Annotated in this window: 55 protein-coding genes (1 of these 55 running past the window's edge); 42 read left to right on the top strand and 13 right to left on the bottom strand. The window is 67.9% G+C overall.

Annotated features, from left to right (window positions below):
• A protein-coding gene (locus tag ACTHNC_RS14535) for an ATP-dependent Clp protease ATP-binding subunit (RefSeq protein ID WP_440295327.1) crosses the window boundary here: on the bottom strand, positions 1-810 show its 5' portion. 1749 nt of this gene lie to the left of the window's left edge; the window shows 810 of its 2559 coding nt (coding positions 1-810); it begins with the start codon at positions 808-810; its stop codon lies off the left edge, out of view.
• Positions 811-971: 161 nt separating this feature from the next.
• Here ACTHNC_RS14535 and ACTHNC_RS14530 point away from each other — a divergent pair, with 161 nt between their 5' ends.
• The 5 genes from ACTHNC_RS14530 to ligD all read left to right on the top strand — a co-directional run bounded on the left by ACTHNC_RS14530 (position 972) and on the right by ligD (position 4020).
• A complete protein-coding gene (locus ACTHNC_RS14530; protein ID WP_440295326.1) occupies positions 972-1376 on the top strand; it encodes a DUF7144 family membrane protein in 405 nt (134 codons plus the stop codon).
• A gap of 273 nt (positions 1377-1649) precedes the next feature.
• Positions 1650-2078 (top strand): MerR family DNA-binding transcriptional regulator, encoded by a 429-nt coding sequence (locus ACTHNC_RS14525; RefSeq protein ID WP_440295325.1) that lies wholly within the window; start codon positions 1650-1652, stop codon positions 2076-2078.
• Positions 2075-2395 (top strand): thioredoxin family protein, encoded by a 321-nt coding sequence (locus ACTHNC_RS14520; protein ID WP_440295324.1) that lies wholly within the window; start codon positions 2075-2077, stop codon positions 2393-2395. The genes ACTHNC_RS14525 and ACTHNC_RS14520 overlap by 4 nt, the downstream gene beginning before the upstream one ends.
• A gap of 94 nt (positions 2396-2489) precedes the next feature.
• On the top strand, positions 2490-2903 hold the full coding sequence (locus tag ACTHNC_RS14515) for a VOC family protein (RefSeq protein WP_440295323.1): 414 nt from the start codon (positions 2490-2492) through the stop codon (positions 2901-2903).
• 64 nt (positions 2904-2967) lie between these two features.
• The gene (ligD, locus tag ACTHNC_RS14510; protein ID WP_440295322.1) at positions 2968-4020 is read left to right on the top strand and encodes a non-homologous end-joining DNA ligase; all 1053 of its coding nucleotides are present in this window, start codon (positions 2968-2970) and stop codon (positions 4018-4020) included.
• Here ligD and ACTHNC_RS14505 read toward each other — a convergent pair whose 3' ends face one another.
• The 5 genes from ACTHNC_RS14505 to ACTHNC_RS14485 form a co-directional block, all read right to left on the bottom strand.
• A complete protein-coding gene (locus ACTHNC_RS14505; protein WP_440295321.1) occupies positions 4021-5076 on the bottom strand; it encodes an ATP-dependent DNA ligase in 1056 nt (351 codons plus the stop codon). It abuts the gene before it with no gap.
• Positions 5077-5083: 7 nt separating this feature from the next.
• Entirely contained in the window at positions 5084-5965 is an 882-nt protein-coding gene (locus ACTHNC_RS14500; protein ID WP_440295320.1) for a DNA-3-methyladenine glycosylase family protein, read from the bottom strand.
• Positions 5962-6549 (bottom strand): methylated-DNA--[protein]-cysteine S-methyltransferase, encoded by a 588-nt coding sequence (locus ACTHNC_RS14495; protein WP_440295319.1) that lies wholly within the window; start codon positions 6547-6549, stop codon positions 5962-5964. The genes ACTHNC_RS14500 and ACTHNC_RS14495 overlap by 4 nt, the downstream gene beginning before the upstream one ends.
• Positions 6546-7037, bottom strand: a complete 492-nt coding sequence (locus tag ACTHNC_RS14490; RefSeq protein ID WP_440295318.1) for an RNA polymerase sigma factor — start codon at positions 7035-7037, stop codon at positions 6546-6548. Before ACTHNC_RS14490 ends, ACTHNC_RS14495 begins: the two co-directional genes overlap by 4 nt.
• 109 nt (positions 7038-7146) lie before the next feature.
• On the bottom strand, positions 7147-8172 hold the full coding sequence (locus tag ACTHNC_RS14485) for an LLM class flavin-dependent oxidoreductase (RefSeq protein WP_440295317.1): 1026 nt from the start codon (positions 8170-8172) through the stop codon (positions 7147-7149).
• Positions 8173-8200: 28 nt separating this feature from the next.
• Between ACTHNC_RS14485 and ACTHNC_RS14480 the strand changes: the two genes are divergently transcribed.
• A complete protein-coding gene (locus ACTHNC_RS14480; protein ID WP_440295316.1) occupies positions 8201-9433 on the top strand; it encodes a YihY/virulence factor BrkB family protein in 1233 nt (410 codons plus the stop codon).
• Positions 9434-9589: 156 nt separating this feature from the next.
• Positions 9590-9895, top strand: coding sequence for a hypothetical protein (locus ACTHNC_RS14475; protein WP_440295315.1), 306 nt, complete (start codon positions 9590-9592; stop codon positions 9893-9895).
• Positions 9896-9898: 3 nt separating this feature from the next.
• Here ACTHNC_RS14475 and ACTHNC_RS14470 read toward each other — a convergent pair whose 3' ends face one another.
• Positions 9899-12310: an ATP-dependent DNA ligase gene (locus ACTHNC_RS14470; protein ID WP_440295314.1), complete on the bottom strand. Its 2412-nt coding sequence runs from the start codon at positions 12308-12310 to the stop codon at positions 9899-9901.
• 75 nt (positions 12311-12385) lie between these two features.
• Here ACTHNC_RS14470 and ku point away from each other — a divergent pair, with 75 nt between their 5' ends.
• The 3 genes from ku to ACTHNC_RS14455 are packed head-to-tail and all read left to right on the top strand — an operon-like array spanning position 12386 to position 14584.
• A complete protein-coding gene (ku, locus tag ACTHNC_RS14465; protein WP_440295313.1) occupies positions 12386-13243 on the top strand; it encodes a non-homologous end joining protein Ku in 858 nt (285 codons plus the stop codon).
• Positions 13240-13668 carry a DUF7882 family protein gene (locus ACTHNC_RS14460; RefSeq protein ID WP_440295312.1) on the top strand — a complete coding sequence of 143 codons (429 nt, stop codon included), beginning with the start codon at positions 13240-13242 and terminating at the stop codon, positions 13666-13668. Before ku ends, ACTHNC_RS14460 begins: the two co-directional genes overlap by 4 nt.
• Positions 13669-13702: 34 nt before the next feature.
• Positions 13703-14584, top strand: coding sequence for an NUDIX domain-containing protein (locus ACTHNC_RS14455; protein WP_440295311.1), 882 nt, complete (start codon positions 13703-13705; stop codon positions 14582-14584).
• Here the strand turns inward: ACTHNC_RS14455 and ACTHNC_RS14450 are convergent.
• Together ACTHNC_RS14450 and ACTHNC_RS14445 are read right to left on the bottom strand one after the other, a co-directional pair.
• Positions 14581-15036 (bottom strand): hypothetical protein, encoded by a 456-nt coding sequence (locus ACTHNC_RS14450; protein ID WP_440295310.1) that lies wholly within the window; start codon positions 15034-15036, stop codon positions 14581-14583. The genes ACTHNC_RS14455 and ACTHNC_RS14450 overlap by 4 nt on opposite strands.
• Before the next feature lie 50 nt (positions 15037-15086).
• Positions 15087-15905: a DUF1295 domain-containing protein gene (locus tag ACTHNC_RS14445; protein WP_440295309.1), complete on the bottom strand. Its 819-nt coding sequence runs from the start codon at positions 15903-15905 to the stop codon at positions 15087-15089.
• A gap of 45 nt (positions 15906-15950) precedes the next feature.
• Between ACTHNC_RS14445 and ACTHNC_RS14440 the strand changes: the two genes are divergently transcribed.
• From ACTHNC_RS14440 to ACTHNC_RS14425, 4 genes are all read left to right on the top strand, one after another.
• A complete protein-coding gene (locus ACTHNC_RS14440) occupies positions 15951-16622 on the top strand; it encodes a CDP-alcohol phosphatidyltransferase family protein (protein ID WP_440295308.1) in 672 nt (223 codons plus the stop codon).
• Positions 16615-17085: an FHA domain-containing protein gene (locus ACTHNC_RS14435; protein WP_440295307.1), complete on the top strand. Its 471-nt coding sequence runs from the start codon at positions 16615-16617 to the stop codon at positions 17083-17085. Before ACTHNC_RS14440 ends, ACTHNC_RS14435 begins: the two co-directional genes overlap by 8 nt.
• Entirely contained in the window at positions 17085-17789 is a 705-nt protein-coding gene (gene ftsR / locus ACTHNC_RS14430) for a transcriptional regulator FtsR (RefSeq protein WP_440295306.1), read from the top strand. Before ACTHNC_RS14435 ends, ftsR begins: the two co-directional genes overlap by 1 nt.
• Before the next feature lie 124 nt (positions 17790-17913).
• A complete protein-coding gene (locus ACTHNC_RS14425; protein ID WP_440295305.1) occupies positions 17914-18462 on the top strand; it encodes a MerR family transcriptional regulator in 549 nt (182 codons plus the stop codon).
• 1 nt (position 18463) lies between these two features.
• On the opposite strand, the gene ACTHNC_RS14420 is transcribed toward ACTHNC_RS14425, so the two are convergent.
• Positions 18464-19270 (bottom strand): ParA family protein, encoded by an 807-nt coding sequence (locus tag ACTHNC_RS14420; protein WP_440295304.1) that lies wholly within the window; start codon positions 19268-19270, stop codon positions 18464-18466.
• 79 nt (positions 19271-19349) lie between these two features.
• Between ACTHNC_RS14420 and ACTHNC_RS14415 the strand changes: the two genes are divergently transcribed.
• Together ACTHNC_RS14415 and def are read left to right on the top strand one after the other, a co-directional pair.
• Entirely contained in the window at positions 19350-22754 is a 3405-nt protein-coding gene (locus ACTHNC_RS14415; protein WP_440295303.1) for a pyruvate carboxylase, read from the top strand.
• A gap of 53 nt (positions 22755-22807) precedes the next feature.
• The gene (gene def / locus ACTHNC_RS14410) at positions 22808-23299 is read left to right on the top strand and encodes a peptide deformylase (RefSeq protein ID WP_440295302.1); all 492 of its coding nucleotides are present in this window, start codon (positions 22808-22810) and stop codon (positions 23297-23299) included.
• Between the two features lie 4 nt (positions 23300-23303).
• Here the strand turns inward: def and ACTHNC_RS14405 are convergent, their stop codons facing one another.
• Positions 23304-25133, bottom strand: a complete 1830-nt coding sequence (locus ACTHNC_RS14405) for an AMP-dependent synthetase/ligase (protein ID WP_440295301.1) — start codon at positions 25131-25133, stop codon at positions 23304-23306.
• Between the two features lie 127 nt (positions 25134-25260).
• Here ACTHNC_RS14405 and ACTHNC_RS14400 point away from each other — a divergent pair, with 127 nt between their 5' ends.
• From ACTHNC_RS14400 to ACTHNC_RS14390, 3 genes are read left to right on the top strand one after another with little or no spacing between them, the layout of a single operon-like run.
• Positions 25261-26205, top strand: a complete 945-nt coding sequence (locus ACTHNC_RS14400) for an ROK family glucokinase (RefSeq protein ID WP_440295300.1) — start codon at positions 25261-25263, stop codon at positions 26203-26205.
• Positions 26206-26264: 59 nt separating this feature from the next.
• On the top strand, positions 26265-26954 hold the full coding sequence (locus tag ACTHNC_RS14395) for a lysophospholipid acyltransferase family protein (protein ID WP_440295299.1): 690 nt from the start codon (positions 26265-26267) through the stop codon (positions 26952-26954).
• Between the two features lie 14 nt (positions 26955-26968).
• A complete protein-coding gene (locus ACTHNC_RS14390; RefSeq protein WP_440295353.1) occupies positions 26969-28339 on the top strand; it encodes a class II 3-deoxy-7-phosphoheptulonate synthase in 1371 nt (456 codons plus the stop codon).
• 30 nt (positions 28340-28369) lie between these two features.
• Here ACTHNC_RS14390 and pknB read toward each other — a convergent pair whose 3' ends face one another.
• Positions 28370-30307, bottom strand: a complete 1938-nt coding sequence (gene pknB, locus ACTHNC_RS14385; protein ID WP_440295298.1) for a Stk1 family PASTA domain-containing Ser/Thr kinase — start codon at positions 30305-30307, stop codon at positions 28370-28372.
• A 187-nt stretch (positions 30308-30494) separates the two neighbouring features.
• On the opposite strand from pknB, the gene ACTHNC_RS14380 reads away from it, so the two are divergent.
• Entirely contained in the window at positions 30495-30872 is a 378-nt protein-coding gene (locus tag ACTHNC_RS14380; protein WP_440295297.1) for an Rv2175c family DNA-binding protein, read from the top strand.
• Positions 30873-30889: 17 nt separating this feature from the next.
• Here ACTHNC_RS14380 and ACTHNC_RS14375 read toward each other — a convergent pair whose 3' ends face one another.
• Positions 30890-31990, bottom strand: coding sequence for a polyprenyl synthetase family protein (locus ACTHNC_RS14375; RefSeq protein WP_440295296.1), 1101 nt, complete (start codon positions 31988-31990; stop codon positions 30890-30892).
• Between the two features lie 80 nt (positions 31991-32070).
• On the opposite strand from ACTHNC_RS14375, the gene ACTHNC_RS14370 reads away from it, so the two are divergent.
• The 22 genes from ACTHNC_RS14370 to hisD form a co-directional block, all read left to right on the top strand.
• Positions 32071-32451 carry a DUF3040 domain-containing protein gene (locus ACTHNC_RS14370; protein WP_440295295.1) on the top strand — a complete coding sequence of 127 codons (381 nt, stop codon included), beginning with the start codon at positions 32071-32073 and terminating at the stop codon, positions 32449-32451.
• Positions 32452-32777: 326 nt separating this feature from the next.
• Positions 32778-33209: a division/cell wall cluster transcriptional repressor MraZ gene (gene mraZ, locus ACTHNC_RS14365; RefSeq protein WP_440295294.1), complete on the top strand. Its 432-nt coding sequence runs from the start codon at positions 32778-32780 to the stop codon at positions 33207-33209.
• A 106-nt stretch (positions 33210-33315) separates the two neighbouring features.
• Positions 33316-34281, top strand: coding sequence for a 16S rRNA (cytosine(1402)-N(4))-methyltransferase RsmH (gene rsmH, locus ACTHNC_RS14360; protein ID WP_440295293.1), 966 nt, complete (start codon positions 33316-33318; stop codon positions 34279-34281).
• Positions 34278-34955, top strand: a complete 678-nt coding sequence (locus ACTHNC_RS14355) for a hypothetical protein (RefSeq protein ID WP_440295292.1) — start codon at positions 34278-34280, stop codon at positions 34953-34955. The genes rsmH and ACTHNC_RS14355 overlap by 4 nt, the downstream gene beginning before the upstream one ends.
• A 49-nt stretch (positions 34956-35004) precedes the next feature.
• Positions 35005-36792 (top strand): peptidoglycan D,D-transpeptidase FtsI family protein, encoded by a 1788-nt coding sequence (locus tag ACTHNC_RS14350; RefSeq protein ID WP_440295291.1) that lies wholly within the window; start codon positions 35005-35007, stop codon positions 36790-36792.
• A 32-nt stretch (positions 36793-36824) separates the two neighbouring features.
• On the top strand, positions 36825-38351 hold the full coding sequence (locus tag ACTHNC_RS14345; RefSeq protein ID WP_440295352.1) for a UDP-N-acetylmuramoyl-L-alanyl-D-glutamate--2,6-diaminopimelate ligase: 1527 nt from the start codon (positions 36825-36827) through the stop codon (positions 38349-38351).
• Positions 38348-39778, top strand: coding sequence for a UDP-N-acetylmuramoyl-tripeptide--D-alanyl-D-alanine ligase (locus ACTHNC_RS14340; protein ID WP_440295290.1), 1431 nt, complete (start codon positions 38348-38350; stop codon positions 39776-39778). Before ACTHNC_RS14345 ends, ACTHNC_RS14340 begins: the two co-directional genes overlap by 4 nt.
• The gene (gene mraY / locus ACTHNC_RS14335) at positions 39775-40884 is read left to right on the top strand and encodes a phospho-N-acetylmuramoyl-pentapeptide-transferase (RefSeq protein ID WP_440295289.1); all 1110 of its coding nucleotides are present in this window, start codon (positions 39775-39777) and stop codon (positions 40882-40884) included. The genes ACTHNC_RS14340 and mraY overlap by 4 nt, the downstream gene beginning before the upstream one ends.
• Positions 40881-42392 carry a UDP-N-acetylmuramoyl-L-alanine--D-glutamate ligase gene (gene murD / locus ACTHNC_RS14330; protein ID WP_440295288.1) on the top strand — a complete coding sequence of 504 codons (1512 nt, stop codon included), beginning with the start codon at positions 40881-40883 and terminating at the stop codon, positions 42390-42392. Before mraY ends, murD begins: the two co-directional genes overlap by 4 nt.
• A 76-nt stretch (positions 42393-42468) precedes the next feature.
• Positions 42469-43734, top strand: a complete 1266-nt coding sequence (ftsW, locus tag ACTHNC_RS14325) for a putative lipid II flippase FtsW (protein ID WP_440295287.1) — start codon at positions 42469-42471, stop codon at positions 43732-43734.
• Positions 43731-44831: a UDP-N-acetylglucosamine--N-acetylmuramyl-(pentapeptide) pyrophosphoryl-undecaprenol N-acetylglucosamine transferase gene (locus ACTHNC_RS14320; RefSeq protein ID WP_440295286.1), complete on the top strand. Its 1101-nt coding sequence runs from the start codon at positions 43731-43733 to the stop codon at positions 44829-44831. The genes ftsW and ACTHNC_RS14320 overlap by 4 nt, the downstream gene beginning before the upstream one ends.
• 74 nt (positions 44832-44905) lie before the next feature.
• The gene (gene murC / locus ACTHNC_RS14315; protein ID WP_440295285.1) at positions 44906-46303 is read left to right on the top strand and encodes a UDP-N-acetylmuramate--L-alanine ligase; all 1398 of its coding nucleotides are present in this window, start codon (positions 44906-44908) and stop codon (positions 46301-46303) included.
• A 450-nt stretch (positions 46304-46753) separates the two neighbouring features.
• The gene (locus ACTHNC_RS14310) at positions 46754-47458 is read left to right on the top strand and encodes an FtsQ-type POTRA domain-containing protein (RefSeq protein WP_440295284.1); all 705 of its coding nucleotides are present in this window, start codon (positions 46754-46756) and stop codon (positions 47456-47458) included.
• Positions 47459-47651: 193 nt separating this feature from the next.
• Positions 47652-48824, top strand: a complete 1173-nt coding sequence (ftsZ, locus tag ACTHNC_RS14305) for a cell division protein FtsZ (RefSeq protein WP_440295283.1) — start codon at positions 47652-47654, stop codon at positions 48822-48824.
• Positions 48821-49567: a YggS family pyridoxal phosphate-dependent enzyme gene (locus tag ACTHNC_RS14300; protein ID WP_440295282.1), complete on the top strand. Its 747-nt coding sequence runs from the start codon at positions 48821-48823 to the stop codon at positions 49565-49567. The genes ftsZ and ACTHNC_RS14300 overlap by 4 nt, the downstream gene beginning before the upstream one ends.
• 66 nt (positions 49568-49633) lie before the next feature.
• Positions 49634-50107, top strand: coding sequence for a cell division protein SepF (locus ACTHNC_RS14295; protein WP_440295281.1), 474 nt, complete (start codon positions 49634-49636; stop codon positions 50105-50107).
• 69 nt (positions 50108-50176) lie between these two features.
• The gene (locus ACTHNC_RS14290) at positions 50177-50476 is read left to right on the top strand and encodes a YggT family protein (protein WP_440295280.1); all 300 of its coding nucleotides are present in this window, start codon (positions 50177-50179) and stop codon (positions 50474-50476) included.
• A gap of 184 nt (positions 50477-50660) precedes the next feature.
• Positions 50661-51356 carry a DivIVA domain-containing protein gene (locus ACTHNC_RS14285; protein WP_440295279.1) on the top strand — a complete coding sequence of 232 codons (696 nt, stop codon included), beginning with the start codon at positions 50661-50663 and terminating at the stop codon, positions 51354-51356.
• A complete protein-coding gene (lspA, locus tag ACTHNC_RS14280; protein ID WP_440295278.1) occupies positions 51346-52122 on the top strand; it encodes a signal peptidase II in 777 nt (258 codons plus the stop codon). Before ACTHNC_RS14285 ends, lspA begins: the two co-directional genes overlap by 11 nt.
• 1 nt (position 52123) lies before the next feature.
• Positions 52124-53047, top strand: coding sequence for an RluA family pseudouridine synthase (locus ACTHNC_RS14275; protein WP_440295351.1), 924 nt, complete (start codon positions 52124-52126; stop codon positions 53045-53047).
• 92 nt (positions 53048-53139) lie between these two features.
• The gene (gene dnaE, locus ACTHNC_RS14270; RefSeq protein WP_440295277.1) at positions 53140-56670 is read left to right on the top strand and encodes a DNA polymerase III subunit alpha; all 3531 of its coding nucleotides are present in this window, start codon (positions 53140-53142) and stop codon (positions 56668-56670) included.
• 46 nt (positions 56671-56716) lie between these two features.
• Positions 56717-57671 (top strand): histidinol dehydrogenase (gene hisD / locus ACTHNC_RS14265; protein WP_440295276.1); only part of this gene is annotated, 955 nt, incomplete at its 3' end.

The raw sequence follows: 57671 nt of genomic DNA, 5'->3' as shown, positions 1-57671 counted from the left end.
CTCGGGAACGACGCCGTCGACGATCGCCTGGGCGAGGCCTTCGACGATCGCGGTCTTGCCGACGCCGGCCTCACCGACCAGCACGGGGTTGTTCTTGGTGCGCCGGGAGAGGATCTCCACGGTCTGCTCGATCTCGTCCACCCGGCCGATCACGGGGTCGAGCCTGCCCTCGCGGGCCTCGAGCGTGAGATCGGTGCCGAACCGGTCGAGCATGGGGGTCTCGGATGCCTGCCCCTCGGCATCCGTGTCGCCGTCCGTGCCTGCGCCTACCGTCGCGGCCTCGCGCATGGCACCTGCCAGCGCCTCCGGCGTCACGCCGGCGGACTGCAGCACCTGGCCGGCGGGGGAGTCCTGGGCGATCACGAGCGCGTAGAAGAGGTGCTCGGGGTCGATGTAGGTGGAGCCGGATGCGCGCGCCACCTGATAGGCGTGGAACAGTGTGCGCTGCGCGGATTGCGTCAGGGCCGGCGCGTCCGTCGTCGCGTCGCCGGTCTGCGGCAGCCGCTGGTCGGCGGCACGCACGATGCGCGCAGGGTCGACGCCGATGCGGCGCATCGCGTCGGCCGCCGGGTCCTCGTCGGCCATCACGCGAAGGATGTGCAGCGCGTCGAGCTCGTTGTGGCCGTGCTCGAGCGCGAACCGCCCGGCACGCTGCAGCACTTCCTGTGTTCGCCTGCTGAGGAAGCGGCTGATGTCGATCGAGCGGGCTGCACGGGCGCGTTCGCCCGCGAGGTAACGCGCGAGGAACTCGTCGAACGAGTTGCCATCGCCGTTCGCCTCGGCGCCGCCGGGAATGAAGTTCTCAGGCACTGAATCTCCTGTTTTCCGGGTTGTCTTCCGTTGATCCGCCCGAACTTGAGTCGGGTGTTATCAACTTCAACATCTATCACGCGGGGATATTCCCCGTGCAACTCGCCCCGATCTGGCATGCTTTCGTCTCGAATGTCCCGTCGAGCCACGAAGGAGCAGGAATGAGCGCGGCAGCCCGGCGTCCTCTAGGCGTGACCCTCATCGCCGTCCTCGCGTGGATCGAGGGTGCACTCAACATCGTCGCCGGCGTGCTGCTGTTGGTGTTCCAGCACGAGCCGTCGGTGCGAACCGCATGGTCGAGCAGCACATCGCTGATCACGTCGGCGATCCTCTCGATCCTGTTCGGCGTCGTTGTCGTGCTCATCGCAGGGGGACTGCTGCGCGGATCGAGCGGCGCCCGCATCGTCGTCACGATCGTTCAGCTGTTGGCCATCGCGGCGGATGCCTTCACCGCCTGGGCATTCCCCGATCAGTTCGCGTGGGCCGCGATCAGCGCCTTGATCTCGTTGATCATCATCATCCTGCTCTGGACGGGACGAGCCTCGGACTTCTTCCGCTCGCACTGATGACTGAGGCGAGAGCAGAGCACGCTTGCGTGCTCTGCCGAGCCGATGGAGTCAGTCGAGTGCGTAGCGCGACTACTGATGACTGAGGCGAGAGCAGAGCACGCTTGCGTGCTCTGCCGAGCCGATGGAGTCAGTCGAGCGCGTAGCGCGACAACTGAAGACCGGCCAGGGCATCCGACCGCCCGCGCGCGAGATCCGCGCACCGCTTGACCTTGACCCACGGGGCAACGTTTAGCGTGAACGAGACGGTGGATCGGAGACGGGAGGGCAGCAATGAGGATCGGAGAGGTGGCACGCCGCGCAGGTGTCAGCGTGAAGACGGTTCGGCACTACGAGTCGCTCGGCCTCGTCGGCTCGTCGCGGCTGCCGAACGGCTATCGCGACTACGCCGAGGATGTGCCGCGCCTCGTCGCGGAGGCGCACGAACTGGGCCGCGTCGGGTTGAGTCTCGACCAGACCCGACCGTTCCTGGACTGCCTGGCCGGCGGCAACGCCAACGCCGACGACTGCCTGGCCACCCGTCCCGCCTACAGCGCGGCCATCGCAGACCTGACGAGAAGGATCGACGAGCTCGATCGAAGGCGGTCGGCGCTGCAGGCACTGCTCTCTGCTGCGGAATCGAGGGCTGCCGAATCCAGGGCAGCGGAGTCCAGGGCCGCCGAATCGCGCGAGCCGGACCACGAACACGAAGGAGAATCATGATCATCGCCGACGAGCAGACGTTCGCGTCGACACTCGAGCATGTCGAGACACCGGTGCTCGTCTACTTCTGGGCTACCTGGTGCGGCCCGTGTCGGGTGCTGGGACCCCTGCTCGAGAGCATCGAATCCGACCACCCTGATGCGTTCACCATCGTCAAGGTGAACGCCGACGACAGCCCGAGCCTCGCGGCGAGGTACGGCGTCATGGCCGTGCCGAGTCTCAAGCTCCTCGTCGACGGCGCCGTCGTGCGCACCATCGTGGGCTCGAAGCCGCGCGCCGCTCTCGAGGCCGAGCTCGCTCCGGTTCTCGCCGTCTAAGCCCGTCTCTCCGCCGAGCCGCGATTTCAGGGATGACGGAGGCCGAGTCCGCGGGTAGCGTGTGCTCAAACGGCGTCAGAATCGAGGCAAAGCCATGTCCGTCGTCCTCAATCCCTACCTGAGCTTCCGCGACAACGCTCGCGAGGCCATGGAGTTCTATCAGTCCGTCTTCGGCGGCGATCTCACCGTCAGCACCTTCCGCGACTTCCAGATGGAGGAAGACGAGAGCGAGCTCGACAAGGTCATGCACTCGCAGCTCAACGCGCCCGGCGGCATCGTTCTCATGGGTGCGGACACCCCGAACCGCATGGAGTACACCCCGGGCGGCTCCATCACCGTGTCGCTGAGCGGCGACGACGAGGCGGGCCTGCGTGGCTACTGGGACGGCCTGTCGCAGGGAGCCACTATCGTCGAGCCACTGGAGAAGGCGCCATGGGGCGACTGGTTCGGCATGCTGGTCGACAGGTTCGGTGTGAACTGGATGGTGAATATCTCCGGCCAAGGCTGAGCTCACAGCGCGCCATCGGCGCCGGCCGGCCCGATACCTGCACACCACCGACGACGAGGAACGCATGGCTGACGAGACGATGCTCGAGGTACAGGGGCCTGAAGGCACGCGCTCGGTGCGCATCAGTCATCCCGACCGGGTGGTGTTTCCCGAGCCCGGGATCACCAAGCTGGATCTCGCCCGATACATCGATGCGGTCGCCGAGCCGTTTCTCAAGGCCAACGGCGACCGGCCGATCTCGCTGCAGCGCTTCCGCGAGACGATCGACGGCGAGCAGTTCTTCTCCAAGAATCCTCCTCGGGGAGCGCCCGCGTATATCCGCGACGTCATGGTCGTCTATCCGAGTGCGAGATCGCATCCGCAACTCGTGCTCGATGAGCCCGCGTCGGCGATCTGGGCGGTGCAGATGGGCACCGTGGTCTTCCACCCGTGGCCATCGCGGGCGGAGAACTCGGACAACCCCGACCAGCTGCGCATCGACCTCGACCCGCAGCCGGGAACGGACTTCGACGACGCCGTTCCCGCCGCGATTCAGTTGCGGGCAGTGCTCGCCGAGGCGGGAATGGATGCCTTCGTCAAGACCTCGGGCAACCGTGGCCTGCACGTGTTCGCACCGATCCGACCTGAGCACGAGTTCCTCGACGTGCGGCACGCGGTGATCGCCGCTGCACGCGAGCTGGAGCGACGCATGCCGGATGCCGTCACCACCGCCTGGTGGAAGGAGGAACGCGGCCGCAAGGTTTTCGTCGACTTCAACCAGGCGAACCGCGACCGCACGATGGCCGGCGCCTACAGTCCGCGCGCCCTGCCGCACGCCTCCGTGTCGTGCCCCGTCACCTGGGACGAGCTGGAGTCGGTCGACCCGCGATCGTTCACCGTGCTGACCGTGCCGGACCGGATCGCCCAGGTCGGCGACCCTTGGTCGGACTTCGACGAGAAGCCGGCGAGCATCGACGTGCTGCTGTCGTGGTGGCAGCGCGACCTGGAGAACGGGCTCGGCGAGCTGCCGTTTCCCCCGGACTATCCGAAGATGCCGGGCGAGCCACCCCGGGTTCAGCCCAGCAAGAAGGTCGCAGGCAACTGGGACGAGCACGGCAACCGCATCGACGTCGACTGATCAGGAGATGACACCGGACAGGTCGTACGCCACAGGTCGCTCCAGCTGATCGAAGGTGCACGATCGCGGTTCCCGGTCGTCGCGCCAACGGTCGAACTGCACGGTGTGCCTGAACCGCAGGCCCTCGAGCTGGTCGTACCGCACCTCGAGCACGCGCTCCGGACGCAGCCTGACGAACGAGACATCCTTGCTGCCGGAGAACCTGCTGCGATCCGTCTCGCCCTTGACCATCTCGCCGTTCTCGTCGCGTTCGACGAGCGGTTCCAGCTCGTCGACCAGCTCGAGCCTGCGCGCGTTGCTGAATGCGGATGCTCCGCCGACGTTCCGCAGAACGCCCTGGTCGTCGTAGAGGCCTAGCAGCAGCGATCCCACCCCGCGTCCGCTGGAGTGCACCCGGTAGCCGATCAGCACGACGTCGGCACTCCGGTGGTGCTTCACCTTGAGCATCGTGCGCTTCCCAGGCGCATACGGCGCGGCCAGCGGCTTCGCGACGACACCGTCGAGGCCGGCGCCCTCGAACTCGACGAGCCAGCGGCGGGCGAGAGAGACATCCGTCGTCGTCTGGCAGAGGTACAGCGGATGCTCCCACGCGGCGGCCAGCTTCTCCAACGCTTCCCGACGCTCCGCGAACGGTCGACCCATGAGGCCGTCCCCGTCGAGGGAGAGCAGGTCGAACGCGACGAACATCGCCGGAGTGGTCTCGGAGAGCATCGTGATGCGGCTGGCGGCGGGGTGGATGCGCTGCGACAGCGCCTCCCAGTCGAGTCGTTCGGACCCGGGCTCTCCGGTGCGCACGACGATCTCGCCGTCGACGACGCACCGGGGGAGCTGCTGCGCGAACGCCGTCACCAGCTCGGGGAAGTACCTGGTGAGCGGCTTCGCCCCTCGGCTGCCGATCTCGATCTCCGCCTTCCCGTCCGTGCCGGGCTCGACGCCGACGATGCCGCGGAACCCGTCCCACTTCGGTTCGTACGACAGCCCGCCCTCCACGGAGTCCGGTTCTGGGACGGCGTCGACGGCGCGGGCGAGCATGGGAGCGGGAAGCGATGCGGCCATCCTCCGATCATGCCGTCTTCGCAGCCCCGGCGACAGTCCGCCGACCACCGGTCGCATCGGCGGTCCACAGGTGCATGGTGGCGTACGCACGCCACGGCCGCCACCGCTCGCCGAACTCGAGCGCCTCCGCCGGCGAGACGCCGCCGAGCGCCCTGCGCAGCACGAGGTCGCCGACCGGGAACGCGTCCGGATCCCGCAGAACGCGGAGGGCGAGATAGTCAACAGTCCACGGTCCGATGCCGGGCAGCGCGAGCAGTTCGGCGCGCACGTCGCCGTGGTCGGCATCGCGAGCGACCCGGAGTCCCGCGGCGAACGCCTGAGCGAGGGCGATGACGGTTCTCGCTCGACTCAGCGGAATGCCGACCGCTGCCCGTAACTCCTCCAACTCGGCCGAGGCGACGACCTCTGCTGCGGGAAAGGTGATGAGCTCCTCGTCGCCGACGCGAACGCCGTACGCGGCTGCCAGCCGTCCGGTGAACGTGCGGCACGCCGCAAGCGAGACCTGCTGACCTAGCACGGTCTGCGCGGCGGCCTCGAAGGCATCCGGATGCCCGATCACCCGCAGGGCGGGCCGCTCGCGCACCAGGGGTCCCAGCAGCGGGTCGTCGACGAAGGCATCCTGCACTGGGTCGATGTCGGTATCCAGGTCGAACCACTCGCGCACCGCCTCCAGCACCTCGGGCGACCCGGATCCGTGCACCTCGACACCGTCGTCGCGAACGGCCACCGTCACGGGAACCGGCGGCGAGGCGGATGCCGCACCCACCAGGCGGGTCACGGTCCCGTTCGCGAGATCGACGCGTTCGACGCCCGGCACACTGTGCCGCACGAGCGAGTCGAGCACCACGTCGCGTTCCAGACGACCGGCGAGGAACGCTTGATCACTCACGCGGCAGCCTCCAGGTCGAGCAGAGCCCGCTTGGCGTCGAGGCCGCCCGCGTAGCCGCCCAGCGAGCCGTCGCCGCGCAGCACGCGGTGGCACGGCACGACGACGGGCAGCGGATTCGTCGCACACGCCGTCCCCACGGCACGGAACGCCCGGGGCCGGCCGGCCGCGTTGGCGAGCTCGGCATAGCTCGTCGTGTGCCCGTACGCGATCGTGGGGAGCAGCCTTTGCACCTCGCCGCGGAACCCCCGAGTGAGCGCGAAGTCCAGCGGAAGGTCGAAGCCGGTGCGGCGCTTCGCGAAGTACTCGTCGAGCTCGGCCGCCGCGCGATCGAGACGGGCGGGTGCCTCCAGCACGCGCGGACTGACCCGGTCGGCCAGCGCCTGCAGCACGCTGTCGAACCCCTCTCGCTCGAAGGCGATGCGCACGATCCCGTGCTCGGTGGAGGCGACCAGAAGCCGTCCCACCGGACTGTCGACGACGCGGTATCCAACGTCGATCAGACCGCGCTCCTCGGCCGCCCGCGCCAGCCGGTCGTGGAGCGCACTCAGCTCCCCACCCGTCGGCTCGTTCTTCGTCTCGTTCATGATTCGGCCCCCATCGTGCGTCGGAGCGTGCGGATGCCGTCTGCCGCCGCGCGCCGCGCCGCCTCTGTCGTTCCGCCGATGATGTCCGCCACCTCTCGGTAGGCCAGCCCGCCCAGGTAGTGGTAGGTCACGGCCTGCCGCTGCCGGTGCGGAAGCACGGCGACCGCCCGTGCGACCGCGTCCGCGTCCGCCCTGGCCTCCAGCGCGTCCTCCGGGATCCCGAGCGTTCCCGGCTCCTCGGGCATGCGCTCGACGGTCACCGCACGGCGACCCTGCGCACGCAGCAGGTCGATGCACTTGCGGCGCGCGATCGTGACCAGCCACGCCTCGACGTTGGCGTCCGCCGGCAGTCGCGGGTAGGCATCCATCGCGGCCAGGAACGTCTCCGACCAGGCGTCGTCGGCGTCGTGGACGGCGAGTATCGAACGGCACACCCGCAGCACGACAGTGCCGTGCGTTCGCACGACGGACTCGAAGGGCAGGAGCATCATCACACGGTAGACGCTGCCGCCGACGAGAACGTGAGGTCCATCCCGTGGGTTGAGCCCGTCGAAACCCGGCGCACGAGTGGTGCAGGTTTCGACAAGCTCAACCAGCTCAGGCGACCAGATCGCGCACCATGGGGACCACCTTCGTGCCGTAGAGCTCGATGGAGTGTTCGAGCAGTTCGTGCGGCATCGGGCCGTTCGCGTACTTGAGGTCGAACCGGTCGACACCCAGAACCCTAATCGCCTCCGCGATCCGCTTCGCGACGGTATCGGGCGAACCCACGTACAGCGACCCGTGCCGCACCTCGCTGAGATACTGCTCCTTGCTCTGCGGCGCCCACCCGCGCTCCGAGCCGATGCGGTCCATGGTCGCCTTCTGGTACGGGTAGAGCTGCTCCATCGCCAGCTCGTCGGTGTCGGCAACGAAGCCGGGGGAGTGCATGGCCAACGGCATCGGCTCACGGCCGAACTGCTCCTGGGCGCGCTTGTACAGGTCGACGTACGGGGCGAACCGTCCGGCGTTCCCGCCGATGATGGCCAGCGCCATCGGGATGCCGTACCGCACGGACCGGATGACGCTCTCCGGGCTGCCGCCGACACCCACCCACGCCTTCAGTCGCCCCGACTCGGTCTTGGGGTACACCTGCTGGTCGGTCAGGGGAGCGCGAACCGTCCCGTTCCAGCTGACGGGGCCCTCATCCAGCAGCAGGCTGAACAGTTCGAGCTTCTCCTCGAACAGCTTCTCGTACTGGGTGAGGTCGAAGCCGAACAACGGGAACGACTCGGTGAACGAGCCACGACCGAGCGTGACCTCCGCACGGCCGTTCGAGACCGCATCGAGCGTCGCGAATCGCTCGTACACGCGCACCGGATCGTCCGAGCTCAGCACCGTCACCGCCGTGCCGACCGCGATCGTCTGCGTGCGTGCCGCGATCGCGGACAGCACGATGTCCGGCGCACTGACCGCGAAGTCCGCCCTGTGGTGCTCACCGATGCCGAACGCGTCGATGCCGAGCTCGTCGGCGAGCACGGCCTGCTCCACGACCTCGCGAATGGTGCGCGCACCCGACCCCTGCGTGCCGTCTGCGTGCAGCGGAACATCACCGAACGTGTCCAAACCGAACTGAACGGCCACAGGCCCTCCTTGCTATCTATGCGTATGCATGTTCTGTGAACGCGACGGCCCGTTCCATCATTCCTTGCGTCAGCGCAAGGGGTGGGGTGCGACGGCGTTCCGTCGTACCGTGACGGGCATGGATGCGCTCGATCTGGCGAAGAAGCACACCAAGCAGGCGGCGAAACGCACCCGGAAGCTGGTCGAGTCCCAGCTGGAGCACGAACGCAAGCCGCCATCGCCGGCCGAGCAGAAGCTGCGGGAACGCGAGGCGAAGGCGGCGGCATCCACCCGATACGGTCGTATGCCGATCAAGTACGTGCTGGGGCGCACGCTACGTGAGTACGGCAGGGACGGATGCTCGAACCTTGCGGCGGGTCTGACCTACTTCTCCGTCCTCTCGGCTCTGCCGGCGCTCCTGGCGCTCGTCTCGGTTCTGGGTCTGCTCGGGGCAGGGCGGTCCGGATCGAAGACGATGCTCCAGGTGGTCGACGCCTTCGCGCCCCAGCAGGTGCAGCCTGCGCTGTCCGGGCTGCTCTCGCAGCTGACCTCGTCGACGGCCGCGGGCATCGGCCTCGCCATCGGCATCATCGGCGCGATCTGGTCGGCCTCGGGCTATGTCGGGGCGTTCACCCGTGCGGTCAACAGCATCTACGGGGTGCGCGAGGGGCGTAGCGCCATCGTGCTGCGCTCCCAGCAGGTGCTGATCACCGTGATCGTGCTGGCGCTGGCGGTGATCGTCGTGCTGTCCCTGGCGCTCAGCGGTCCGTTCGCGCGCAGCATCGGCCAGGCGATCGGCGTGGGCGACGCCGTTTTCACAACCTGGGAGATCGTCAAGTGGCCGCTGATCGGCGTCGCCGTGATCGTCGCGGTCGCCGTCTTGTTCTTCGGAGCGCCCAATCTGCGCAAGCCGCGCATCCGCTATGTCGCCTGCGGCGCAGCGGTGGCCGTGATCATCATGGTGCTCGGCTCGCTCGTCTTCGGGTTCTACGTGGCGAACTTCGCCAGTTACAACCGGGTGTACGGCGCCGTGGGCGGATTGATCGTCGCCCTGCTCTGGGTGTGGCTGGTGAACCTTGCGCTTGTCGTCGGAGCCGAGTTCGGCTCCGAACTCGAACGCGGTCACGAGCTCTCGCTCGGCGAGGCGGCCGAGAAGCGGGTGCGTCTGAGGGTGCGGGGCGACGCCGCGTACGAGAAGGCGGACGAGAAGCTGCACGCGGACGAACGGGTCGGCGCGGCAATCCGGCGAGCTGCCGCCACCTCTGCGCCCGCACGGGGATAGAGGCGACTGAGGCGAGAGCCGGGCGAGCTTGCTCGGCTGGCCGAGCCGATGAAGCCAGTGAGCGGCGAAGCCGCGATAGCCTGGCAACGTTCCTCCTGCACAGCGTTCAGTGACCACCAGGCCGGGCGATCCGGCCGCACGACAGGGAGACACACGATGATCGCGTCCATCCTCGAGAACGAGAACGTGCACTTCGAGCACAGGGGCAGTGGCTATGTTGTGCATCGCCTCGGCCCGGTCGACTGGGTCGTACGAGGGGACGACGGCCGCACCATCGGGTCGCTCACCGTCATCGCGCCGGAGGGCGAGGAGCACGAGCCGGTCTATGGCGGCCTTCTTCCCGGCCAGACCGAGACCGACTACGAGGGCTCCGACTGGGAATCGATCGTTCGCGGCCTCGTCAACGAAGACCTCGACGCCGACACGGAGTTCACCGGGCTTCCGAGCCCCGCCTCTCCCTGATCCTCAGCTCTCCCGCACGACGTCCTTCGGGTCCTTGTCCGGCCGCCAGCCCCGCCAGGAGGGCTGGCGCAGCCGTCCGCCGCGCGTCCACTCGGCGAACTCCACCTCGCCGACCAGGGTCGGCTTCACCCAGCGCACACCGCGTGCATCCGTCTTCGGGATGTCGTCGAACGGGTCGGACTTCGCCTCGAGCCCCGCCAGTCGCCTGCCGACCTCGTCGAGGTCGGCGTCGCCGAAGCCGGTTCCGACCTTGCCGACGTAGGAGAGCTTCTTGCCATTCGGGATGCCCAGCAGCAGCGACCCGATCCCGTTCGCCCGCCGCCCTTCACCGGGCTTCCACCCGCCGACCACGACCTCCTGCGTGCCATGGTGCTTCACCTTGATCCACGCGGTGGAGCGCTTCCCCGACGAGTAGGTGGACTCCCTGTCCTTCGCCACGATCCCCTCCAGACCCGCCTTTCGGCTGGCCGCCATGGCCTTCTCGATCGGCCCGCTGACGGCATCCGGAACCTGGAGCACCCCGCGCCGCCGGTCGGCCACGACTTGCTCCAGCGCCGCGCGGCGCACCTCGTATTCCTCGTCGGTGATGTCGTGCCCGTCGAGCTCGAGGATGTCGAACGCGTAGTACCGAACCGGCACGCGCGAGGCCATGTGCGAGATCTCGGTCTCGTTCTGCAGGTTCATCCGCTGCTGCAGCAGACCGAAGTCCGGATGGCCGTCGTTCAGCGCAACGATCTCGCCGTCGATCACGGCGGGGGAGCGCACCCCGTCCGCGATGGCCGTCAGCTCCGGATACTGCGCGGTCACGTCGTGGCCGTTGCGCGTCATCAGACGGACGGTGCCGTCCTGCACGTAGGCGATGGCGCGGATGCCGTCCCACTTGTTCTCGAAGACCCACCGCTCGTCGTCGTGCTCGAGCTGGGACTCGTTTCCTAGCGTGGCAAGCATGGGGGAGTAGTCCTTGCGCCTGGTCTCGATGGCCATCCGATGGATCAGCCAGTTCTTCTCGTCGGCTTTGTCTGAACTGCTCGAACCGCCGCGCGTCGAGTGACCGGTGTGAATGAGTGCCACCTTCACCGGCTGCCCGCCCAGCCCGCCGTCCGGCGAGGGGTGAAGCGTCACGATGACCTCTTCGCCGTCGCGCCACTTCTCCAGGTCGTAGACCCCCGAGTCCCAGATGTCGACGTGGCCGGCACCGTATTCCCCGCGCGGAATGTCTCCCTCGAACCCGCCGTAGTCGAGCGGGTGGTCCTCGGTGTGCACGGCGAGGTGGTTCTCCTTCGGGTCCGTCGGAACCCCCTTGGGCAGCGCCCAGCTCACCAGTACCCCGTCGCGTTCGAGCCGGAAGTCGTAGTGCAGCCGGCGCGCCGCGTGCTTCTGGATCACGAACGAGCGGCCGTTGGTCGTCTTCGGTGTGCCCTTCGGAACGGGCTCCGGTGTCTTCGCGGCGTCTCGCTTGCTGCGATACACCGTGAGGCGATCGGCCTCGGTCGGGGTGCCCGGCGTGGTCTCGACGAGCGGGTCGTCCTTCTTCGCCATGCGTTTGAGCACCTCCTCGTACCCCAGCTGCGTCAGCTTCGACGAGGAGAGTTCCCGCCAGGTGCGGGGAACGGCGACCATCGGATGGGCCCTGCCGCGCAGCGAATACGGCGCGATCGTCGTCTTGTTGGCGTTGTTCTGGCTCCAGTCGATGAACACCTTGCCAGCGCGGTCCGCGCGCTTCATGGTGCTGATCACCTCGTCCTTGTGATCCGCCTCTAGAGCCCTCGCGAGCTCGTGCGCGACCTGGGACACCTGGTCGGAGGTCTGCGCACCGTCGAGCCGGGCATAGAGATGGATGCCCTTGCTTCCGCTGGTCACCGGCACCGGCTCGAGGCCCATGCCCGTGAGGATGTCCCTCGCCCAGAACGCCACCTCCGCGCACTCGGCGAGGCCCACTCCTTCACCGGGGTCGAGATCGAGCACGAGTCGGTCGGGGTTCCGACGCGCGCCTCGCGGTCCCGCCTGCCATTGCGGCACGTGGATCTCCAGTGCGGCGATCTGACCGAGCCACGCCAGCACCGCGGCATCGTTCACCAGCGGATACGCGTTCGAGTGGTCCTTGTGCTCGATGGTCACCCGCGGCACCCAGTCAGGCGTGCCCTCGTCGAGGTTCTTCTGGAAGAAGGGCGGCTCGGGATGCTCCGTGGTGCCCACGCCGTTCGGCCACCGCTTGCGTGTCGCCGGCCGGCCGTGCGCGTGTTCGATCAGGTGCGGGGCGATCTGCGCGTAGTACGCGACGACGTCGCCCTTCGTCGTACCGGTCTCCGGATAGAGCACCTTGTCGAGGTTGGTCAGCTTGAGCCGGTGCCCTTCGATCTCCACGATCTGCGATCCGGCCGAACCGCTCGCCCGCTTCGTCCCCTTGGTCGCCATGCCCCGACGCTACGCCGTTGTCGTCCCCTCGCCCTCCCCTTGCCCTTCTGCTGATGGGGCTGTGCAATAGACGGTATGCGAGCCATCGGAAAGCGGGTGATCGCCTTCGGCCTGGTGAATGTGCCGGTCAAGATCTACAGCGCGACGGAAGACCACGACGTGTCGCTGCACCAGGTGCACGACAAGGACGGCGGTCGCATCCGTTACAAGCGCACCTGCGAGATCGACGGCAAGGTCATTCCCTACGAGCACATCGCGAAGGCGTATGAAGCGGGCGATCAGACGGTCATCCTCACCGACGAGGACCTCTCCTCGCTGCCGGAGGAGCGCAGCAACGAGATCGAGGTGGTCGAGTTCGTTCCCGACGACCAGGTGGACCCGCTGATGTTCGAGCGCAGTTACTACCTGGAGCCGGACTCCAAGTCGGCCAAGGCGTACGTTCTGCTGCGCGAGACGCTGGAGGCGACGAACCGCACGGCGATCGTGCAGTTCGCGCTGCGTCAGAAGACCCGCCTCGGTGCACTGCGCGTGCGAGACGGAGTGCTCGTGCTGCAGGGGTTGCTCTGGGCGGACGAGGTGCGCAAGCCGGAGTTCCCGAGCCTGTCCGAGAACGTGCGCATCACCGACAAGGAGCTCGACATGTCGGCCAAGCTGGTGGCGAGCTACGAGAGCGACTTCACGCCCGACAAGTTCGAGGACGACTACCAGATCCAGCTCAGGAAGCTCATCGACGCCAAGCTCGAGCAGGGCGAGACCATCGACACCGAGGCCACGTTCGGCGAGGAGGCCGAGGGTGAGAAGGGCGAGGTGCTCGACCTCATGGAGGCCCTGCGCCGCAGCGTGGAGAAGAACCGCGGATCCAAGAAGGGCAAGTCGGGCGGCACCAAGGAACGCGAGAGCGGCACCAGCCGAACACGCAAGAAGGCGGGTTGAAGCACCCTCCGGGCACCGTTGCCCGGCACCGGGCCGCCGTCGTCGACGTCAAGGGGACGACGGGCGGGCATCGGTGCTGCGATGATGGGAAGATGGGATACCTCATCTACGGTTCCGGTGCCGAGTACGAGATCGACGACCGCACTCTGGCCCATCTGAAGATCGCGATCATCGTCAAGCTGCGGCTGCAGGAGAGCTTTCTGATCAACTGGACCGTTCCGGCCGAAGAAGGATCGGGGCGCGTCAGCCTCTGGGTGTCCCCGGCGATCCCGCTGCAGTTCCGGTTCTCCGGGTCTCGCCCGCCCGAGCTCAACCGCGTGTGGCTCGAGGCCATGGCGCTGTCCTCGCACGGTACCCGCGGCATGGTGGTCATGCCGGAGTCCGAGGCCGAGGCGTTCGTCGCATCCGCACCGAGCGCCGGCTAGGTTGTCCACGTCGCCGACTGGAGACGACATCCCCGTGCCGCTGAAGCGCCGTCCGCACGGAAGCGGTGACGCGTGGGTCGAGGGGCCCGATGGGCGCAGGTTCTGGGGCACGTACGGTGCCGCGGGGCTGCTGGTGGCCAGGCACGACGACGGCGTGCTGCTTCAGCACCGGGCCGAGTGGAGCCACTTCGGCGGCACCTGGGGTCTGCCGGGGGGTGCACGTCACCAGGGCGAGTCCGCCAGGGACGGCGCCGTGCGCGAGGCGGTGGAGGAGGCCGGGGTACCCGCGCCGGTCGTTCGTCCGCGGTTCCTGTCGTTGCTCGACCTCGGCTGGTGGTCGTACTCCACGGTGGTGGCGGGAGCCGACGCGCCGTTCACACCCGTGATCGGGGATGCCGAGAGCATCGAGGTGCGCTGGGTCCCGGTCGCGGAGGTGGACGACCTGCCCCTCCATCCCGGGTTCGCGGACCGCTGGCCGTCGCTGCGTGACGACCTGTTCCGCGACCCCGTCGTCATCGTCGATGCGGCGAACGTCGTCGGCTCGCGTCCGGACGGCTGGTGGCGAGATCGGCCAGGCGCGGCGCTCCGCCTCGTCGAGCACCTTGTCGCCCTGACGGAAGCGGGCTGGCCGGCGGAGACACTGGGTCTTCCGCACGAGACGTGGTGGCCGCGCGTGGTCGTGGTGCTGGAGGGCGAGGCGAAGCGGATGCCCGACCCGGTGCATCCGGCGACGCTTGACATCGAGCGTGCCGGCACGGACGGCGACTCGGCCATCATCACCCGAGTGGAGTCGCTTCCCGACCCCACTCAGGCGATCGTCGTGACGGCCGACCGCGGCCTCACAGACCGCGTCACCGCGTTGGGAGCCTCCACGGCATCGCCCGCAGCGCTCTGGCGGGCGATCGACGCTGTCTAGGACACTGCCGGCTCGGCCGCGAGCGACGCCTTCCACTTCACGAGGGAGCGCACGGTCGGGCTGGTGTCCTCGGCGAGGCGTGCCATGGCATCCTCCGGCACGAAGTAGTTCGCGGCGACCCAGCCGCGCACCAGTTCCGAGCGATCGCCCGCGAGTTCGCGCAGCACATCGCACGGCGTGGCCTCGTTGCGTGCGACGCAGGCGCGCACACCCTCTGCCGGGTCGTGCGCCAAGGTCTCGAACAGGTCGGCAGGAGTGTTGTAGCTGCTGGCGACGCTCTCCCTGATCTTCGGATTCGCGTTCGTGGCCAGAAGACGCAGTCGCCTGATCTTGCTCTCGGTGACCGGCGGTGACGGATGCAGTGCTGCGGCCTCCTCAGCCGTCAGCATCGCGGGCGCCGCACGCCGCATCGCCTCACGCTGGGCAGGAGTGTTGAACCGAATGCACGACATGCCTCCAGGCTAACGAGCACCTCCGTCACAGGGAGGAGGCAGCGCGCGCGTCACGCCGTCGCGGCCCGTCGCCGCCTGGGGAACCACGGCACGATCGGCGACGTCTCGGCCTGATACTCCGCGTACTCCGGGTAGCGGCTGCGCGAGATGGACTCGGTGAACACGGTCGACCCGATGAAGAGCACCGTGAGCAGCACGGCGCCGAGCACGGTCCACTGCAGCACCGAGCCCGCTGCGATCGCGCCGAAGAAGAAGAACACCCACCACTGCCCCTGCTCGAAGAAGAAGTTGGGATGCCGTGAGAACCGGAACAGCCCGGAACGGAGGAACCGCGGATGCGGTTCGCGGCCCGCCGCGATCTCAGCGGCCTTCCACCGATGGAAGTCCCACTGCTGCTGATCGGCGACCGTCTCGCCGATCAGGAACGTGAGGAAGACGACGACGGCGACGACATCCAGCACCGTGAACGGGCTCCGATGCTGATACGCGGTCCACGCCGGAAGCGTGAACAGGAAGATCAGCACGTTCTGGTAGATCACGATGAAGAGGAGGTTGAACAGGAACCACTTCCACCCCGCGATCCGTGATCGCAGGAACGCCCAGCGGTAGTCCTCGCCGCCCGGCGCGTACCCGCCCTTCCTCGCGAAGTTGAACGTGAGCCTGGCGCCCCACAGTGTGGTGAGTGCCGCCATGACATCCAGCCGCGCGTCGGCGAGGTCCGCGGCGATCGCGTAGACCCACACGTAGACCACGGGAACGATCGACCAGATACGGTCCACCCACGAGTACTCCTTCGTGAGCAGGGAGAGCACCCAGGTCGCCACGCAGACGGCCGCGAGAATCAAGAGGCAGACGATCACAGGGGGCATGTACCGAATTCTATGGTCGCGGTCAGGCTCCGATGGGAGCGCGCAATGCCCGGCTACGGCTGCAAACCCCTATTATTGCCAGGCGTGGAACAGGCATCCGGCGCGGTCTCGTCTCGGGTGCTCACCGTCCCCAATCTGCTGAGCTTCTTCCGGCTCGGGCTCGTGCCCATCTTCCTGTGGTTCGTCATCGTCGGATGGGATGCTTGGGCGCTCCTGGTGCTCATCGTGGCGAGCGTCACGGATTTCTTCGACGGATTCCTCGCCAGGCGTCTGCACCAGGTGTCCCGGCTCGGTCAGCTGCTGGATCCCGCCGCCGACCGGCTCTACATCTTCGCCGCTCTCATCGGGCTGGCCTGGCGCGAGCTGCTGCCGTGGTGGCTTGTCGCCGCGATCATCGCCCGCGACGTCATGCTTCTGGTGCTCGGTATCGTGCTGGCGAACCACGGCCACGGACCGCTTCCCGTGCACCACCTCGGCAAGATCGCCACGTTCGCGCTGTTGGTCGCTCTGCCCGTGCTCATGCTCGGCGAGGCCTTCCCGCTGATCTCGTGGGCTTCGCAGCCGGTTGGCTGGGCCATCGCCATCTGGGGTGCCTTCCTGTACTGGTGGGCTGGCATTCTCTACATCCGGGAAACCCGCCGTGTGGTTCGCCACTCGGCTGTCGGCGGGGCTGCGGCATCCGATACGCTTTCTGAAGAGGAGGTCGACGGTGGCTGAGCAGAACAACCCGAACCGCGAAGCACATTCCTCGGGGGAAGACACGACCGCCGGTTTCGGTGAGGACTTCGCCGCGGCGATGAACGCGCAGGCGGCAGGCGTGACCCCTGAGGAGCGTGAGGCGATCAACGCCCTGCCCAGTCGGTCGGCGCTGCTGATCGTGCGGCGCGGGCCGAACACGGGCGCACGATTTCTGCTCGACGCGGATCTGACCACGGCGGGCAGGCATCCGGATGCCGACATCTTCCTCGACGACGTCACGGTGTCTCGTCGGCATGCCGAGTTCATCCGTCACGGCACCGCCTTCGAGGTGAAAGACCTCGGTTCGCTGAACGGCACGTACTTCGACGGTGTGCGTGTGGAGAGCGCCATCCTCACCGACGGAGCGGAGGTGCAGGTCGGCAAGTTCCGGCTCACCTTCTACGCGGCCCGCCCCGACCTGGACGCGTCGGCGTCGGCCTGATGGTCCGCGTGTCGCAGGCGAGCGGTTCCGGCCTCGCCCGTCGGCCCGCATTGCTGAGCATCGGTCAGGTGCTGGCGCAGCTGACGCCCGATTTCCCCGATCTCGCCCCGTCGAAACTGCGTTTCCTCGAGGAGCAGGGTCTTGTCACTCCGGCGCGCACGGCCTCCGGCTACCGCAAATTCGACGCGCACGACGTGGAGCGGCTGCGCACGATCCTCACGCTGCAGCGCGATCATTACCTGCCGCTGAAGGTCATCCGCTCCTACCTCGCCGATCAGGATGCCGGCCGCACGCCGATCCTCCCCGGCACCGGCCCGGCTCGTCCCACGATGCTCTCCACCGGCAGGCGATTCAGCCGCGACGAGCTGCTGAAGGAGGCGGGTGCCACGCAGGCACTGCTGCAGGAGGCGATCGCCGCTTCGCTGATCGTCCCGGCCGAGGTGTACGGCGACGACCAGCTGACGGTGCTCGCGGCGCTCGTCGAGCTGCACCGCTCCGGAATCGAGCCGCGCCACCTCCGTGGCCTCAGGGCATCCGCGGAGCGCGACATCGGCCTCATCGAGACCGCTCTCGCCCCAGTGCTGCGGCGCACCGACGCCAGTGCACGGGCGAGGGCAGGAGAGCTCGGGCGGGAGCTCGCCGACGACCTCGAGACGGTGCGATCGAGCATCGTGCGCGCGGCGATCGCGCGCCTGGCGCCGTGACCGCCGCGGTGGCCACGACACGCCGTCACGTTCGAGCGGATGTCGTTGATCGCCTCACCGGGCACGGTTACCGTGGAGGGTACGCCGCGCGTGAGCGAGGTGCCTGGGGTGAGAGGGAATGCGAATGACCGAAGTCCGTCGGAATGACGACGCTCGCTACGACCTCGGGTTCCTGTTCACCGACGGCCTGCCGGAGATGGACGACGTCTCCGGCTATCGCGGCGCCGTTGCCGCACGGGCCGCGGGGATCAGCTATCGGCAGTTGGACTACTGGGCACGCACCGGGCTCGTCGAGCCCACCGTGCGTGGGGCAGCCGGCAGCGGTTCGCAGCGCCTGTACGGCTTCCGCGACATCCTGGTGCTCAAGCTCGTGAAGCGACTGCTCGACACCGGCATCTCCCTCCAGCAGATCCGCACCGCGGTGGAGCAGCTGCGCAAGGAGGGCGTCAACGATCTGGCGCAGACCACGCTGATGAGCGATGGCGCCAGTGTCTACCTGTGCACGTCCGACGACGAGGTCATCGACCTCGTCGGACGCGGGCAGGGCGTCTTCGGCATCGCGGTGGGCAAGGTGCTGCGCGAGGTCGAGACGAGCCTCGTCGAACTGGATGTGCAGGCATCCGACCCGATGGACGAGCTCGCCGCCCGCCGCGCAGCCAAGAAGATCAGCTGATCTAGTTCTGTTCCGCGTACTCGCCGATGCGGGCGGTGCGCAGCACTCGTTCGAGCAGCTGATCGAAGTTGTGCGCCATCTCTTGGGCGCTTTCGCCCGGCCAGACGTGCAGCGGCTTCGCGGCACCCTGCGCCTGTTGCAGGGAGGTGCGTTCGGGCAGCTGAGGCGAGAGCACCAGCGGGCCGAACATGTCGCGCAGCTCCTTGATGCGGAACTGGTGCTCCAGTGACTGGACACGTGCTCGGTTCACGATGATGCCGAGCGGCTGAAGACGGGGGGAGAGGCCGCGCCTGATCTCCTCGATGGCCCGCAGTGCGCGATCGGCCGCAGCAACGGAGAACAGGCCGGGCTCCGTCACGACCGAGACCCGGTCGCTGGCCGCCCAAGCCGTGCGCGTGAGCGCGTTCAGCGATGGCGCGCAGTCGATGAGCACGAGGTCGTAGTCGTGCTCGACGTTCGCCAGCGCCTCTTCGAGCTTCCAGATGTCGCGGATCGAAGGGTGCGGCCCGTCGAAGTTGATCGCCGAGGGGCTGCCGATCATGACGTCGACCTTGCCGGGCCGGCCGCGCGTCCATCCGCTCGGTGCGATGGCGGCGCGCACGACCTTCTCCTTCGGAGAGGCGAGCACGTCGGCCACGTTGAGGTGGCCGGCGATCGTGATGTCCATGCCGGTCGAGACGTCCGACTGAGGGTCGAGATCGACGACCAGCGTGCGTAGTCCCTTGGCGAAGGCCGCAGAGGCGAGACCCAACGTCACCGTGGTCTTGCCGACACCGCCTTTGAGGGAGCTGACGCTGAGCACATGCACAAGAGGCAACGTTACCGTCAGTAGTCTTGGAGAACCTAACCGTTCGCTGAGCGGCGTGTGCCCCGCCAGAGAGGCCCTGATGTTCACGAAGATCCTGGTCGCCAACCGCGGGGAGATCGCCATCCGGGCGTTCCGCGCCGCCTACGAGCTCGGTGCTCAGACGGTCGCGGTGTTCCCCTACGAAGACCGAAACTCGATGCACCGGCTGAAGGCGGACGAGGCATACGAGATCGGCGAGCCCGGGCATCCGGTGCGGGCATACCTCGACGTCGACGAGATCATCCGGGTCGCACAGCAGGCCGGAGCTGATGCCATCTACCCGGGCTACGGGTTCCTCTCCGAGAACCCGCACCTCGCCGAAGCGGCCGCCGCGGCCGGCATCACGTTCATCGGCCCCAACGCCGACGTGCTGCGCATGGCGGGCAACAAGGTCACGGCCAAGGAGCACGCGATCGCCGCAGGTGTGCCCGTTCTGAAGTCCACGCCGCCGTCACGAGACATCGACGAGCTGCTCGCCGGCGCCGAGGAGATCGGGTTCCCCATCTTCGCGAAAGCGGTCGCGGGCGGCGGCGGTCGCGGCATGCGCCGGGTGAACAGCCGGGCTGAGCTGCGTCCGGCGCTCGAAGAGGCCATGCGCGAGGCCGACAGCGCCTTCGGCGATCCGACCATGTTCCTCGAGCAGGCGGTCCTGCGTCCTCGCCACATCGAGGTGCAGGTCCTGGCGGATGCCACCGGGCACACGGTGCACCTCTTCGAACGCGACTGCTCGGTGCAGCGCCGCCATCAGAAGGTGCTCGAGATCGCGCCGGCGCCGAACCTGCCGGACGACATCCGTCAGGCGCTGTACCGGGACGCGATCGCGTTCGCCTCATCGATCGGCTACGTGAACGCCGGGACCGTCGAGTTCCTGCTGGACACCGCCGGCGAGCGGGCCGGACAGCACGTGTTCATCGAGATGAATCCGCGCATCCAGGTCGAGCACACCGTCACCGAGGAGGTCACCGACGTCGACCTCGTGCAGTCGCAGATGCGCATAGCAGCGGGGGAGACGCTCGCCGATCTCGGGCTGCACCAGGAGCGCATCCAGCTGCACGGTGCCGCCATCCAGTGCCGCATCACGACGGAGGACCCGACGCAGGGCTTCCGGCCGGACACCGGGACGATCACCACGTACCGCTCGCCCGGCGGGGGCGGCATCCGCCTCGACGGCGGCACGGTGGCAGCCGGGGCGCAGATCAGCCCGCACTTCGACTCGATGCTCGCCAAGCTCACCTGTCGTGGACGTGACTTCGGTGCCGCCGTGCTCCGTGCCAGGCGTGCGCTGGCCGAGTTCCGCATCCGAGGCGTTGCCACCAACATCCCGTTCCTGCAGGCCGTGCTCGACGACACGTCGTTCGTCTCCGGAGACCTCAGCACGTCGTTCATCGAGGAACGGCCCCAGCTGCTGCGCGGCCGCGTGTCGAAGGACCGCGGAACCAAGCTGCTGAACTGGCTGGTCGACGTGACGGTCAACCAGCCCAACGGCGCGCGCCCGCAGGTCGCGGATCCCGTCACCAAGCTTCCGGACGTCGACCTCGACGCTCCGGCACCCGACGGCTCCCGTCAGCGGCTGCTCGCGCTCGGGCCGGCCGCTTTCGCGGTGGAGCTCCGCGCGCAGAACGCGCTGGCGGTCACCGAGACCACGTTCCGCGACGCCCATCAGTCGCTGCTCGCGACGCGCGTGCGCACGAAGGATCTGGTGGCCGTCGCTCCCTATGTCGCGCGGCTGACCCCGCAGCTGCTATCTGTGGAGGCGTGGGGCGGTGCCACGTACGACGTCGCGCTGCGCTTCCTGGGTGAGGACCCGTGGGAGCGGCTCGCCGCACTGCGCGACGCGCTTCCGAACGTCAACATCCAGATGCTCCTGCGCGGCCGTAACACGGTGGGCTACACGCCGTACCCGACCGAGGTGACGGATGCCTTCGTGCAGGAGGCGGCGGCCACCGGCGTCGACATCTTCCGCATCTTCGACGCGCTCAACGATGTCAGCCAGATGCGGCCGGCCATCGACGCCGTGCTGCAGACCGGCACGGCCATCGCCGAGGTCGCGGTCTGTTACACGGCCGACGTGCTCGATCCCGCCGAGAACCTGTACACGCTCGACTACTACCTCCGGCTGGCGGAGAGCATCGTCGAGTCCGGCGCCCACGTGCTCGCCATCAAAGACATGGCCGGACTGCTCCGACCGGGCGCCGCGGAGCTGCTGGTGCGCTCGTTCCGGGAACGGTTCGACCTTCCGGTGCACGTGCACACGCATGACACCGCTGGCGGCCAGCTCGCGACGCTGCTGGCCGCCAGTGCGGCGGGCGCGGATGCCGTCGACGTCGCCAGCGCACCCATGTCGGGAACGACGAGCCAGCCGTCGGCATCCGCCCTCGTCGCGGCACTCGCGCACACTTCGCGCGACACCGGCATCCCGCTGCGCAACGTGACCGACCTGGAGCCCTACTGGGCTGCGGTGCGCGGTCTTTACGCCCCGTTCGAGTCGGGGCTTCCCGGTCCGACCGGCCGGGTCTACACGCACGAGATCCCCGGCGGACAGCTGTCGAACCTGAGGCAGCAGGCGAAGGCGCTCGGGTTGGCAGAGGACTTCGAGCTGATCGAGGACATGTATGCGGCGGCCAACCGCATCCTCGGACGCATCCCGAAGGTGACGCCGTCGTCGAAGGTGGTCGGCGATCTCGCACTGCACCTGGCGGCCGTGCACGCCGACCCGGACGACTTCGAGCAGAACCCGCAGAAGTACGACGTGCCCGACTCGGTCGTCGGCTTCATGGCAGGCGAACTCGGCGACCTTCCCGGTGGATGGCCTGAGCCGTTCCGCAGCAGGGTGCTGGCGGGCAAGAACGTGCGCGTCGCGGTGGCCGATCTGGCCGCCGAAGACCGTCAGGGCCTAGGGGCGGACTCCGCGACGCGGCGCTCCACGCTGAACCGACTGTTGTTCCCAGGGCCCGCGCGCCAGTTCGAGCAGGTGCGCGACCTCTTCGGCGACGTCTCCGTGCTCGACACCGACGACTATCTCTACGGTCTGACGCCCGGCCGCGAGCACGTCATCCACCTCGGGCCCGGCGTTCGCCTGTACGCGGGACTCGAGGCGGTCGGAGAGGCGGACGACAAGGGCATCCGCACCGTCATGACGACGCTCAATGGGCAGCTGCGCCCGGTATTCGTGCGCGACCGCTCCATCACGGTGGAGACGAAGGCGGCGGAGAAGGCCGACGCCTCGGTGCCCGGGCACATCGCCGCACCGTTCTCGGGAGTGATCACCCTGCAGGTCGAGGTGGGCGATCGCGTCGTGGCAGGCACGCCGGTGGCCTCGATCGAGGCGATGAAGATGGAGGCGGCGATCGCTTCGCCCGTCTCCGGAACGGTCACCAGGCTCGCCGTGCCGAAGACGCAGCAGGTGGATGCCGGTGACCTGCTGGTGGTCGTGAACCCGGAGTAATCCGAGTCGACCTCTGTCAACGGTCAGGAACCCTGCACTTGTAAAATGATCGGATGCCTGACCGCCCCATCCGTCTCTACGGCGACCCCGTTCTCGCCACCGTGTCCGACCCGATCGCTGCAGTCGACGACGGCGTTCGCTCGTTGGTCGCGGACCTCGTCGACAGCGTCAAGGTCGAGGGGCGCGCCGGAGTCGCGGCGTGCCAGATCGGCGTCGGCCTGCGCGCGTTCAGCTACAACGTCGACGGCGAGGTCGGCTATCTGATCAACCCGGAGATCGTCGAGCTCGGCGACGAGGTCGAGGAGATCGACGAGGGATGCCTGTCGGTGCCCGGTCTCTGGTTCCCGACGCCCCGGCACACCTATGCGAAGGCGAGGGGCATCGACCTGGACGGCAACGAGGTCGTCGTCGAGGGCACCGGCGTGCTGGCGCAGGCGCTGCAGCACGAGACGGACCACCTCGACGGAATCGTCTACCTCAAACGCCTCGCCCCGGAGCGCCGCCGCGAGGCCATGCGCAAGGTGCGCGAGTCGAGCTGGTTCTGATCAATTACCGCAGGCTGAAGCCCTCGGTCGACGGGGCGTTCGTGTAGAGGGATTCGATCTCGCCGGCGAAGTCCTTGAGGATCTCGTTGCGCTTGATGCTCAGCTTCGGTGTGAGGTGTCCGCTCTGCTCCGTGAATTCGGTCGGCAGCACCACGAACTTGCGGATCGACTCGGCCCGCGACACCTGCGCGTTCGCCGCGTCGACCGCCTTCTGCAGTTCGGCCAGCACGGCCGGATGCTTCGCCGCGACCTCGAGCGGCATCGCGGCATCCTCTCCGTTGTTGTGCAACCAGACCGGGAGCATCTCTGTGTCGAGCGTGATCAGGCATCCGATGAACGGCTTCTGGTCGCCCACCACGACCACCTGTCCGACCAGCGGGTTCGCGCGGATCGGGTCCTCGAGCACGGCCGGCGCGACGTTCTTGCCGCCGGCGGTGACGATGATCTCCTTCTTGCGCCCCGTGATGGTGAGGAAGCCGTCGTCGTCGAGGCTGCCGAGGTCGCCGGTCTTGAACCAGCCATCCTCGAACGCGTCGGCGGTCTGCTGCGGGTTCTTCCAGTACTCCTTGAAGACGTCGACGCCCTTGACCAGGATCTCGCCGTCGTCGGCGATGCGGATCGCGACGCCGGGCAGCGGAACTCCGACCGTGCCGATCTTCGAACGCTGCGGCAGATTCACCGTCGCAGGCGCGGTCGTCTCGGTCAGCCCGTAGCCCTCGAGCACCTTGATGCCCATGCTGTGGAAGAAGTGACCGAGGCGGGCGCCGAGCGGCGCGGAACCGGAAACCGCGTAGCGCACGTTGCCGCCCATCGCGGCCCGGAGCCTGGCGAACACGAGCCGGTTGTACAGCGCGTACTGCAGGCGAAGGCCGAGCGGAATGGATCCACCGGCCTCCTGCGCCTTGGAGTACTCGACGGCGACGTGAGCCGCCTTGCGGAAGATGCCGCCCTTGCCGCCAGACTCGGCGTTCTGCTCTGCGGAGTTGTACACCTTCTCGAACACGCGCGGAACGGCCAGCAGGAAGCTCGGCTTGAACGTGCCGAGGGAGGGCAGCAGGCTGCGGGTGTCCGGCTGGTGCCCCACGCGCACTCCGCCGTGCACGCACAGCACGGAGATGAACCGGGCGAACACGTGCGCCAACGGGATGAACAACAGAGTGGATGCCCCGCGCGGGTCATCCACGAGCTCGGCGAGGGCGACCGCGGAGTTGCGGGACAGCTCGACGAAGTTGGAGTGCGTGATCACGCACCCCTTGGGGCGTCCCATGGAGCCCGAGGTGTAGATGATGGTGGCGAGGTCGTCCTCGTTCGCGATGCGACGGCGCCTGGCGATCTCCTCGTCGGGAACGTCCTTGCCCGCCGCGACGAGCTTTTCGAGGTCTCCGAGCTCGACCTGCCACACGCTGCGGATCTGCGGAAGGTCGGCGGCGACCTCGTCGAAGCGGGCGAAATGGTCCGCGGTCTCGAGGAAGAGGGCGCTGGCACCGGAGTCGCTGAGGTTCCACTGAACCTGGGCGGGCGAGCTGGTGTCGTAGATCGGCACGAGTACGGCGCCCGCGTACCAGGTGGCGAAGTCGATCAGCGTCCACTCGTACCGGGTGCGACACATGATGCCGATCTTGTCGGCAGGCTGCACACCAGCGGCGACGAGACCCTTCGCCAGAGCGACCACCTCCGCCTCGAACTCCGCGGCCGTGACGTCCTGCCAGCCATCGCCCGCCGGCTTGCCGAAGAGCACCTTGTCCGGCGTCTCCGCGACACGGTCGACCAGCAGGTCCGCAGCGTTCGCGTGCGGATCGGCGGGCACTGCTGCGGGCGTTTCGGCTTGGTTCACTGGTAGCTCCTTCGGCACCGATACAACCACTACACTCTATGCTTTCTTGGGTGTCGGCCCGCGGCCGAACGCCTTATCGGCTGCCGCCCGGACGGCCCGAACCCTCCGACGAAAGGCGAGACGAAGCGTGCACGCGATCGGAATCGACATCGGAGGCACGAAGATCGCAGGCGCCCTCGTCGACGAACTCGGCGCCATCATCCGTGAAGACCGGGTGCCGACTCCGAAGGACACCAAGGGCATCGAAGACGCCGTCGTCGGGATGATCGACCGGCTCGCGGCCGACGCCGATCCGGTCGGAGCCGGTGTCGCGGCGGCTGGCTTCGTCGACGCCGCGCGCTCCACCGTCTATTACGCGCCGAACATCGCCTGGCGCAATGAGCCGCTTCGCCAGAAGATCGAGGCCCGGGTGGATATCCCTGTCGTCATCGAGAACGATGCGAACGCCGCCGGGTGGGCCGAGTTCCGCTTCGGTGCGGGCCGTCTCGTCAGTGACATGGTCATCCTCACCATCGGGACCGGCGTCGGGGGCGCGATCGTCAGCGAGGACCGGCTCTTCCGCGGAGGGTTTGGCGCAGGCGCCGAAGTGGGCCACATGCGCGTCGTCCCCGGCGGTCTGCTGTGCGGCTGCGGTGCCCGTGGCTGCATCGAGCAGTACGGGTCCGGCCGTGCTCTGCAGCGGTACGCGAACGAGCTCGCCGACCAGGGCGGCATAGGCCAGGCACTCGCCGACGTGCGCGCCAGGACGGGCAGGCTGTCCGGCTCCGACATCGGCGATCTCATCCAGCAGGACGATCCAGGGGCGCTTGCGGCGCTGCGACAGCTCGGCGACTGGCTCGGTCAGGCCAGTGCGAGTCTTTCCGCCGTTCTCGACCCGCAGATGTTCGTGTTCGGCGGGGGAGTGGCGCAGGCCGGCGACCGCCTTCTCGAGCCGATCCGCAGCGCATATCTGGAGAACCTGCCTGCCCGCGGCTACCACCCGGAGCCGGAGTTCCGCATCGCCGAGCTCGTCAACGACGCGGGCGTCGTCGGCGCGGCGGATCTCGCTCGTCTGCACGCCGTGAGCCGCTGAGCGTTCATCCAGCCAGCCGTTAAGCTTCATCTGCACGCTACGAAAGGGTTGCGCGAGAAGTGTTCTACTGGCTGCTGAAGTACATCGTCGCGGGCCCGGCGCTTCGCGCGATCTTCCGGCCGTGGGTCATCGGGCTCGAGAAGGTGCCGAAGAACGGCGCTGTCATCCTCGCCAGCAACCATCTCTCGTTCATCGACTCGCTCTTCCTCCCGCTCGTCGTCGGCAGGCACGTCTCGTTCCTCGCCAAGAGCGACTACTTCACCAGGCGCGGCCTGATGGGCTGGCTGACGAAGACGTTCATGAAGGCGACGGGGCAGCTGCCGATCGACCGCGGAGGCGGGCCGGCGTCGGAGGCATCGTTGAACACCGGTCTCGGTGTGCTGGCCAGGGGCGAGATCCTGGGCATCTATCCGGAGGGCACGCGCAGCCCCGACGGGCGCCTCTACCGCGGCCGCACCGGTGTGGCGCGCATGATCCTCGAGGGACATGTGCCCGTCGTTCCGGTCGTGATGATCGGAACGCAGACCGTCATGCCGATCGGGTCGAAGCTGCCGCGCATCCGCCGGGTGGGCGTGGTGTTCGGTGAACCGCTCGACTTCTCGCGTTTCGAGGGCCTCGAAGGCGACCGCTTCATCCTGCGGTCGATCACCGACGAGATCGTCTACTCGTTGCACGGCCTCGGCCAGCAGGAATACGTGGATGTCTACGCCTCGACGGTGAAGGAGCGCCGGCCGAGTCTCGCCAGGTAGGCTTGCTCACCGTGCTGCTCGACCACACCGCCCCTGCCGTTCCCGCCGATGAATCAGTGCTCGCAGGCCTCGACCACTGGCGCACCCTCGAAGCCAAGCAGCAGCCGACGTGGCCGAGTGCGGATGCCGCACGCGTAGCGTCCGAGGAGCTCGCGACGCTGCCGCCGCTCGTCTTCGCCGGCGAGGTCGATCACCTCCGCGACCGCATCGCGGCCGCCGCCGAGGGCCGGGCGTTCCTGCTGCAGGGCGGTGACTGCGCCGAGACGTTCGCCGGCGCGACGGCCGACCAGATCCGCAACCGGGTCATGACGGTGCTGCAGATGGCCGTGGTGCTCACGTACGGCGCCTCCGTGCCGGTCATCAAGATGGGTCGCATGGCCGGACAGTTCGCGAAGCCGCGCTCCAGCGACACCGAGACCCGTGGCGACGTCACGCTTCCCGCCTACCGCGGCGACATGGTCAACGGCTACGACTTCACCGCCGAGTCCCGCACCGCGGACCCCCGTCGCCTCGTGCAGGGCTACCACACGGCCGCGTCGACCTTGAACCTGATCCGTGCGTTCACCCAGGGCGGCTTCGCCGACCTTCGCCAGGTGCACAGCTGGAACCGCGGGTTCGCCGCCAACCCCGCCAATCAGCGTTACGAGGGGCTCGCCCGCGAGATCGACAGGGCGATCAAGTTCATGGAGGCGGCGGGGGCCGACTTCGACGAGATCAAACGCGTCGAGTTCTACTCCAGCCACGAGGCTCTCCTGATGGACTACGAGCGCCCGATGACGCGCATCGACTCGCGCACCGGCACGCCGTACAACACCTCGGCGCACTTCGTCTGGATCGGCGAGCGCACGCGTCAGATCGATGGCGCACACGTGGACTTCCTCAGCCGGGTGCGCAACCCGATCGGTGTGAAGCTCGGCCCGTCGACCTCGGCCGACGACATGTTCCGGCTGATCGACAAGCTCGACCCGGCGCGCGAGCCGGGCCGGCTGACCTTCATCACGCGCATGGGCGCAGGGAGGATCAGGGATGCCCTCCCGCCGCTGCTCGACGCCATCAAGCGGCACGGTGCGACACCGCTCTGGGTCAGCGACCCGATGCACGGCAACGGGCTGACCACGCCGTCCGGCTACAAGACGCGCCGGTTCGACGACGTCGTCGATGAGGTGAAGGGATTCTTCGACGCGCACCGCGACGCCGGCACCGTGCCTGGCGGCATCCATGTCGAACTCACCGGCGACGACGTCACGGAGTGCCTCGGCGGCTCCGAGCACATCGACGAGGCCACCCTCGCGACACGATACGAGTCGCTGTGCGACCCCCGGCTGAACCACATGCAGTCGCTGGAGCTCGCCTTCCTCGTCGCCGAGGAGCTGGGCGCGCGCTGAGGGCCAGGCGTCCCGGTCAACGCCGGCGCGCTAACCGCCGAAGGAGAGGCTCACGGTCACGGTGCTGCCCTTCGGCTGCATCGTGCTGGCCGCGGGATCCGTCGCCGTCACCTTGAATGCGCTGGGGAACTGGTCTACGGGGATCGGACCGACGGTCGCCGGGTAACTGACCTTGAAGCCCGCATCCGTGAGGTCCTTCTTCGCCTTGTCCCAGGTCTCGCCCACGACGTTCGGCACGGCGACGGGAGCCGGACCGAGCGAGATGTCGAGCACGATCGTGTCACCGACCCGAACCGGGCCCTGGTTCTGCGGAGCCTGCGACAGCACGGCCCCCTTCGGCACGCTGTCGCTGTAGTCCTTCTTGCCCTCGGTGGACTTGAGACCGACAGCCGAGAGCGCGGCCTGGGCATCCGGCTCCGCCTTGCCGGTGACATCAGGCACGGCACCGAGTGAGACGACGAGGTTCACCTTCAGGCCCTTGAAGTAGCCGCCGCCCTTGGAGAGGTCGGCCTTGTCGCCTTCCGCCTGCGCCGCGGAGACCACGGTGTCCTTCGGCACATCCGAGACGAACTGCTCGTCGACGGTTCCCACGAGCGCGCCTGCGCCCGTGATCGCCTTCTGCGCCTGTGCCTTGCTGAGCCCGGCGAGCGGGGGGATGGTGATCGGCTGCCTGCCCTTGGAGACGTGCAGCTTCACGGTCGAGCCGTTGGTGGCCTTCGTGCCTTGAGCCGGGGTGGACGACACCACGGAGCCTGCCGGAACGCTGGAGGTGTACACCTCGTCGGTGGCGACCTTGAACCCGGCCTTCGTCAGAGCGGTCTTGGCGGCGTCGAGAGCGACGCCGTTCACGGTCGGCACCGTGACCTGCGACCCCGGGCCTCCGCCGAAGTACCAGCCGGTGCCGCCTGCGACAGCGGCGAGCACGAGCACGAGTGCGAGAAGCCACCATCCTCGGGACTGCCTGCCGTGCGCGGTCTTCGCGAGCGCGGCGACCGCATCCGTGGCAGACGCCTCCGGGCGAACCTGGGCCGCCGGCCCGATGAGCTGCGTGTCCGAATCGGATGCCTCGAACCCGCCGCCGGCGAGCACGAGTGTGGGCTGAGGGCCGGTGTCCGAACCGGGAGTATGGAGTTCCCGCTCCACCTGGAGCAGACGGTCGAGCATGACCCCGGCGTCGGCGGGACGTGCCGCAGGATCCTTCGCCGTCGCCCACAGCACGAGGTCGTCCAGCTGGGGAGGCACCTCCGGATTCAGCCTGCTCGGACGCGGAACGGCGTCGTTCGCGTGCTGGTACGCCACCTGCATCGGCTGCTCGCCCTTGAACGGCTGCTCACCGGTGAGCATCTCGAACATCATGATGCCGAGCGCATAGATGTCACTGCGCGCGTCGGCGACGCCCCTGGTGACGAGTTCGGGGGAGAGGTAGGCGATCGTGCCGAGCAGAGCCTGGCCCGTTCCCGTGCTGTTGGTCACGGCGCGCGCCAGCCCGAAGTCACCGATCTTGATGCGGCCGTCGTCGGCGAGCAGCACGTTCTCCGGCTTGAGGTCGCGGTGCACGATGCCGGCACGGTGGGCTGCAGCGAGACCCGAGAGCACGGCATCCGTGATGTCGATGGTCTGCTCGGGCGTGAGCCTGCCGTAGTCGCGCAGCAGATCGCGCAACGTGATGCCCGGCAGGTACTCCATCACGAGGTACGCCATGTCGGCGTCCTGGCCCTGGTCGAACACGCTGACCACGTTGGGATGCGCGAGCCGAGCGGCCGAGCGCGCCTCCTGAACGAAGCGGTTCTTGAACTGGGCGTCGTCGGCCAGATGCCCGTGCATCACCTTGATCGCCACGCGCCGCTCGAGGCGCAGATCGGTGGCCAGATAGACCGTCGCCATGCCGCCTCTGGCGATCCGCGAGCGCACCTGATACCGGCCGTCGATGAGACGGCCGAGCATCGGATCGGGCTGACTCGCGGTCACCCGTCGAGTCTACGGACGACATGCTGGAGCATCCGGGTAGAACACGGTAACGAATAGGGCTCACAGGGCGTGCACAAAATGCGCGCTTCATAGTCGCGGCTTCGTCGCTGCGACAAACTCCACCGTTTCGGTGATCGGAGTGCACTCCGATCACACTCAACTCAGTCGTTTGTGACACCCTTGTTTGGTGGCGAAACCCAGTTCCGCATCCGCGCAGACCCAGGAAACCCGAACGGAAGCAGAGCGCACCTGGCTGACCGTGCCCGAGCTCGTCGATGTGCTCGGAGTCGGCGTCGGGCGCATCCACCGGCTGCTCGAAGACAAACACCTGCTGGCGGCCCGCGTCGACGGCGTGCTGAAGGTGCCTTCGGACTTCATCGCGGGCGACGAACCCATGAGCGAACTCCGCGGCACCCTGATCGTGCTCGCCGACGCCGGCTTCAGCGACGATGAGGCCATGTCCTGGCTGCTGCAGCCCGAGGACAGCCTCGGCGTCGCTCCGATCGATGCGCTACGCGCCGGGCGCAAGGCCGAGGTCCGGCGCATCGCTCAGGCACTGGCCTAGGCGCTCACCGCAGTCGGTCAGGCGACGCGGTCGCTGACCGACTGCGTGAGGTCCCGCAGTTGATTCACCGCGACGTCCGCGAGCGGGGCGTCGTCGAGAGCTCTGCTCGCGCGATCGACGTTCCGGCGGATCATCCGTTCCACCTCGGCGGTCGCGCCCGACGAGCTGATCGTGCTCTGCAGCATCCTGATCTGCTCGTCGCCCAGATCGGGGTCGCCGAGGAGCTCGTCGAGCACGCGCCTGGCCGATGCAGGAAGCGATTTGCGGGTGAGTGCGACGAGCACGGTGCGCTTGCCCTCGCGTAGATCGTCGCCGCTCGGTTTTCCGGTCACCTCGGCGTCGCCGAAGACGCCGAGGAGGTCGTCGCGCAGTTGGAAGGCGATGCCGAGCGGCAGGCCGAACTCGCGAAGGACGTCGAGCTGCTCGATGGTGCCTCCGGCGAGCATCCCCCCGATGACGAGCGGAGCCTGAACGCTGTACTTCGCCGACTTGTAGACGATCACCCGCTCGGCACGGGGCAGCAGCTCGTCTTCGGCCCCGGTACGCCAGGACCGCTCCTCGAGGATGTCCAGGTACTGGCCGGCGATGACCTCGGCCCTCATGCGCCCGAACTCGCGTCGAACGCCTCTCGCCCGATCTGGGGAGACGTCGTCGTCGAGCGCCTCCGTGAGCAGGTCGTCGCTGAAGCCGAGCAGGAGGTCGCCCAGCAGCACGGCAGCACCGTCGCCGAAGTCGGCGGCGGAGCCGTCCCAGCCGTTCTCCCTGTGCATCGATTCGAACCGGCGATGGGCCGAAGGTGCGCCCCGCCTGGTGTCGGATCGGTCGATGATGTCGTCGTGCACGAGGGCTGCGGCATGGAACAGCTCGAGGGCGGCCGCCGTCCCGATCACGGGCTCGAGCCGCTCCGGATCGTGAGCGCCGCGAGCGTCGTTCACCGCGCGATAGCCCCAGTAGCAGAACAGGGCCCTGAACCTCTTGCCGCCACTGAGAAACTGCCGGGAGATCGCCGCCAGCGGCCCCACCTCCGGGGCGATGGACAACAAAATGGAATCGCGCGTTCGAAGAAAGTGTCCGATACGGTCGTCGACGAGATCGATCAATCGCGAGCTTTCGGGCACGCGCCTAGCCTAGCTGCGGCAGCGAGACTAGAATAAGAAGTCACCACATCGTCATTCTCGTTAGCCTGAGGGGGACAAGGATGCCGCTTTCGGAGCACGAGCAGCGCCTCCTCGATGAGATGGAGCGCAGCCTCTATCAGAATGACGCCGACTTCGTCGCGAAGGTCGGTGGAACCCGAGTCCGTCCCACCTACCGCGCCGTCGTCCTCGGCATCCTTCTGGCCGTGGTGGGTGTCGCCGTTCTGTTGACCGGGGTGTTCTTCCAGGTCATCGTCGTGGGCATCCTCGGCTTCGCTCTCATGCTCGTCGGTGTGCTCGTGGCGATCACGCCCAGCCGCGCCAAGCGCGCCGCTGCGGTCGCCGACGAGCAGTCGGAGACGCCGGCTGCCAAACCCGCACAACCCGGCTTCATGGACAAGCTCAACGAGCGCTGGGACAAGCGCCAAGAGGGCGACCACTGAGGCACCGGCTCGTCGACGCACCGCGCTGACGAGTCTTCCGTGAACAACCATCGCGCGCCGAAAGGCGCGCGATTCGTGTTTAAGCGGTAGCCGGCCGCGAGCATCCTCCCTGTCGCCTCGCCGTCCCCACATCTTCGGCTGGGCTGAGCCTCCCTTTTGCGCCGGACCCCTCCACCGCGCTCCACCCGGGGACTTCCCTGTGTTGGCGCGGTTCTTGTGGCGCTCTATGCTGTGAATCCGTCATCTCTTCCGCGAATTGTGGATGGATGTGGAGTAAAGTGGAGGATGTCGCAGGCTCGCGGCGCAGATCAACCGGGGGAGGGCCGATGTTCCTTGGCACCTACGCCCCGAAGCTCGACGAGAAAGGGCGCATCATCCTCCCCGCCAAGTACCGCGAAGAGTTCGAGTCAGGACTCGTCATGACCCGCGGCCAGGAGCGATGCGTCTACGTCTTTCCGCGCCGCGAGTTCGAGTCGCTGAACGAGAAGATCCGGCAGGCACCGGTCACGAGCAAGCAGGCACGTGACTACCTGCGGGTGTTCCTCTCAGGAGCCAGCGACGAGGTCCCCGACAAGCAGCACCGTGTGACGATCCCACCGCTTCTGCGGACGTACGCCGGCCTGCAGCGGGATCTCACCGTGATCGGTGCAGGCAACCGCGCGGAGATCTGGGACTCCGCCGCGTGGGATGCCTACCTCGCCTCGAACGAGGCGTCGTTCGCGGAGACGGCGGAGGAGGTGATCCCGGGGCTGTTCTAGCGCCTGGCGCCGGACTCCCAGCCACACATCGCACCCTGACGCACTTCCCCGGTGTCAGGTGGCGTGTGGATGGGGATCCGACGCCAGGAGCGGGCCCCGACCTTTCATGGTCGATGACACCGATCCCCGCGACATCCACACGCCGGTCATGCTCGAGCGCTGCATGGAACTGCTGGCTCCGGCGCTCGGGGCCGACCGGCCGGTGCTGGTCGACGCCACGCTTGGCCTCGGCGGGCACACGGAAGCCTTTCTGCAGCGATTCCCCTCGCTCACCGTCGTCGCGCTCGACCGCGACGCCGAGGCGATCGCATTGGCCACCCAGCGGCTCTCCGCGTTCGGCGACCGGTTGAAGGTCGTGCACACCGTCTACGACGGCATCACCGATGCCGTGGCATCCGCCGGCTACAGCACGGTCGACGCCGTGCTCTTCGACCTCGGCGTCTCCTCCCTCCAACTCGACCGCGTGGAGCGCGGGTTCTCCTACTCGAAGGATGCCCCGCTCGATATGCGCATGGACGCCACGTCGGAACTGACCGCGCAGACGGTGGTCGCCGAGTACGGCGAGGACGACCTGCGGCGCATCTTCCTCGACTACGGGGAGGAGAAGCTCGCGGCGCGGTATGCGCGGGCGATCGTGCGGGCACGCGGCCAGGAGCCGATCACCCGCTCGGCGCAGCTGGTCGCGGTGATCCAGGATGCGACGCCGGCGGCGGTGCAGCGCGCCGGACATCCCGCCAAGCGGGTCTTCCAGGCGTTGCGCATCGAGGTCAATCACGAGCTCGACGTGCTGGAGCGGGCGATCCCGCGCGCGGTCGACCTGCTCCGAGTGGGCGGTCGGATCGCCGTCATGTCCTTCCAGTCGCTGGAGGACCGCATCGTGAAGCGAGCGTTGGCGGCGAAGGCCGCGTCCACCGCGCCCGCCGGGCTCCCGGTCGAGCTGCCAGAGCACCGACCGGAACTGAAGCTGCTGACGAGGGGGGCCGAGCTGGCCGACGAGGCGGAGAGGGCGCGCAACCCGCGTTCGATCCCGGTTCGGCTGCGCGCGGCGGAACGTATCAGGGGGAACTCATGAGCAACGCCACGGCGACTCTTCCATCGACGCGGGTCCCTGCGGCCCGGGGGCCAGCGCGCCGTAGCACGCCTCACCTGACGGCGCTCCCGCGCGCCGAGCGTCGTGCCCGGCCGAAGCTGTTCTACGCCGCCGTCGCAGTCATGACCGTCATGGCGGTCGTCGTGGTTCAACTGCTGCTGTCGATCGGCGTATCGCAGGGCGCCTACCGCATCGAGGCGCTGCAGACGAACAAGGCGCAGCTGGCCCGCGCGTATCAAGAGGCATCCGAGAAGGTGCAGATGCTGTCGTCGCCGCAGAACCTCGCCGCCAACGCCGCGGCTCTCGGCATGGTCAACAACGGCACTCCGGTCTATCTGCGCCTCTCCGATGGCGCCATCATCGGATCGCCGACGCCGGCATCCGCGACCGCCGGCTCAACGGGGCAGCTGGTGGGGAACGCCCTGACGCAGAACCTTCCGCTCGTCACGGCGCCGAAGACCGCCAAGCAGGCGACGAAGCAGGGTGGAGCGGCGCAGAACGGAACGTCGGACGCCGCGGGGCAGGCATCAGGTGATTCGACCGCTGCCGGTGCCGGTGCCGGGACGGGATCGGCCACACCGAGCGGGAATCAGCAGCAGTCCGACGGCGGCCCCGTACCGTGGACAGGGGCCCTTCCGGCGCCTTCGACCCACTGATCCACCGCTGCAGCGCACCGCGTTCCAGCCGCCGTTCGCAAGGAGCCCGATGACGACCGTGAGATCGCACCGTCGCCGTGCCGCTTTCGCCATCGCCGCGGTCATCGTCATCGTGGTCGTGTTCGTCGTACGGCTGGTCGATCTGCAGGTCGTGCGAGCGGACGCGCTGGACAGGCAGGCAGCGGAGCGCCGAGGCAATGTCTCGACGATCGAGGGCTCGCGTGGCTCCATCGTCGCGGAGGACGGAACCGTGCTCGCGCGCAGCGTGACGCGCTACGACTTCATTGCTACGCCGAAGTTCACCACCAAGCCCAGCAACATCACCATCGACGGCAAGACGAAGAAGGTGTCGCTCGACGTGGCCGCCGCGGCGATCGCCAAGATCACCGGGCAGACGCCGAGCGACATCACGAGTCCTATCCAGGCGGCGTTGGCAAAGAACAAAGACTCGATGTATGCGCCGATCGTCAAAGGAGTGGATGTCGCCACCTACCAGAAACTGACCGCGCTGCAGATACCGTGGCTCGACTCCACCAGCCATCAGGTGCGCGTGTACCCGAACGGCGCCGTCGCGGGAAACATCCTCGGATTCCTGAACGGGCAGGGCAAGCCGCAGGCCGGCCTGGAGGATGAGTACGACAAGAGCTGCCTCGCCGGCAACAACGGCGAGGAGACGTACCAGGTGGGCGCGGACGGCGTCACCATCCCGGGCAGCACCAAGGTGCAGAAGGCTGCCAAGGACGGCGGCGAGCTCGTCACCACGATCGACCCCGATCTGCAGTGGTTCGCCCAGGACGAGCTGGCAAAGGTCGTTCCGCAACTCGGTGCTCAGTTCGGCATGATCAGCGTGGTCAGCGTGAAGGACGGCAAGATCCGGGTGGCCGCGCAGTACCCGTCAGCAGACCCGAACAACCTGGACGCCACCCCCGTGGCGGACTGGGACGCGATGATGTTCCAGGACACGTACGAGCCCGGCTCGATCTTCAAGCCGCTCACGGCGGCGGCGTTGATCGACACGGGTCGAGCTTCTCCGACCTCTCAGCTGGTGGTGCCCGACACGCTGTCCCCGCAGAAGGGCGTCTTCGTCTCGGACGACGAGACGCACCCCGTGCAGCACCTCACCCTGACCGGTGTGCTCACCGAGTCGTCCAACGTCGGCATGTCGGAGCTCGGCACGAGCATGCCCGACCAGGAGCGCTACGACTTCATGAAGAAGTTCGGCATCGGCAGCAAGACCGCCGTCGGATTCCCCGGCGAAGTCGGCGGCTACTTCACGAGCCCCTCGAGCTGGGATGCCCAGACACGCTACGCGACCACCTTCGGCCAGGGCCTCTCGATCACCCAGGCCCAGATGCTCGGTGCCTACCAGGCCATCGCGAACGGCGGGGTGAAGATTCCGCTCTCGCTCGTCCAAGGCTGCAAGCAGGCGGACGGGAAGATGACCGACGTGCCCTCCACCAAGGGCACGAGAGTGGTGTCGGCGCAGACATCCCAGGAGATTCTCGGAATGCTCGAGAACGTGCTGAAGGGCGGCCCGCTCTCGACCCTGCCGAACACGGAGATTCCCGGGTATCTCGTGGCGGCGAAGACCGGAACGGCGCAGGAACCGGACGGCAGCGGCGGCTACCGCAAGGGCAGTTACTACGTGTCTGTCATGGGTGTCGCCCCGGTCGACAACCCCCAGTACCTCGTTTCGGTGAACATCGGCTTCCCGACTACGATTACATCGTCCCTGGCGGCGGGACCGCTGTTCAAGACGATGATGAGCCAGGTGCTCAAGGCGTTCCGGGTTCAGCCGTCCACTGCTCCGCCGGCGAACTACCCCGATACCTATTGAAAGTGAGCCACGTGACCGGAACGGGCACCGCGATGCTGCGCCCCGAGCACCCCGTCTCCCGGTCCCTGTCGCAGCTGGTGGCCGACTTCGGGTTCGAGGCTCTCGAGCGCGTCGACTCCGTCGAGGTGAGCGGAGTAACGGTCGCCTCAGGCGCGGTTGAGCCGGGCGACCTGTACGTCGGACTTCCCGGCAAACGCGCGCACGGAGCATCCTTCGCCGCCGACGCGGCCGAGGCGGGCGCGACTGCCGTGCTCACCGATGCCGCGGGCGCCGAGCTCGCCGCCGGCGCAGGCATCCCGGTGCTCGTCACGGATGACCCGCGCGCGCTGCTCGGCGAGGTCGCCGCCTGGGTCTACCGCACCGACGAGAACCCCGCGACGCTCTTCGCCGTCACCGGCACCAACGGCAAGACGAGCGTCGTCTACGTCATCACGGCACTGCTCGAGCAGATCGGGGTGCGCTCCGGACTGAGCTCAACGGCTGAGCGCCGCATCGGCGACCTCGCCGTCACGAGCTCGCTGACCACGCCGGAGGCGAGCGAGCTGCACGGCCTGCTCGCCAGGATGCGCGAGGCGGAGGTGCGTGCGGCAGCCGTCGAGGTTTCGGCGCAGGCGCTCACCAGGCATCGCGTCGACGGCATCGTCTTCGACGTCGCCGGATTCACGAATCTCAGTCACGACCACCTCGACGACTACTCGTCGATGGAGGAGTACTACGACGCGAAGCTCGCGCTGTTCTCGCCCGACCGGGCCCGTCGCGGCGTCGTCACCGTGGACACCGAGTGGGGCAGACGCGTGGCGACCGAGTCGCGCATCCCGGTCACCACGCTGGCGACAGTTCCGGGCGTCGAGGCCGACTGGCACGTCGAGGTCGGTGAGGAGTCCATCGACAGCACATCCTTCACGCTCATCGGTCCGGATGGACGCTCGGTCTCCACGAGCATCCCGATCCTCGGGTCCTTCATGGCCGGCAACGCCGCCCTGGCCATCGTCATGCTCGTCGAGTCCGGCTTCGACCTCGAGGCGATCGGGCAGGTGCTGGAGCGCGATGGAGGAATCCAGGCCTACATCCCCGGCCGCGCCGAGAGGGTGTCGGGCGATGAGGGTCCCGTGGTGTTCGTGGACTACGGGCACACACCAGACGCGTTCGCTCGCATCCTCGCGTCGCTGCGCACCGTGACCCCTGGCCGGGTCATCATGGTCTTCGGCGCCGACGGCGATCGCGACACCACGAAACGCGCCGACATGGGCGCCATCGCGGCACGCGGTGCCGACGAGGTGATCATCACCGACTTCCATCCCCGCTTCGAAGATCCGGCCGCCATCCGCGCCGCGCTGATCCGCGGGGCACTGGATGCCGTGCCCGAGGCGCACGTCGAGGAGATCGCGGACCAGCGGCTCGCCATCCGTACCGCGATCGCCCACGCGGGTGAGGGAGACGTCGTCTTCTACGCCGGGCCGGGACACGAGGACTATCAGGAGGTCGCGGGAGTGCACTTGCCCTATTCGGCGCGTGAGGACGCGAAGCTCGCGCTTCGCGAGGCGGGCTGGCTGTCGTGATCGCCATGACGATCGGCGACATCGCCGAAGCAGTCGGGGGGCGTCTGGTCGCGGGGCAGGATGCCTCATCGCGGGTGATCGAAGGGCTCTCGTACACCGATTCCCGCGAGGTCGAGCCGGGCGGCATCTTCTTCGCTAAGCCCGGCGAGTTCACCGACGGCCACCTCTTCGCGCCGCAGGCCGTCGAGCGCGGAGCGGCTCTCGTCGTCGTCGACCACGAGCTCGGGCTCGACATCCCCCAGATCGTCGTCGACGACGTGGTGGATGCGCTCGGCGCACTGGCGCGCACCAGCATCGCACTGGCGCGTGAGGCGGGCGTCCTGCGCATCGTCGGCATCACCGGCTCGAACGGCAAGACGACCACGAAGAACCTGCTGGCCGCGATCCTCGGTCGCGTGGGGGAGACGGTCGCGCCGCGGGCATCCTTCAACAACGAGGTCGGGGCTCCGCTGACCATGCTCGAGGTGGGCGAGAGCACGCGGTTCTTGGTGGCCGAGATGGGCGCGAGCCGAGAGGGCGACATCGCCCGCCTGATCCACATGGCCAAACCCGACGTGGGCGTCGTGCTCAAGGTCGGGCTCGCACACGCCGGGGAGTTCGGCGGCATCGAGCACACTCAGCGCGCGAAGTCCGAGATGGTGACGGACCTGGATGCCGGCGACACGGCCGTTCTCAACGCCGACGACCCGCGCGTGGCCGCCATGGCGCAGCTCACCAGGGCGCAGGTGCTGTGGTTCGGCGTCGACGGCGATGCCGCGGCCGACAGGGTGCGCGCTACCGACGTGCGCTCGACGCGCACCGGCACGACGTTCACGCTTCACCTGCCCGCCGGCGTCGAGGGCGACGGCCCGAGCCGCGAGGTCTCGTTCCGCGTGCTCGGCGAGCACCACGTGGCGAACGCGCTGGCCGCCGCGAGCGCGGCGCACGCGCTCGGCGTGGGAATCGACGACATCGTCGCAGGTCTGGAGTCGGTGACCAGGGCCGAGCGCTGGCGCATGGAGGTCATGGGTGGTGCGCGCGGCGTGACGATCATCAACGACGCGTACAACGCGAGCCCGGACTCGATGGCGGCCGCCCTCAAGACGCTGGTGCAACTCCGTGAGCCGGAAGGCCGCGCCATCGCCGTGCTGGGCGAGATGAGCGAGCTGGGCGAGGCGTCCGGTGCCGAGCACGACCGGGTCGGCCTGCTTGCCGTGCGCCTCGGAGTGGACCAGGTCGTCGTGGTCGGTGCTGGAGCGCGTCGCATGCACATCTCGACGATCAATGAGGGCTCCTGGGACGGCGAGTCCGTCTTCGTCGAGACGCAGGACGAGGCTTACGCGCTGCTGGAGTCCATGCTCCGCGAGGGCGACACCGTGCTCGTCAAGTCCTCCAACTCCGCCGGACTCCGGCACCTGGGAGACCGGCTGGGGGAGTTGTACTCGTGAGAGCGCTGCTTACCGCGGGAGCGCTGTCACTCGCCTTCTCGCTCTTCCTCACCCCGATCTTCGTCAAGCTGTTCCACCGGTTGAACTGGGGGCAGTTCATCCGTGACGACGGACCGCAGTCGCATCACGCCAAGCGCGGCACGGCGACCATGGGCGGCATCGTCATCATCCTGGCGACGCTCGTCGGCTACTTCGTCGCCGTGTTGTTGAACGGCGGCGACGGGCTCTCCGCCTCTCCACTGCTCGTCCTGCTGATGATGGTGGGCCTCGGCGTCGTCGGCTTCATCGACGACTTCCTCAAGACCCGAAAGCAGCGCAGCCTGGGCCTCGGTGGATGGTCCAAGGTCGTCGGGCAGGTCATCGTCGCGACGGTCTTCGGCATCCTCGCCATCAACTTCCCGAGCAACGAGGGCGTGACACCCGCCTCGACCGAGATCTCGTTCATCAGGGACCTGCCGATCGACCTCATGGTGCTGGGCGGCATCCCGGCGATCGGCATCATCCTCTACCTGATCTGGGTCAACCTGATCACCACGGCGGCGTCGAACGGTGTCAACGTCACGGACGGTCTGGACGGCCTCGCGACGGGCGCGTCGATCCTGGCGATCGGTTCATACATCATCATCGGGTTCTGGCAGTTCAACCAGTCCTGCTTCAGCGACACGATCGACACCGACAACCTGTTCAAGTGCTACACGGTGCGCGACCCGCTCGACCTCGCCGTCGTGGCCGCTGCCATCGTCGGGTCGCTGGTCGGGTTCCTGTGGTGGAACACGTCGCCCGCTCAGATCTTCCTCGGCGACACCGGTTCGCTCGCGCTCGGCGGAGCTCTCGCCGCTTTCGCGATCCTCAGCCACACCGAGCTGCTGCTCGTGCTGATCGGCGGTCTCTTCGTCATCGAGGCAGGGTCGGTCATCCTGCAGCGCGCCTACTTCAAGGTCACGCGCGGTAAACGCATCTTCCGCATGAGTCCGATCCACCATCACTTCGAGCTCAAGGGCTGGGCGGAGGTGACCGTCGTTGTGCGATTCTGGATCATCGCGGGTCTGCTCGTGGCGGCCGGTGTCGGTTCGTTCTATCTCGAGTGGCTGTCGAGGACGTCGTGACCTCCGCCGACCTGGCGGGCCGGCTCTCCGGCCTGACGAGTTGGCGTTCCGACTGGCGAGGGTTGCGCGTCGTCGTGCTGGGTCTCGGGGTCGCCGCGTTCTCCAGCGCCGACACACTGGCCGAGCTCGGCGCTGACGTGCTCGTGGTGGCGGATGCCCCGCATGAGGAACGCGCGCGCCTGCTGGACGTCATCGGGGCACGCCTCCACGTCGGCGACCTCTCGACGGTTCCCGATGCCGTCACCGCCTTCGACCCGGAGGTCGTCGTCGTGTCGTCCGGCAGGTACCACCCGGACCATGCGGTGCTCGCCTGGGCGCAGGGGGCCGGCGTCGCGGTCTGGAGCGACGTCGAGCTCGCCTGGCGGGTGCGCGACAAAGTCGAGCCGGCGGCGGAGTGGATCTGCATCACCGGCACGAACGGCAAGACCACGACGGTCGAGCTGACGGCGACGTTCCTTGCAGCTGCGGGGGTACGGGCCGCACCGTGCGGCAACATCGGCATCCCCGTGCTCGACGCGGTCCGCGATCCGCAGGGTTTCGACGTGCTCGTCGTCGAGCTCTCCAGCTATCAGCTGCACTGGATGAACCGCAACGCGGGTGGCGAGGTCTTCCCCTTCTCCAGCGCCTGCCTGAATCTCGCCGAGGACCACCTGGACTTCCACGGGTCCCTTCAGGCGTACGGTGCCGCGAAAGCGAAGGTGTACGACAACACGAAGGTCGCCTGCGTCTACAACCGTGCCGACGTCGCCACGCTGCGCATGGTGGAGGATGCCGACGTGGTGGAGGGCGCCAGAGCGATCGGCTTCGGACTCGACACGCCAGGACCCAGTGACTTCGGCATCGTCGACGGCATCCTGTGCGACCGCGCGTTCCTCGACGACCGCGCGACGACCGCACTGGAGCTGACGACGCTCGACGAGTTGCGCGCGGCAGGACTCGGTGCGCCGCACGTGGTGGCGAACATCCTCGCCGCCAGCGCGCTCGCGAGGTCGTACGACGTGCCCACCGAGGTCATCCGCGAGGCGCTGACGACGTTCCGGCTCGACCCCCACCGCATCGAGGTCGTGGCTGAGCACGACGGAGTGGCGTGGATCGACGACTCCAAGGCGACGAACCCGCACGCGGCTGACGCATCGCTCCGTGCATTCGATCGCATCGTCTGGGTTCTCGGCGGGCAGCTGAAGGGCGTCGAACTCGACGAGCTCGTGCAGAGGCACCTGGCGCGCCTCGCCGGAGCAGTGGTGATCGGACTCGACCAGGAACCGGTGCTCGCCGCATTCCGCCGACACGCGCCAGAACTTCGGGTGCTCCCCGTCGGGGCCGGAGAGACTGAGGACGTGATGCCGGAAGCGGTCCGGCTCGCCGCGCGGCTGGCCCGCGAAGGAGACACCGTGCTCCTCGCACCGGCGGCGGCGTCGCTGGACCAGTTCACCGACTTCGCGGACCGGGGCGACCGGTTCGCGCGGGCGGTGCACGACCTGCTCGCCGACGACACGGCCTCGAGTTGAGTCGGACACGATCAGACCGCAGCGGGGCATCCGCGACACGCGCAGACAGCTTCTTCTCGGCAGGCAGGGGGACCAGGTGACAGCTCCCACGCAGGCCTCGAGGGCACCGAGGCGCATCCCGAACGCACCGGATGCCTCGGTCGGCGAATCGTCGGCTCGCGGTTCGCTCGTCAGCGCGCGTATCTCGCTCGGCCGGGTCTTCGCGGGCGAATCGGCGAACTACTTCCTGCTGCTCGGCGTGACGCTCTTCATGGTCGTGTTCGGCCTCGTGATGGTGCTCTCCTCGTCGTCGGTCGACTCGCATTCCAACGGCGACAGCTTCTTCGCGCGCTTTCTCAACCAGGGGCTCTACGCGCTGATCGGGGTGCCGATCATGCTGCTGGCCTCGCGCATCCCGCCCGGTTTCTGGAAGCGGATCGCCTGGCCGGCGCTCATCGTCGCCGCGGCGCTTCAGCTGCTCGTCATCGCGACGCCGCTCGGCTCCGACAACGGAACCGGATACAACCAGAACTGGCTCAAGATCGGCCCCGTCGTCTTCCAGCCGTCCGAGGCGATCAAGATCGCGATGATCCTCTGGATGGGCATGTTCATCGCCCGGAAGCAGGATCGTCTTTCGCAGTGGAAGTACGGTCTGCTGCCCGTCGTGCTCGTCATGACCGTTGCCATCGGGCTCGTGCTCGCCGGGGGCGACCTCGGTACGACGTCGATCATGGTGGCGATCGTGCTCGGCGCACTCTTCTTCGCCGGCATCCCGTTGCGGCAGTTGATCACCGCCGGGGTGATCGGCGTGGGCGCCGCCCTGCTCTTCGCCGTGACCCGCGCGAACCGGCTCGAACGCATCCTCGGCTTCCTGCACCCGTCGGCAGCCGACCCGATGAGCACCGGCTGGCAGATTCAGCAGAGCAACTTCGCGCTCGCACACGGCAGCCTCATCGGCGTCGGGCTGGGGAACTCGGAGTCAAAGTGGAACTGGCTGCCTGCCGCCAGCACGGACTTCATCTTCTCGATCATCGGCGAGGAGCTCGGCCTGCTCGGCGCGATCGTCGTGCTGCTGCTGTTCGTTCTGCTGGCGATCTGTTTCGTTCGTATCATGAACGCGACGGCCGACCCGTTCGCCAGGGTCGTCACCGGCGCGGTGATGATCTGGCTGGTCGGGCAGGGCCTGGTGAACATCGGCGTCGTGCTCGGACTGCTTCCGGTGCTCGGCGTGCCGTTGCCCTTGATATCAGCCGGAGGTACCGCTCTGATCAGCTCCTTGTTCGGGATCGGCGTCGTGCTCTCGTTCACGCGCACGCCGTCGAACTCGCTGTCCGAACCCGCACTCCGGGGCCGCGCGCGGTGACCACCTACCTGATGGCCGGCGGGGGCACCGCCGGCCACGTCAACCCGCTGCTCGCCGTCTCCGACGCGTTGCGCCGCGACGAACCGGACGCCGAGGTCATCGTGCTCGGCACCGCGGAGGGCCTCGAGTCCCGGCTCGTTCCCGAGCGCGGTTACGAACTGGTGACCATACCGAAGCTGCCCTTCCCCCGTCGACCGGATGCCGCCGCGCTGCGGTTTCCGGCCCGCTTCCGATCCAGCGTGCGGAGGGTGCGCGACCTGATCGCTGAACGCGGCGTCGATGTGGTCGTCGGCTTCGGCGGATACGCGTCTGCGCCCGCCTACAGCGCCGCGCACCGCGAAGTCGTTCCACTGGTGCTGCATGAGGCGAACGCGAAGCCGGGACTCGCGAACAAGCTGGGTGCGCGGTACACCCGCCAGGTGGGCGTCGCGTTCGAGAACACCCCGATCGCGCACGCCAGCTTCGTGGGCATGCCGTTGCGCCGTGAGATCGAGGACCTCGACCGAGTCGCGCGCAGATCGGAGTCGCTGGAGTACTTCGGACTCGCCGACCGGCCCACCGTGCTGATCACCGGAGGATCCCTCGGCGCGCGCAGCGTCAATGCCACGGCGGTCGCCTCGGCGGGCGAGCTGACCGACGCCGGGTTCCAGGTGGTGCACATCCAGGGCGGTGCCGCCGAGTTCCACGACCCTGAGGTGGCCGGCTACCACCTCATCGACTACTGCGACCGCATGGATCTGGCGCTGGCGATCGCCGATGTCGCCATCTCCCGCGCGGGCGCGGCGACTGTCAGCGAACTCGCGGCTCTGGGCATCCCGGCGATCTACGTGCCGTATCCGGTGGGCAACGGCGAGCAACGGTTCAACGCCGCCGGCGTCGTCCAGGCGGGCGGGGCGATCCTCGTGGACGACGCACGGTTCACTCCGGAGTGGGTGCGGGCATCGGTCGTCCCGCTGCTGCACGATGACGAGCGGCTGCGCGCCATGGCCACGGCCGCGGCGACCGTGGGCGTGCGCGACGGCGCCGAGCGCATGGTAGCCCTGATCCGGAAGGCCCAGCGCGACGCAGTCGGCTCGGCCAGAGCGGGTCGCCGCTGACGCACAGGGCACTGACCGCATACTGGAGAGACCCGAGCAGACCCTCCCACGACAGACAGGATGCCTGAAGCACCGTGATCAAGCCCGACCCGACCATGCCGCTTCCGCAAGCGATCGGGCGAGCCCACTTCGTCGGCATCGGCGGCTCAGGGATGAACGGCATCGCGCGGCTCTTCCTGCAGGCGGGGATCCCGGTCAGCGGTTCCGATCGTGCCGAGAGCGAGTACACCCGAGCCCTTCGCGAGCTCGGAGCCGACGTGCGCATCGGTCATGACGCCGCGAACGTCGGAGAGGCCGACACGCTCGTCGTGACCGGTGCGCTGTGGCAGGACAACCCGGAGTACCAGTACGCGCTCGCTCACGGCATCCCGGTTCTGCACCGCTCCCAGGCCCTCGCGTGGCTCACCCGGTCCAGCAGGCTCGTCGCGGTCGCCGGCGCGCACGGCAAGTCAGGCACGACGGGCATGATCGCCACCGCCCTGGTCGAGCTCGGAGAAGACCCGAGCTTCGTGAACGGGGCGGTGATCGAGGGGCTGGAGACGAGTGCCAGGCACGGCGAGTCCGGCGTGTTCGTGATCGAGGCCGACGAGTCCGACGGCTCGTTCCTGCTCTACGACGCGGCCGTGGCGCTCATCCTGAACATCGATGACGACCACCTCGACCACTACGGCTCGTACCAGGCGGTGCAGGATGCCTTCGTCGCGTTCGCCGACCACGCGCGCGAGCTCGTCGTGATCTCCGCAGACGACGAGGGTGCAAGAGCCGTGACGTCGCGCATCGGCAACCGGAACCTCGTCACGTTCGGCGAGGCCGAAGGCGCAGACGTGCGCGTCACGGACATCACCACGGACGGTCCGGTCGCCTTCACGCTGAGCTGGAACGGCGTCGAGTACCGGGCGCGGCTGAGAGTGCCGGGACGCCACCACGCCCACAACTCGGCCGGAGCGTTCGCGGTGCTCACCCACCTCGGCATCGAGCCGGAGCGCGCGGTCGGTGCGCTGCAGGCGTACGGCGGAACGCACCGCCGCTTCGAACTGCACGGGACGATCCGCGGAGTGAGCGTCTACGACGACTACGCTCATCACCCGACAGAGGTGCGAGCGGTGCTCGAAGCGGCACGCACAGTCGTCGGCGACGGTCGCATCATCGCCGTGCATCAGCCGCACACCTACAGCCGCACGCAGCGGCTCGCCGCGGAGTTCGCCGAGACGCTCGAGCGCTACGCGGACGAGACGGTCGTGCTCGACGTCTTCGGCGCACGAGAAGACCCCGTGCCCGGCGTGACCGGCGCACTGGTCTCCGAGCGCTTCCGCGATGGGTCCCGGGTCGCCTACATCCCGGACTGGCAGCAGGCCGCCGACTTCACGGCCGACTTCGCACGGGACGGCGACTTCGTGATCACGCTCGGCTGCGGCAACGTGAACCTCATCGTGCCGCAGCTGCTCGAATCCCTGCGACGGTCGAACGGCTGACGCGTGAGGCGTCCCCAGGGTTTCGAGAACGCGGCGGCGCGTCGGCCGGCGCGTGTGCAGCGTGCCACAGCGAACCGGCAGGACGTACCGACCGCGGTACTGGATGCGCCGAGCGACGCGAGAACGGACGTTGCCGAACCTGACGCGGACACCGCGCCGATCCGCGTCGTTCCCCCGTCGAAGGGCGCTCCGACCGACGCGAAGACCGAACGGACGAAGACGGAGCGACGGTCGGACCGGCGCAGGGCCGCCGACAAGCTCACGACCACGGACAAGCCCATTCGCACGGACAAGCCCGCGCGTTCCGAGAAGCCCGCTCGCACGGACAGACCCGCGCGGGCGGAAAAGCCGGCGCGAACAGACAAGCCCGCTGGGCGTGACAAGCCCGACGCCCCATCGCCCAGTGTTCGGGCCGCTGCCCGCGAACGCCGCAGGTACGAACGCGCGGAGATGAAACGGTTCACACGAGCCTCCCGCCGTCGGCGCCTCGCCTGGCTGATCGGCATCGGCTCCGTCGTCCTCGTGCTGCTCGCTGCCGCTCTCGTCTCGCTCTCACCCGCAATGGCACTCCGGACCATTCAGGTCGTCGGCGTTCAGCGCGTCGACGCCAAGGCCGTTCAGCACGCGCTCGATGCACAACTGGGCACACCGCTCCCACTGATCGACTACGGCAAGGTGCGCAAAGAACTGGCGGCCTTCCCGCTCATCCGCAGTTTCAGCACGGAGGCCGACCCGCCAGGCACCCTCGTCGTGCGCATCGTCGAGCGTGTTCCGATCGGCCTTCTGAAGGTGTCGACGGGATACGAGCTCGTCGACCAGGCGCACGTGGTGATGCAGACCACGCCCGAGCGGCCGGGCGGCTACCCGCTCATCTCGATCCCCGAAGACGCCTCCGAGCAGTCCAGGCAGAAGGAGTTCGCCGCGATCGGTAACGTGCTGGCGGCACTCCCGGCAGGCATGCTCACCGAGGTGGACAGCGCGAGTGCGACGGGCGCGCAGGACGTCACCCTCAAGCTCACGTCCGGCGTCACCGTCGTCTGGGGCGGACCGGAGGATTCGGCGGAGAAGTCGGTCGTGCTGGCGGATCTTTTGAAAGCTGTGCCCGGGGCATCCGTCTACGACGTCTCCGCCCCGAACAGCCCCGTCACGCGCTGACTCGACGCTCCGAAACGGGAGCGCCCGGCACCGGATCACGCGACCTCGTGCGTCGGTCGGGCGACACGCGGCAGATCTGCGCGACGGGGGAGACGGCCGCGCTTAACGTCAGGCGTAGTAAATGCATACCGAGCATAACTTTAAGCCTCGACTTGAAGTTGAAGGTTGCCAGCATTCGCCAGGGGAGCCCGTCGTGAGTACAAACCAGAACTACCTCGCCGTGATCAAGGTCGTCGGCATCGGTGGTGGCGGCGTCAACGCCGTCAACCGCATGATCGAACTCGGGCTTCGCGGCGTCGAGTTCATCGCCATCAATACGGATGCCCAGGCGCTGCTGATGAGCGACGCCGACGTCAAGCTCGACGTGGGCCGTGAGATCACGCGCGGCCTCGGCGCCGGTGCCGACCCCGAGGTCGGCCGTCGCGCGGCGGAGGACCACGCGGAGGAGATCGAGGAGGCGCTCACCGGCGCCGATATGGTCTTCGTCACGGCGGGCGAGGGCGGCGGTACCGGAACCGGCGGTGCCCCGGTGGTCGCCCGCATCGCGAAGTCGATCGGCGCGCTCACCATCGGTGTCGTCACCAAGCCGTTCGGCTTCGAGGGCAAGCGCCGACAGGACCAGGCGGAGGCCGGCGTCGCTCGACTGAAGGAAGAGGTCGACACCCTCATCGTGGTGCCGAACGACCGGCTGCTGGAGATCAGCGACCGCGGCATCAGCATGCTCGAGGCCTTCGCGACAGCCGACCAGGTGCTCCTCGCCGGTGTTCAGGGCATCACCGATCTGATCACGACGCCGGGTCTCATCAATCTCGACTTCGCCGACGTCAAGTCCGTCATGCACGGAGCGGGTTCGGCGCTCATGGGCATCGGGTCATCCCGAGGTGCCGACCGCGCGATCAAGGCGGCGGAACTCGCCGTCGCGTCACCGCTTCTCGAGGCCAGCATCGAGGGTGCGCGCGGTGTCCTGCTGTCGATCCAGGGCGGGTCCAACCTCGGCATCTTCGAGATCAACGACGCGGCCCGTCTCGTGCAGGAAGCGGTGCACCCGGAGGCCAACATCATCTTCGGCGCCGTCATCGACGACACACTCGGCGACGAGGTGCGCGTGACCGTGATCGCCGCGGGGTTCGATGGCGGAGAGCCGCAGCCGAAGGCCGTCGACGTGCGCCGCTCCACCTTCGTGGCGACGGGATCCGATCAGGCATCGTCCGGAACGGAGCTCGTCGACACGCAGGCCCTCGAGGACGAGGATGTGCCATCGCCGGGCTCCTGGTCCGACGCCGACTCGAAGCTCGTGGAGGCGGCCGCCAACGACCCGTCGTTCGACGACGACGACGTGCTGGACGTGCCCGACTTCCTGAAGTGAGCGATACCTCGGAGCTGAGCGGCGAGGCCCGTGAGGGCCTCGCCGAACGGCTCGCGCTGGTGCGGACGAGCGTGGCGGGTGCCGCGCGCTCGGCGGGTAGGGATCCGGCGGAGATCACGACCATCGTGGTGACCAAGTTCCAGCCGCTGGCGCTCGTGCGCGCGCTCGTCGACTTGGGCGTGCGCGACGTGGGCGAGAACCGGGCGCAGGAGGCGGCCGCCAAGGCCTCCGAGCTCAGTGGAACCCCGCAGGCGGACGCGTTGCGCTGGCATTTCATCGGACAGCTGCAGACGAACAAGGCGAAGCAGGTGCGTGCATTCGCCTCCGCGGTGCACTCCGTGGATCGGCCAGCACTAGTCGCGGCCCTGGCCCGCGCCGGAGAGGCCGCAGAGGGCGTGGGCGAGAGTGCACCGGACCTCGATTGCTTCATCGAGTTGGCGCTCACCGACGAGCCCGGCCGCGGCGGCGTCGCGCCGGGCGGCATGCTCGATCTCGCGGAGCAGGTGCTGGCCGCTCCCGGCCTGCGCCTGCGCGGGGTCATGGCGGTGGCACCGCTGAACGAAGACGCGCGACGGGCGTTCGCCCGGGTCCGTGAGGCATCCGAACGACTGCGTTCGCTCGCGGAGGATGCGACAGCGATCTCCGCCGGAATGTCCGGCGACTATGTCGATGCGATAGCGGAAGGGGCGACACACCTTCGCATCGGCACGGCAATAACGGGAAAGCGGCCCGAGCGTGCTTAGCCTGGCTGTGGAATACGCCGGCGACCGGCGAGACCGCAAGACCTCAAGCTGCACACGGAGGATCCCATGGCTAACCCGCTCAAGAAGACGATGGCCTACCTCGGCCTCGTCGAAGACGAGCTCGAGTACGACGAAGAACCGGTCGCCACTGCGCATCCGGCACCTGTCGCGCCGGTCCAGCATCCTGCTCCGGCCAAGGCGCCTGTCACGCCGCTGCGCAAGCCGACCCCGGCCCGGAATGTGACGGTGCAAGAAGTGAATGAGATCCTTACGGTTCACCCCCGGCAGTACAGCGACGCGAAGATGATCGCGGAGTCCTTCCGCGAGGGAGTCCCCGTGATCCTGAACCTGTCGCAGATGAGCGAGAACGAAGCCCAGCGCATGATCGACTTCTCCAGCGGTCTGACGCAGGGTCTGCGCGGCAAGATCGAGAAGGTGACCAGCAAGGTCTTCCTGCTCTCGCCGGAGCACGTCATGGTGTCGGGTTCGGCGACGACCGCCGGCAATGACGTCGAGGCGTCGTTCTTCGCCAGCGCCTAGTCATCCCACTCGAAAGGACGGGCGCGGGGCTGCAGCGTAGGCACAGCCGTCGTCGCGCATACTTGATCTGTGCCCCTCGCCGTCTTCATCGTCGCGACCGTCGCGTACTACGTGTTCCTGCTCTTCTTCGTAGTGCTCTGGGTTCGCTTCGTCCTGGATCTCGTGCGCACTTTCGCACGCGGATGGCGCCCCCGCGGATTCGGGCTGGTGCTCGCGGAAGCGGCGTTCACGGTCACGGACCCGCCCATCAAGTTCTTCCGGCGACTGCTGCCTCCGCTGTCGCTGGGACCAGTAGCACTCGACTTCGGCTGGACGTTGACGATGTTCGCGTGCATCATCGGCATGTACATCGCGTCGTCGTTCATCTGACGTCGCACAGATGACTGAGGCGAGAGTCGTGCGAGCTTGCTCGCATGGCCGAGCCGATTGAATCTGTTGAGCGGCGTAGCCGCGAATATCAGGCTCACGCGGATGGCAGTGTCACAGGCGACTTTGCTAGCGTTAGCTGAACGTTATCCTCTGTTCGAAAATCAAGCTCTAAGGGTGGTAGGCCATGGCGCTAACTCCGGAAGATGTCGTCAACAAGCGGTTCCAACCGACCAAATTCCGTGAGGGCTACGACCAGGACGAGGTCGACGACTTCCTCGACGAGGTCGTCGTCGAGTTGCGCCGGCTGAACCAGGAGAACGACGAGCTCAAGCAGCGGCTCGTGGCGTCCGAGTCCCGGATCGCCGAACTGCAGCGCAACGCGTCGTCCGAGCAGACGCAGGCGATCGCCGCACCGGCTCCCGCACCCGTGGTCGCTCCCGTCGCTCCTCAGCCGGTCGTCTCCGGTGCTGACGAGACGGAGAGCACGAACAACCTGCTCCAGCTGGCGCGTCGTCTCCACGAGGAGCACGTGCGCGAGGGCGTCGAGAAGCGCGACGCGCTGATCGCGGAAGGCCACGCGACCGCCGCCCGTGTCGTCGCGGAGGCCGAAGCCAAGCAGCGCGCGCAGATCACCGCCCTGGAGTCAGAGCGTTCCACCATCGAGCGCCAGATCGAGGAGCTCCGCAACTTCGAGCGCGACTACCGCGCGAAGCTGAAGAGCTACATCGAGGGCCAGTTGCGCGACCTGGACAACACCGGTTCGTCTACGGGCGGCTTCAAGCCCGCCGGTGCCGCAGCCGCATCCGGGCAGTTCGCGGCCGTCGCGTCCGGCGACGGAGATCGCCAGAACCCGCCGACGTTCCAGAGCTTTGGAGGCTAAGCCTTCCAGGAAGGTCAGCGTTCGCGCGATCATCCTGCTCGTCGCGGTCGCGCTCGTCGTACTGACGATCGACCAGCTCGCCAAGTGGTGGGTGGTCACGAATCTGCCGTACCGGGTGCCGAAGAATATCATCGGCAATCTCCTGATCTTCGAATACGACCGCAACCCGGGCGCTGCGTTCTCGATCGGCACAGGCTCGACCTGGATCTTCTCGATCGTCGCGGTCGCCGTGCTGATCTTCGTGATCTGGTACGCCCGGCGCATCCGGTCGATGGTGTGGGCGTTCGTCTTCGGACTCGTGCTCGGCGGTCTGCTCGGAAACCTCAGCGACCGACTCTTCCGGCCGCCGGGCTTCGGCGTCGGAGAGGTCGTGGACTTCCTGCGCATCCCACTGCTCCCGGCGATCTTCAACCTCGCCGACTCCGCGATCGTGGCCGCCATGATCCTCTTCCTTCTGCTCACCGTGCTGGGCGTCGGACTCGACGGACGCCGCTCCGCCAAAGCGACCGCGAGCGCCGGCGAGGCCGAGAGCGCTGCAGCCGAGACACCGGCCGCGTCCAGCAGCACACCGGGCGACGGCGGAGCTGGGCGCTCCACAGCAGCCGCCAGCGACGCGACGAAGGGCACTCCTTCTGACGACACCGCCGGGCAGTCGGAGGACGCATCCGGAACGGATGCCACTGACGGTGGCGACACGCGGGAGCGGGCGGAGTCCCGCGGAGTCCGGCTCGGCGAGGTGGGGCATTCGGTCGACGGTCGTGCCTGACATGGCCGAGTACCGCAGTCTGCCGGTCCCGGACGGCCTCGACGGGTCGCGAGTGGATGCGGGCGTGGCGAAGCTTCTCGGTTTCTCCCGCACCTTCGCCGCCGAGGTGGCGGAGGCCGGAGGAGTCGTGCTCGACGGCCGGGTGCTCGACAAGTCCGATCGCCTCACCGCCGGTGCGTGGCTCGAGGTCGGCTGGACGCCGAAGGCGGCCGTCGAGGTCGTGCCAGTCGCCGTGCCTGATCTGAAGATCGTGTATGACGACGACGACATCGTGGTCGTCGACAAGCCGGCCGGCGTCGCGGCGCATCCGTCCATCGGCTGGGAAGGGCCGACCGTGCTCGGCGCCCTCGCCGGGGCCGGCTACCGCATCTCGACCTCGGGGGCCGCGGAGCGGGCAGGAATCGTGCACCGCCTGGACGCCGGCACCAGCGGCCTCATGGTCGTGGCCAAGAGCGAGCGGGCGTACACCGCGCTGAAGCGGGCATTCCACGACCGCACGGTGGAGAAGATCTACCATGCGGTCGTGCAGGGGCATCCAGACCCGCTCGCCGGCACCATCGACGCTCCGATCGGGAGGCATCCCCGCGCCGACTGGAAGTTCGCCGTCACGGCGGCGGGCAAGCCGTCGGTGACTCACTACGAGACGGTCGAGGCATTCCCCGCGGCCAGCCTCCTGGAGATCCATCTGGAGACCGGGCGCACTCATCAGATCCGCGTGCACATGGCCGCCCAGAGACATCCGTGCGTCGGCGATGCGATGTACGGCGCAGACCCGAGTCTTTCGGCGCGGCTGGGACTGAGGCGGCAATGGCTGCAGGCCCGGCAGCTCGCTTTCGAGCATCCCGCGACGGGGGAGTGGGTGACGTTCGTCTCCGAGTATCCGGCCGATCTGCAGCACGCGCTCGACGTGCTGCAGGAGTCGTGACCGCGGTCTTCGAACCTCCGCCATCGCGCCGTTGGAACACGGCGCCGCTTGGTTAAGCTGGTGGTCCCAGACGACCGGGAGGACCACGCACCGTGACGACCGATTCCTTCGTCCACCTGCACGTGCACAGCGAATACTCGATGCTCGACGGTGCGGCGAAGATCGGCCCGCTGATGGATGCCGCCGTCGCGCACGGCATGCCGGCGATCGCCGTCACCGACCACGGCAACATGTTCGCGGCGTTCGAGTTCTGGCGGGCCGCGAAGGCGGCGGGAATCAAGCCGATCATCGGCACCGAGGCCTACCTCACGCCGGGCACTCATCGCAGCGACCGCACCAGGATCCGCTGGGGTAACGGCGGCGAGGACGACGTGTCGGGCAGTGGCGCCTACACGCACATGACGATGCTCGCCGAGACGACGGAGGGCATGCACAACCTGTTCCGCATGTCGTCGCTGGCATCGATCGAGGGCTACTACTTCAAGCCGCGCATGGACCGCGAGCTGCTCGAGCGTTACTCGAAGGGCGTGATCGCCACCACCGGGTGCCCGAGCGGCGAGGTGCAGACCAGGCTGCGGCTGGGGCAGTACGACGAGGCGATCAAGGCGGCGGCCGACTACCGGGACATCTTCGGCAAGGACAACTTCTTCGTCGAGCTCATGGAGCACGGCCTCGGCCTCGAGAAGCGCGTGCGGCAGGATCTGCTCAGGCTCGCCAAGGAGCTCGGCCTGCGCACGTTGGCGACGAACGACCTGCACTACACGCACGCAGAGGATGCCAAGTCGCATGCGGCCCTGCTGTGCGTCCAGTCCGGATCGACCCTGAACGACCCGAAGCGCTTCCAGCTCGAGCCGGAGGGGGAGTACTACCTGAAGTCCCCGCAGCAGATGCGCGATCTCTTCCGCGAGCATCCTGATGCCTGCGACATGACCCTGGAGATCGCGGAGCGCTGCGAGATCGACTTCGAGCTCTCGACCGGCAAGTACATGCCGAAGTTCCCGGTGCCGGAGGGCGAGACGGAGGAGAGCTGGTTCGTCAAGGAGGTCAACAGCGGTCTCGAGCAGCGCTACCCGGACGGCATCCCGGAGAAGGTCAGGGCGCAGGCCGACTACGAGACCGGCATCATCCTCCAGATGGGCTTCCCCGGCTACTTCCTGGTGGTGGCGGACTTCATCAACTGGTCGAAGAACAACGGCATCCGAGTGGGTCCTGGCCGCGGCTCTGGCGCGGGCTCGATGGCCGCGTACGCGATGCGCATCACGGATCTCGACCCGCTCGAGCACGGACTGATCTTCGAGCGGTTCCTCAACCCGGACCGCGTCTCGATGCCCGACTTCGACGTCGACTTCGACGACCGCCGTCGCCTTGAGGCGGTCAAGTACGTGACAGAGAAGTACGGCGCCGAACGTGTGTCCCAGATCGTGACCTACGGCACGATCAAGGCGAAGCAGGCGCTGAAGGATGCCGGCCGCGTGCTGGGATTCCCGTTCTCCATGGGCGAGAAGCTCACGAAGGCGATGCCGCCGGCGGTCATGGGCAAGGACATCCCGCTGTACCAGGTGTTCGACAAGGACAGCCCTCGGTACAAGGAGGCTGTCGAGCTTCGCGCCGTGGTCGAGAGCGACCCCGAGGCGAAGACCGTCTTCGATACAGCGCTCGGGCTCGAAGGCTTGAAGCGGCAATGGGGCGTACACGCGGCGGGCGTGATCATGTCATCCGACCCGATCATCGACGTCATCCCGATCATGAAGCGGGAACAGGACGGCCAGATCGTCACCCAGTTCGACTATCCGGCGGCCGAGTCGCTCGGCCTGATCAAGATGGACTTCCTGGGGTTGCGCAACCTCACGATCATCAGCGACGCTCTCGACAACATCAAGGCGAACCAGGGCTTCGAGCTCGACCTCGAGGGTCTGCCTCTGGATGACCGGCCCGCGTACGACCTGCTCACCCGCGGCGACACGCTGGGCGTCTTCCAGCTCGACGGCGGCCCGATGCGCGCGCTGCTGCGTCAGATGAAGCCGGACAACTTCGAGGAAATCTCGGCACTCATCGCGCTGTACCGTCCAGGCCCGATGGGGGCCAATTCGCACATCAACTACGCATTGCGCAAGAACGGCCTGCAGCCGATCACGCCGATCCACCCAGAGCTCGCAGAACCGCTGCAAGACATCCTCGACACGAGCTACGGCCTGATCATCTATCAGGAGCAGGTCATGGCGATCGCGCAGAAGGTGGCGGGATTCTCGCTCGGCCAGGCAGACATCCTGCGCCGTGCTATGGGCAAGAAGAAGAAGTCCGAGCTCGACAAGCAGCAGGAGGGCTTCTTCTCCGGCATGCGAGAGCGCGGATACTCCCAGGAGGCCATCGACAAGCTCTGGGAGATCCTGCTTCCGTTCTCCGACTATGCGTTCAACAAAGCGCACTCCGCCGCCTACGGCGTCGTGTCGTACTGGACCGCGTACCTGAAGGCGCACTACCCGGCCGAGTACATGGCGGCGCTGCTGACCAGCGTCGGCGACTCCAAAGACAAGATGGCCGTCTACCTGAACGAGTGCCGGCGCATGGGCATCAAGGTTCTTCCGCCCGACGTGAACGAGTCGATCGGGTTCTTCGCCGCGGTCGGCGACGACGTGAGGTTCGGACTCGGTGCGGTGCGCAACGTCGGCGCGAACGTCGTGGATGGCATCAGGGAGGCGCGCGAGCAGAAGGGCCGCTTCGAGTCCTTCCACGACTTCCTCAAGAAGGTGCCGCTGCACGTCGCGAACAAGCGGACCATCGAGTCGCTCATCAAGGCGGGCGCTTTCGACTCGTTCGGAGACTCTCGCCGCGCGCTGCTGGAGGTGCACGAGGCGGCGGTGGAGTCCGTCGTCAACGACAAGCGCGTCGAGGCGACGGGGCAGGCGGGCTTCGACTTCGACATGCTGCTGGCCGATGAGCCGCGGACGGCATCGGTTTCACTCGTGCCGAACAAGCCGGAGTGGGACAAGCGGCAGAAGCTGGCATTCGAACGCGAGATGCTCGGTCTGTACGTGTCGGACCATCCGCTGGCCGGCCTCGAGCTCGAGCTGGCCAAGCAGGCGAGCACGTCCATCGCCGACCTCACCGGGTCGGAGTCCACTCAGGACGGCGACACGGTGACCATCGCGGGGCTCGTGACCGGGGTCCAGCACCGGGTGGCGAAGGCGTCGGGCAACCAGTACGGCATGATCACCGTCGAGGACTTCGGCGGCGAGATCACGGTGATGTTCATGGGCAAGGCGTACCAGGAGTTCGGTCCTACGCTCACGCCGGACTCGATCGTGGTGGTGCGCGGCAGGGTGAGCATGCGAGATGACGGCATGAACCTGCACGCGTACAGCCTGTACGCACCCGACCTGGGATCCGCCGTGTCCGGACCATCCGGTCCGCTCGTCATCACGATGCCGGACCAACGGGCCACGACGGATGTCGTGCAGAACCTCGGGGACATGCTCATCCGCCATGCCGGCGACGGCGAGGTGCGGTTGAGGCTCGTGAAGGGCACGACCGCGCGGGTGTTCGAACTGCCGTATCGCGTCTCGGTATCCGCCGACCTGTACGGCGAGCTGAAGGGGCTGCTCGGGCCCGCGTGCCTCGTGTGACGGTCTCCCGGGCGGGCACGCAGGCGGCCCCCGCTATTCTTGCGGGGTGCGAACACTCGACCTGAGACGACGGGCATTCGACGCCTCCGAACTGCGTCGCATCGTGCCCCGTGCCGAGTTGGACATCAGCGCCGCGTCGGCGGCCGTTGGCACTCTGATCGCCGACGTGCGCGAGCGTGGCGTGCGTGCGCTGCTCGACCAGGCCGAGAAGTTCGACCGCGTGCGGCCGGAGTCGATGCGAGTGCCGGCATCCGCCATCGAGGCAGCGGTGCACGCGCTTCCGTCCGCGGTCCGCGCCGCACTGGAGCGCTCCATCGAACGCGTGCGTGAGGTGAGTGCTGCGCAGGTTCCGCGTCGTGCGTCCACCGCGCTCGGTGATGGGGCCGTCGTCGAGCAGCGTTGGCAGCCGGTGTCGCGAGCGGGTCTTTACGTGCCTGGCGGCAAGGCGGTCTACCCGTCGAGCGTCGTCATGAACGTGGTCCCCGCGCAGGAGGCGGGGGTGCACGGGATCGCGGTCGCGACCCCGGCGCAGCGGGAGTTCGGCGGCCGGGCGCACCCGATCGTCCTCGGCGCCGCCGGGCTCCTCGGGGTCCACGAGCTGTACGTCATGGGCGGCGCCGGCGCGATCGGTGCCTTCGCGCACGGGGTGCCGTCGATCGGCCTGGCCCCGGTCGACGTCGTGACGGGACCGGGCAACGTCTTCGTCGCGGCGGCGAAGCGCGCGGTGGCCGGCCTCGTCGGCATCGATTCGGAGGCAGGCCCGACCGAGATCCTCGTCGTCGCGGATGCCGCGGCCGATCCCGAGCTCGTCGCGGCGGACCTCATCAGCCAGGCGGAGCACGACGTGCTCGCCGCGGCGGTGCTCGTCACGGACTCCGGCGAGCTGGCCAGCGCCGTCGACGCGGCCGTCGAACGGCGAGCGGCGACGACGTTCCATGCGGAGCGGGTGCGGACGGCGCTGACCGCCGACCAGTCCGGCGTGGTGCTCGTCGACGATCTCG

Source organism: Humibacter sp. (assembly GCF_051954055.1).
Classification (GTDB): Bacteria; Actinomycetota; Actinomycetes; order Actinomycetales; family Microbacteriaceae; genus Humibacter.
The sequence above is the reverse complement of the archived record's forward strand: the minus strand, read 5'-3'. Positions and strand labels throughout refer to the sequence as shown.

Coding starts and splice junctions, on each gene's coding strand:
- ACTHNC_RS14530 (WP_440295326.1), top strand. CDS start 972: ATGAGCGCGGCAGCCCGGCGTCCTCTAGGCGTGACCCTCATCGCCGTC.
- ACTHNC_RS14525 (WP_440295325.1), top strand. CDS start 1,650: ATGAGGATCGGAGAGGTGGCACGCCGCGCAGGTGTCAGCGTGAAGACG.
- ACTHNC_RS14520 (WP_440295324.1), top strand. CDS start 2,075: ATGATCATCGCCGACGAGCAGACGTTCGCGTCGACACTCGAGCATGTC.
- ACTHNC_RS14515 (WP_440295323.1), top strand. CDS start 2,490: ATGTCCGTCGTCCTCAATCCCTACCTGAGCTTCCGCGACAACGCTCGC.
- ligD (WP_440295322.1), top strand. CDS start 2,968: ATGGCTGACGAGACGATGCTCGAGGTACAGGGGCCTGAAGGCACGCGC.
- ACTHNC_RS14505 (WP_440295321.1), bottom strand. CDS start 5,076: ATGGCCGCATCGCTTCCCGCTCCCATGCTCGCCCGCGCCGTCGACGCC.
- ACTHNC_RS14495 (WP_440295319.1), bottom strand. CDS start 6,549: ATGAACGAGACGAAGAACGAGCCGACGGGTGGGGAGCTGAGTGCGCTC.
- ACTHNC_RS14490 (WP_440295318.1), bottom strand. CDS start 7,037: ATGCTCCTGCCCTTCGAGTCCGTCGTGCGAACGCACGGCACTGTCGTG.
- ACTHNC_RS14480 (WP_440295316.1), top strand. CDS start 8,201: ATGTTCTGTGAACGCGACGGCCCGTTCCATCATTCCTTGCGTCAGCGC.
- ACTHNC_RS14475 (WP_440295315.1), top strand. CDS start 9,590: ATGATCGCGTCCATCCTCGAGAACGAGAACGTGCACTTCGAGCACAGG.
- ACTHNC_RS14470 (WP_440295314.1), bottom strand. CDS start 12,310: ATGGCGACCAAGGGGACGAAGCGGGCGAGCGGTTCGGCCGGATCGCAG.
- ku (WP_440295313.1), top strand. CDS start 12,386: ATGCGAGCCATCGGAAAGCGGGTGATCGCCTTCGGCCTGGTGAATGTG.
- ACTHNC_RS14450 (WP_440295310.1), bottom strand. CDS start 15,036: ATGTCGTGCATTCGGTTCAACACTCCTGCCCAGCGTGAGGCGATGCGG.
- ACTHNC_RS14445 (WP_440295309.1), bottom strand. CDS start 15,905: ATGCCCCCTGTGATCGTCTGCCTCTTGATTCTCGCGGCCGTCTGCGTG.
- ACTHNC_RS14440 (WP_440295308.1), top strand. CDS start 15,951: ATGCCCGGCTACGGCTGCAAACCCCTATTATTGCCAGGCGTGGAACAG.
- ftsR (WP_440295306.1), top strand. CDS start 17,085: ATGGTCCGCGTGTCGCAGGCGAGCGGTTCCGGCCTCGCCCGTCGGCCC.
- ACTHNC_RS14425 (WP_440295305.1), top strand. CDS start 17,914: ATGACCGAAGTCCGTCGGAATGACGACGCTCGCTACGACCTCGGGTTC.
- ACTHNC_RS14415 (WP_440295303.1), top strand. CDS start 19,350: ATGTTCACGAAGATCCTGGTCGCCAACCGCGGGGAGATCGCCATCCGG.
- def (WP_440295302.1), top strand. CDS start 22,808: ATGCCTGACCGCCCCATCCGTCTCTACGGCGACCCCGTTCTCGCCACC.
- ACTHNC_RS14370 (WP_440295295.1), top strand. CDS start 32,071: ATGCCGCTTTCGGAGCACGAGCAGCGCCTCCTCGATGAGATGGAGCGC.
- mraZ (WP_440295294.1), top strand. CDS start 32,778: ATGTTCCTTGGCACCTACGCCCCGAAGCTCGACGAGAAAGGGCGCATC.
- rsmH (WP_440295293.1), top strand. CDS start 33,316: ATGGTCGATGACACCGATCCCCGCGACATCCACACGCCGGTCATGCTC.
- ACTHNC_RS14355 (WP_440295292.1), top strand. CDS start 34,278: ATGAGCAACGCCACGGCGACTCTTCCATCGACGCGGGTCCCTGCGGCC.
- ACTHNC_RS14350 (WP_440295291.1), top strand. CDS start 35,005: ATGACGACCGTGAGATCGCACCGTCGCCGTGCCGCTTTCGCCATCGCC.
- ACTHNC_RS14345 (WP_440295352.1), top strand. CDS start 36,825: ATGCTGCGCCCCGAGCACCCCGTCTCCCGGTCCCTGTCGCAGCTGGTG.
- ACTHNC_RS14310 (WP_440295284.1), top strand. CDS start 46,754: ATGAAACGGTTCACACGAGCCTCCCGCCGTCGGCGCCTCGCCTGGCTG.
- ACTHNC_RS14295 (WP_440295281.1), top strand. CDS start 49,634: ATGGCTAACCCGCTCAAGAAGACGATGGCCTACCTCGGCCTCGTCGAA.
- ACTHNC_RS14285 (WP_440295279.1), top strand. CDS start 50,661: ATGGCGCTAACTCCGGAAGATGTCGTCAACAAGCGGTTCCAACCGACC.
- ACTHNC_RS14275 (WP_440295351.1), top strand. CDS start 52,124: ATGGCCGAGTACCGCAGTCTGCCGGTCCCGGACGGCCTCGACGGGTCG.